The sequence below is a fragment of the Brevundimonas sp. Marseille-Q4549 genome, from assembly GCF_976940555.1.
The window spans coordinates 381,684-437,052 of sequence record NZ_CDRHXG010000001.1 but is presented as its reverse complement, the minus strand read 5'-3'; the positions used below and the strand labels follow the sequence as shown (position 1 = coordinate 437,052).

Sequence of the window (55,369 nt, the reverse complement as noted above, 5' to 3'; positions counted from 1 at the left end):
CCTGGACGCCCTGTGCCGCGAACTGGAGTGCCAGCCCGGCGACCTGCTGGTCCACGAACCCGGCCCCGGCGACCTGATCGAGGACGACGCGGACGCATGAAACGAAAGGGCGCCGGACGCGACGACAACGGCCTGACGCCCGAGGACCGCCGCATCTGGGGGCGCGTCGCCGGCTCGGTCACGCCGCCGCGCCTGCGCAAGGCCGCCCGGATCGCGACCGAGGGGCCCGCGCTGTCCCTCGATTCGTCCGCGGCCTCGGTCGTGGCGGGCGCCAAGCCGATGGCGCGGCCGGCGAGCAAGCGCCTGTCGCCCGCGCCGGCCGCCCCGGCCAAGACCCTGCCCGGCCTGCCGCGCGCCCGCAAGGCGCCCGAGGACCTGGAGCCGCGCCGCAAGCAGAGGATCGCGCGCGAACGCGACCCGATCGAGGCGCGCATCGACCTGCACGGCTTCGGTCGGTTCGAGGCCGAGGATCAGCTGCGCGGCTTCCTGACCAGCTGTCAGGCGCGCGGGATGCGGGCGGTTCTGGTCATCACGGGGCAAGGCCGGCTGGGCGGCGGGGTCATCCGCGCCGCCTTCGCCGACTGGATGCAGGCCCCGGCGCTGCGCACCGTGGTGTCCGGCTATACGGTCGCGCACCAGCGACACGGCGGGAACGGCGCCTTCTACGTCACCCTGCGGCGTCGAACCTGAGGACAGGCCAAAGAGGAAGACGGGCCAAAGAAAAAGCCGGACCCGCGTGGCGAACCCGGCTTTTCGATGTCAGTCGGATGCGACCTTATTCCGCCAGGGCGCCGGCCAGAATGACGTCGATCTGCTTGGCCAGGTGATCGGACAGGGCCTGGGCGTCCCAGTTGTCGTAGGCCGCGCGGCGATAGTTCGACAGATAGGCGTCCCAGATGAGCTCGACCAGCAGCCGGATGTCCGCGTCCTTGCGCAGCTCGCCCTTGGCGACGGCGTCCTGCAGCAGGCCGCCGACGACCAGAAGCAGGTTCTTGGTCGCGGCGCGCGCGCGCATCTCGGCGGCCAGGGGCTGGAACCACGAGCGAGCCACGATGGCCCGGAACAGCGGCAGCTGGTCCAGCGACGACTGGTAGCCGGCGCCGAGCGCGCCGACCAGGCGGTTGCGCACCGGTTGGCCGACGGGCGCGCCGGCTTCGACGACTTCGGCCAGCCGCGTCATGTCCTCGGTCAGCACCGCCTCGAACAGCTCGGCCTTGTCCTGGAAGTTGGCGAAGACGGCGCCCGTCGACATGCCCGCGCCCTTGGCGATGTCGCGGATGGTCGCGGGCTCGTAGCCCCGCTCGGCGAACAGGGAACGGGCGGCGTCCAGAACCTTCTGGCGCGTGCGAATCTTGGCGGCCTGGCGACGGTTCAGGCGGGGTTCGGGGGAGGAGATCGCAATGGAATCGGTCATGAAAACAATATTTTACTTTACTTCAACTCTCGGAAGTCAGCGTTCCAGCATCGACCTGCAGGTGGACGGGTCGGCCGAGGGGAAGGCGGTCGATCTGATACGGTTGCCCCAGACGGAAGCGCAATACAGAGACGGAGCTTGCATCACGGAACCATGACGAAAATGGGTCCGGCGCAGGTTGAAGTCTCGCCCCCGCCTGTATCGACCAAGCTTAGCTTTCTCGATTCGAGACCTGGCGCGATCGCAGGGCGCGGGTCGGCCGGTCGCGGCGATCCAGCGGCGTGGCGGCCTGAAAGGTCTGGCGGAATTGATCGCGGCGTTCGTGGATGGAGGCCAGGACCAGCCCCATCGGCACGCCCAGGTCGACCAGGGTGTTTTCGGCCAGCTGCAGGCTGGCCTCGGTGGTTTCCGGCACGGCGTCGGTGACGCCCAGCTTGTACAGGCGCACGGCGTGCTGGTCGTCGCGGGCGCGGGCGATCAGGATCAGATCGTCGCGCAGGGACCGCGCCGTCGCCACCACCTCGTCCACCTTGGCGGGGGTATCCATGGTGACGACCAGGGCGCGGGTGGAAGCCACGCCGCAATGCTGCAGCATCTCGCGCCGACCGGCATCGCCGTAGAAGACGTCGAATCCGTCGCGGCGGCCGGCGGCGACGATGGCGGGGTCGGAATCCAGGGCGATGAAGGTCTGGTCGTGGGCCTTCAGCATTTCGCCGATCAGCCGGCCCACCCGGCCGAAGCCGACGATGATGACCGCGCCGTCGGCCGTCTCGACGGGGGCGGGCGCATCGGCCCCCGCGCTCGCCGGGGGCGCGGCGCGCCGCCCGATCCGCTGGCCCAGCAATGCCATCAGGGGGATGGAGAAGATGCTGAGGGTGGCGGACAGGGCGACGGTGGTCGTCAGCTGGGGCGAGGCGATCCCCTCCACCATGCCCGTGGCGAAGACGACGAAGGCGAACTCTCCCGCCGGCGCCAGGACCAGGGCCGTCTCGATCGCCGTGCGGGCGCCGAGCCCCCACAGCCGCGCCAGGCCGAAGATGACCACCGCCTTGGCCGCCGTGATCGCCAGGGCCAGGCCGATGATCCCGGCCGGGTCGGCGGCGACGGCGTCCAGATCCAGCCCCAGGCCCACGCCGACGAAGAAGACCCCCAGCAGCAGACCCTTGAAGGGTTCGATCGACACCTCGACCTGGCGCCGGAACTCGGTCTCGGCCAGAAGGACGCCGGCGACCAGGGCGCCGATGCTCATGGACAGGCCGCTGGCCTGGGCGGCCAGGCCTGCGCCGACCACCACCAGAAGACTGGCGGCCACGAACAATTCTCCGCCCTGATCGACCTTGCGCGCCCGGGCTGCCGACCGGAACATCGGCCGCAGCACCACGCGCCCCAGAAGGACCAGAAGGCCCAGGCCGATGGCGGCGGGAACCAGGGTCAGCAGCGAGCGTCCCAGCACCTGCGGGTCCAGCGTCCCGCCCTGCTGGGCCACGGCGGCCAGGACGCTGACGGTGATCAGGATCGGCGCGACAGAAAGGTCCTGCGCCAGAAGGACGGCGAAGGTCGACCGGCCGACCGCGCCCTTCAGCCGCCCCCGTTCGGCCAGCACCGGCATGACCACGGCGGTGGACGACAGGGCCAGGCCCATGCCCAGCACCGCCGCCCCGGCCAACGACTGGCCCGCCAGCATGAAGGCGCCCGACAGCACGACCGTGCAGGCCGCGACCTGCATCATGCCCAGGCCGAACACCAGCCGCCGCATGGCGCGAAGCCGTTCCCACGACAGCTCAAGCCCGATCATGAACAACAGGAAGGCGACGCCCAGTTCAGACAACTGGGCCAGCTGGGCGGGGTCGCGGATGGTGATCCAGGACAGCCAGGGCGCGGGGTCGGCGAACCGGCCCAGGCCGTCCGGCCCCAGGACGACGCCGGCGGCCAGGAAGCCCAGCACGGGGCTGATCTTCAACCGGTTGACCAGGGGCACGATCACCCCGGCCGCGGCCAGGAAGACCACCAGATCCTTGTAATCGCCGCCGCCGTGTCCGTGCATCCGCCCTCCGTCCCGCCATCAAACCCTGACGGCGCGCCCGTGACGAGACGCTGCGTGCGTTTCATGAACTTTTTTTAAGGCGACACCACCCCTGCCAGGGATAGGGTCCGCCCCGACCCGCCCGTCAGGGGCGGCTGCTAGGATATTGTGATGAAAAGACTGCTCATCGGCGCCGCCGTCGGCGCGCTTCTTCTGCCTTCCGCCGCCCTGGCCCAGGACGTCGATCACGACCACGCCTGCCTGGACGAGACCTGCACCATCGTCTCTCTGTTCTCGGGCGAGGAGACCGCCGCCGGCTGGCAGGGAACCGAGGCGCCCAAGTACGGGACCTGGGGCTTCGACATGGCCGGGCGCGACACGGCGGTGAAGCCGGGCGACGACTTCTTCCGCTTCGCCAACGGCAAGGCCGTGGACGCCCTGATCATTCCGTCGGACCGCACCAGCTACGGTTCCTTCGCCCTGCTGCGCGAACTGTCGGACAACCGGATGAAGGGGCTGATCACCGGCCTGGCCGCGCGCACGGACCTGGCGCCCGGTTCGGACGAGGCCAAGATCGCCGACGCCTATCGCTCCTACATCGACCAGGCCCGCGTCGATCAGCTGGACGCCCAGCCGTTGCAGCCGTATCTGGCCGCCATCCGCGCCGCCGACAGCCATGAGAAGATGGCTGTCTATATGGGCCAGACGGTCGGCCGTTTCGGCGGCTCCTTCTTCGGCACCGGCATCACCATCGACGCCAAACAGCCGACCCGTTACGTCGTCTCGACGGGTCAGTCGGGCCTGGGCCTGCCCAACCGCGACTACTATCTGGACGCCCGCTATGCGGACAAGAAGGAGAAGTATCAGGCCTATGTGGCCCGGATGCTGGGCATGATCGGCTGGGCCGACCCGGCCGAGACCGCCGCCCAGATCGTCGCCCTGGAAGAGAAGATCGCCGACGCCCACTGGAGCCCGGCCGAGAACCGCAACCGCGACAAGACCTACAACGAGTTCACCATTCGCCAACTGGCCGAACAGGCGCCGGGCTTCGACTGGCAGGCTTACTACGACGCGGCCAAGCTGGGCGGCGTGCCCCGGCTGATCGTGCGTCAGAACACGGCCATGCCGAAGATCGCGGCGATCTACGCCGAGACGCCGGTCGCGCTGTTGCAGGCGTGGGAGGCCTTCCACACCGCCGACGACATGGCGCCCTATCTGTCGCAGCGTTTCTCGGACGCCCAGTGGGAGTTCCGCGCCCGCGACCTGTCCGGCCAGCCCGAGCAGCGCAGCCGCGAGAAGCGCGCCATCTCCTTCGCCGAGGGTTCGCTGGGCGAGGCGACGGGCCGTCTGTACGTCGGCCAGTATTTCCCGGCCCAATCCAAGGCCAAGATGGAAGAACTGGTCGCCAACCTGCGCACCGCCCTGTCGCACCGGATCGAGAACCTGACCTGGATGGGGGCCGAGACCAAGGCCGCCGCCCAGGAGAAGCTGCGCAAATTCACCGTCAAGATCGGCTATCCCGACAAGTGGCGCGACTATTCCGGCCTCGACATCCGCGCCGACGATCTGGTCGGCAACGCCGAACGCCAGGGCCTGTTCGAATGGAACTACGATCTCGCCCGTCTGAACGAGCCGGTGGACAAGAGCGAGTGGGGCATGACGCCCCAGACGGTCAACGCCTACTACAACTCGGCCAATAACGAGATCGTCTTCCCGGCGGCCATCCTGCAGCCGCCCTTCTTCGATCCGGACGCGGATCCGGCCGTGAACTATGGCGGCATCGGCGGCGTGATCGGCCACGAAATCGGCCACGGCTTCGACGACCAGGGCTCCAAGTCCGACGGCGACGGGGTGCTGCGCAACTGGTGGACGGCCGAGGACAAGACCAAGTTCGACGCCCTGACCACGCGCCTGGGCGAGCAGTACGCCACCTATGAGCCGCTGCCCGGCTATCACATCAATCCGGGTCTGACGATGGGCGAGAACATCGGCGACGCCTCGGGCGTGGCCGTGGGTCTGGAAGCCTATCACCTGTCGCTGAACGGACGGCCCGCGCCTGTGCTGGACGGCACGACCGGCGACCAGCGCTTCTTCTACGGCTGGGCCCAGGTCTGGCAGTCGAAGTATCGCGACGAGGCGCTGAAGCAGCAGGTCGCCACCGATCCGCACTCGGCGGCGCAGTTCCGCGTCATCGGCCCGCTGCGCAACGTCGACGCCTGGTACGACGCCTTCGACGTCCAGCCGGGGACCAAATACTATCTCAAGCCCGACGACCGCGTCCGCATCTGGTAGGCGCCGCCTGTCGAAGGGGAACGAGGCCGGGGTTCGCCCCGGCCTTTTTTCATGGCGAAAACCTGGAGAGTTTCCAGAGATTCCACAGGCCGAGTTTTCGGGCTTCAGGCATAGAAAAGCCCGCTGCGGGGGATACGTCGCAGCGGGCTATCTTGCTCTTTAAAGAGCGGACGTTTCCTCCCCGAAACGCCTTCGAGTGCTGCGCGCTTGAGCAACGCTTGCCCTCGAGTGGGTTCATTTGGCCCAGACGGCGGGGGCGGGTCAACGGCCGGTTTCGCGACAATCGAACTTTCTTCGACTTATCGGTGATAACCCAACATCCGAAGACGATTTTATCGAAGCTTATTCGATAATGCCCTTGATGGCGGCGACCAGGCCCTCGCGGGCGATCTTCATCTGGCCCGGCCGTTCGGCCTTCCAGGCCTCGTTGTCGGTGATGGCGGCGGCGGCGGCGCGTCCGGCGTCCAGATCCTTGATCGTCACCTCGCCCGCCGCGATCTCGTCGCCGCCCAGGATCACGACGGCGGGGGCGCCGCGACGGTCGGCGTATTTCATCTGGGCCTTCATGCCCGCCCGGCCCAGATAGAGCTCGGCCGCGATGCCTGCGGCGCGCAGTTCGGCGACGGCGTTCAGATAGTGGCCCATGTCGTCCTCGGAGAAGACGATGACGACCACCGGGCCGCGCACCGCGTCCTCTGCGCCCCGTCCCGCCGCGCGCAGGGCCGAGGCCAGACGCGAGACGCCGAACGAGAAGCCGGTCGCCGGAACACTCTGCCCCGTGAACCGGGCGACCAGGTCGTCATAGCGGCCGCCGCCGCCGATGGAGCCGAAGCGGACCGGGCGGCCCTTGTCGTCGGTGGTGTCCAGCAGCAGTTCGGCCTCGAACACGGCGCCGGTGTAATATTCAAGTCCGCGCACGATGGTCGGATCGAACTTTACTGCTTCCTGACCGACCCGCATGGCGTTCAACGCCCGATCGATGGCGGCCAGTTCGTTCAACGCCGCCTGTCCCGCCACCCCCAGGTCGCCGGAACGGGCCACGGCCTCCAGCGTCTCGGCGCGCGTCAGGCCGGGCGTATTGGCCGAGGCCAAGAAGGCCTCGATGGCCCCCGTCACCTTCATCGGCAGCTGGGCGCCCTTGGTGTAGTCGCCGGATTCGTCCAGACGGCCTTCGCCCAGAAGCTGGACCACGCCGTCCCAGCCCAGACGGTCGAACTTGTCGATGGCGCGCAACGCCGTCAGACGCTGGCCCGCCTCGGTCACGCCGCCCGCGTCGAACAGGCCGTCAAACAGTTTGCGGTTCGAGACGCGGATCTGGGCCTGACCCGCATCCAGTCCCGCGCCGCGCAGACCCTCGCAGGCCATGGCGATGATCTCGGCGTCCGCCTCGGGCCGGTCGGAGCCGACCGTGTCAGCGTCACACTGCCAGAACTCGCGGAAACGGCCGGGGCCGGGCTTTTCGTTGCGCCAGACCGGACCATAGGCGTAGCGGCGGAACGGCTTGGGCAGGGTCTCCCACGTCTGGGCCGCGAACCGGGCCAGGGGCGCGGTGTGGTCATAGCGCAGAGCCATCCAGTCGCCCGGCTCTTCCGATCCGGCGTCGTCCTGAAGCGCGAAGACGCCTTCGTTCGGGCGGTCGGCGTCGGGCAGGAACTTGCCCAGGGCGTCGGCGTATTCGAAGGCCGGGGTCTCCAGCGGCTCGAAGCCCCAGCGCTCATAGACCTCGGACACCCGCGCCACGATGCGGCGTTCGGCGGTCAGGTCGCGCCCGCGCTTGTCGGCGAAACCGCGCGGATTGCGGGCGAGGGGGCGGATGGGGGCTTCGTCGGTCATGGCGCGCGCTTAAGCCAAGGGGCGCGACGGCGCAAATCATCCAGCGCCACCAATAGCGGCCGCATGGACTAAAGGCTTGGCAATATCTTGTTGTAGAAGGGAAAATCTGTAATCGGGCGGAACTGCGGCGGGCGGGCGCCGTTGATCTGTCATGACGCCCCACGCCTTGATCTTTTCTCGGACCTGCAACACCGCCGACCGGCGCACGATCCGGTGGTTCGAGTGCGAATTGATCGACGATAACGGCGCGCGACGCGTCCGAAGCCAGGCGTTCTTCTCAGTGGGCGAGGCCAAGTCCTGGGCCCTGGCGCAGGGCTATCCGGTCGATGACGCCGGCGTGCAAGAGGCGCAATGAACGACGTCGTTTCAGCGGACCTGCTGGACGTTAGCGCCTTCGATACGCCGCGCATCCTTCTGGCCGGGGCGGTCGATTACGACATGTACGACCGGTTTCGCGATCGGGTCGCGCAGGCCCCCGGACCGCGGCCTGGCGGTCAGTCGCCCAAGGTCTCCACCGTCAGATTGCCGTTGGTGTAGACGCAGATGTCGGCGGCGATCTTCATGGCCTTGCGGGCGATCTGTTCGGCGTCCAGCTGGGTCTCCTCGATCAGGGCGCGGGCGGCCGACAGGGCGTAGTGGCCGCCCGAGCCGACGGCGGCGACGCCGTGTTCCGGCTCCAGCACGTCGCCCACGCCGGTCACGGTGAAGATGGACGTCTTGTCCGCCACCAGAAGCATGGCTTCCAGGCGGCGGAGATAGCGGTCGGTGCGCCAGTCCTTGGCCAGGTCGACGCAGGCGCGCGCCAGCTGGTCTGGATATTGCTCCAGCTTGGCCTCCAGCCGTTCGATCAGGGTGAAGGCGTCGGCGGTGGCGCCGGCGAAGCCCGCCACGACCTTGCCGCCGGCCAGGGTGCGGACCTTGCGCGCCGCGCCCTTGACGATGGTCGGTCCCATGGAGACCTGGCCGTCGCCGGCGATCACGGTGCGGCCGTTCTTGCGCACCGCCAGGATGGTGGTGCCGTGCCAGTCGGGGAACGCGGAGGCGGTCGGATAAGGCTGGGTCATGGACGGCAGATGGGCCGCCCTGCGACGCCGATCAAGGCCGGGCGGTTTCGAGATAACCGCGTCATATTTTAACCCTAGTTTTCGCTTTAATGCGATAAACTCTCCCAAGTAAAGTCAATTAAAGGATAGAGAATTGCTCTATCGTGTGCTCCTCGTGAGCGAAACGGTCGGCGCGACCGGGCGAACGGCTGCCAGCGTAGCCGCCATCCTCGGCGTCGCCGAATACAACAACCGGCGCGACCACGTCGGCGCGGTGCTGCTGTTCCATGAGGGGCAGGCGGCGCAGATGCTGGAAGGCGCGCGCGTCGATCTGGATCGGTTGATCGAACGGCAGTCGCGTGACGGCCGTCACTCCGGCCTGCGCGTGGTGGACGATCGGCCCATCAGCCATCGCCGCGTCACCGAACCCATGCGTCTCAACCGGCTGTCCGCGGACGCGGCGGCCGAACGGCTGGCCGGACGGCGTCTGGACGAACTCTCCGCGCCCGAGTTGGAGAGCCTGTTGTGCTGCGACGAATTGCGGGCCTCGCGGGCGGCCTGAGCCGCATCTGCGCACTTCCTTAACCCAATAGCCTTACGCCTGCGCCTCCGGCTAGCGCCGTAGTAAAAGCGTAAGAGTATTCAATGAGTTTGTTCCGCATCGTCTACGTCAGCGACGCCATCGGCGTCGCCGCCGACAGTCTGCTGGCCCTGATCGACATCATCGGGGTCTCCGATCGGAACAATCGTCGGGATCACTTGACCGGAGTGATGATGCGCTGCGACGGCCGGTTCTTCCAGGCGATCGAAGGGCGCAGAGTGGACCTGGACCGGCTGATGGGTCGACTGCGCGCCGACCGGCGCCACGCCGACATGCGCATTCTCTCGGATCGTCGGATCACGGAACGGCTGTTTCCGGCCTGGGCCATGGCCCAGATCGACGCGCCGCCGGCGCTGAAGCGGCTTTTGGCCTGCGCGCCGGACGATCCGCAGATCGAGGCGCGGGTCGAACGGCTGCTGACCGACGCCAGCCGCGCCATGACCGCCGCTTGACGCTCGTCCGGGGCTCGCGCCCGCCTCGCCGGATCGCTAGATGACGGGCATGGCCTTCACCGAAGACGAAGTCGAACGTTACGCCCGCCATCTGGTCCTGTCCGAGGTCGGCGGCCCGGGTCAGCAGGCGTTGAAGCGGGCACGGGTCCTGATCGTCGGTGCGGGCGGGGTCGGCGCCCCGGCCGCCCTCTATCTGGCGGCGGCGGGGGTTGGAACCCTGGGTTTGATCGACCACGACGCCGTGGCCCTGTCCAATCTTCAGCGCCAGATACTGTTCGATACGGACGATGTGGGGCGGCCCAAGGTCGAGGCGGCGGCGACGCGGCTGGAGGGGCTCAATCCCCATGTCGCGGTCCAGACCTTCGCCGAGCGTCTGACGGCCGAAAACGCCGTCGCCCGCATCGAGGATTTCGACCTGGTGCTGGACGGGACCGACGATTTCGAGACGCGGTTTCTGGTCAATGCGGCCTGCGTGGCCGCCGGCCGGCCCCTGGTGTCGGGCGCCCTGGGCCGCTGGAGCGGCCAGGTCGCCGTGTTCGCGGGCCGGCCCTGCTATCGCTGCCTGGTGCCCCACATGCCGCCGGACGCCGAGACCTGCGCCCGGGTGGGGGTCGTCGGCGCTCTGGCGGGCGTGGTCGGGTCCATGGCGGCGCTGGAGGCGATCAAGGTGCTGACCGGCGCCGGTCAGCCGCTGACGGGGCGGCTTCTGCTCTATGACGGTCTTGCGGGAACCGCGCGCACCGTCAGGATCGCGCCCGATCCAGCCTGCCCGGTGTGCGCGGGCTGAGCCTTCAGGCGGCGGTGGCGAACCGCACGTCCGCCAGCGGCATGTCCGCCAGCGGCTCGGCGAAGCCCAGGCCGGGATTGCTGAGAACCGTCACCATCCGCTCTCCGCAGTAGAGATACAGGGTCTCGAAGCCTGGCCAGCGCTGCGCCACCTCGTCCAGCGCCTGGTTGGCCGCCGCGTCGGATGCGGCGTCCAGGACGCAGATGTCGCGCACCGGCACGCCGGGCAGATTGACGATGCAATAGTAGGAATCCAACGCACGCTTCCTCGAACAGGACGCCGAAAACGATGGGCGTCCCTGGCGGTTCCGCCTGTGAACGTTGTTTTCGACAGCCGTGCGAGGACCGGCTGACAGCCGTGTGAAATTCGCAGCCTACAGCATGGCCGGGATGACGCGGTCCGGCGGCCGGTGGCCGTTCTGGAAGGTCATGATGTTGGCGATGACGCGATCACCCATGTCCTGGCGCGCCTCCAGCGTCGCCGAACCCAGGTGGGGCAGAAGCACGACATTGGGATGGCCCAGAAGGCCGGGGTGGATGGCCGGCTCGTTCTCGAACACGTCCAGGCCGACGCCGTAGAGGGCGCGCGTGGCCACCGCCTGGGCCAGGGCCGCCTCGTCGATCAGTTCGCCGCGCGCGGTGTTGATCAGGATGGCGTGCGGCTGCAGCCGGGCCAGGCGGTCCGCCGACAGCAGGTGATGGGTGTCCTTGGTGGCCGGGCAGTTCAGCGAGACGACGTCCATCCGCGCCAGCATCTGATCCAGGTCGTCCCAATAGGTCGCGCCCAGCTCCTCCTCGACTAGGGCGGGGATGGGCTTGCGGTTGTGATAGTGGACCTGAAGGCCGAAGGCCTTGGCGCGGCGGGCCAGGGCCTGGCCGATCCGGCCCATGCCGACGATGCCCAGCCGCTTGCCCCACAGCTTGCGACCGCACATCCAGGTCGGGGTCCAGCCCTCGAACCGGCCCGCCTGCACCACTTCGGCCCCTTCGACGATGCGGCGGCTGACGGCGAGAATCAGGCTCATGGCCAGGTCTGCGGTGTCCTCGGTCAGGACGCCGGGGGTGTTGGTGACGATGATGCCGCGCGCCACGGCCGCCTCGACGTCGATATGATCGACGCCTGCGCCGAAGTTGGCGATCATCTTCAACTGGTCGCCCGCGCCGTTGATCAGGTCGGCGTCGATGACGTCGGTGATGGTGGGAGCCAGAACCTCGGCGCGCTGGACGGCGGCCTGGAGCGCGGCGCGGTCCATCGGCTGGTCCCTCAGATTCAGCTCGGCGTCGAAAAGCTCGCGCATCCGCGTTTCGACGGCGTCGGGCAGGCGTCTGGTTAATACGACCTTAAGCTTGGAGGCGGACATTGCGGGCCTTGGTTTGCGGGCGGCGATTTCACAGGATCGAAGCCCGCGCGACGGGTCGTTCCATCCAGTGTCTAGCAAAGCCGCCGCCATCTTCCAAAGCCTGCGACGCCGCATCGTCCTCGCCTGCGCCCTGACGGGGCTGGGCGTGGCGTTGAGCGCCGGCGCGACCATGCCGGACGGACGGCCGACGCCGACGGGGCTGGAGGTGCCGCGCTGGATTTCGCTGAAGTCCTCGCACGTCCGCGCGCGCCAGGGGCCGGGCCTGGACTATCCGATCCTGTGGGAATACCGCGCCGCCGGCCTGCCGGTGCAGGTGATCGCCGAGACGACCGAATGGCGCAAGATCTGCGATCCCGACGGGGCCGTGGCCTGGATTCACCGCACCGTGTCCTCGGGTCGCCGCTCGGTCTTCAACACCACGGCCGAGGAAATCCCGATCCGGGCCAATCGCTCCGAGACGGCGCCGATCCGGGCCCGCCTTTCACCGCGCGCCCTGGTGTCGCTGGACGAATGCGAGGAGGGCTGGTGCTGGGTGCGGGCGCGACGCCTGCACGGCTGGGTGTCTCAGCGGGCCGTGTTCGGGACGCAGGAACGCGCCCTGTGCAACGCCAATCGCCCGGCGGGGACGGGTCGCAACTAGGCCGCCGCTGTTGAGCGAAGCGGCGCGGTCGTGTAACCCGCGCGCAACGCCTTTAAGAAACGGAAGCGCCTTGACCCAGTCCCAATATCCTTCGTCCTTCGATCATGAGGCCCTCTTGGCCTCGGGCCGCGGCGAACTGTTCGGTCCCGGCAACGCCCAGCTGCCGGCCCCGCCGATGCTGATGTTCGACCGGATCGTCACGATCAACTCGGACGGCGGCGATCACGGAAAGGGCTATGTCGAGGCCGAACTGGACATCAATCCCGAGCTCTGGTTCTTCCAGTGCCACTTCATCGGCGATCCGGTCATGCCCGGCTGCCTGGGTCTGGACGCCATGTGGCAGCTGGTCGGCTTCTATCTGGGCTGGATCGGCGGACCGGGGCGTGGACGCGCCCTGGGCGTCGGCGAGGTCAAGTTCACCGGCCAGGTCACGCCCGACATCAAGAAGGTGGTCTATAAGATCCACCTGAAGCGCGTCATCAACCGCAAGCTGGTCATGGGCATCGCCGACGGCGTGCTGGAGGCCGACGGCGAGGTCATCTACACCTGCAACGACATGCGGGTGGGCCTGTTCGGCGCCAAGGATGAGGCGGCGGGCGGTTAACGCCCCTATATAACCGCGAACAAGGCGGACGGTCCTCGGACCCGGAAGCATCAAGAAGGAAACACCATGCGTCGTGTCGTCGTCACCGGCCTGGGCATCGTCTCTTCCATCGGTCATGGCGCCGAGGAAGTGACCCAGGCCCTGCGCGAAGCCCGTTCGGGCGTCGTCCATGCCCCTGACCACGCCAAATACGGCTTCCGCAGCCAGGTCTGGGCGCCGCCCAGGATCGGCGCGTGGGAGGAACTGGTCGACCGTCGCGCCGCCCGCTTCCTGGCCAACGGCACCGCCTGGGCGCACATCGCCTTTGAAGAAGCCCTGAAGTCGTCGGGCATGACGGCCGAGGAAATCCGCGACGACCGCATCGGCCTGATCGTCGGCGAAGGCGGTCCTTCGACCCAGGTGATCCTGCAGGCGGCGGCGACCACCATCGAGAAGGGTGCACCCAAGCGCATCGGCCCGTTCGCGGTGCCCAAGGCGATGGCGTCGGGCCCCTCGGCGGTGCTGTCGACCTGGTTCCAGATGCGCGGGATCAACTATTCGATCAGCTCGGCCTGCGCGACGTCGGCCCACTGCATCGGCGCCGGGGTCGAACAGATTCAGTGGGGCAAGCAGGACGTGGTCTTCGCCGGCGGCTGCGAGGACATCGACTGGTCCATGTCCAACATGTTCGACGCCATGGGCGCCATGTCTTCGGACTTCAACGACACGCCTTCGGTCGCCAGCCGGGCCTATGACGTCAATCGCGACGGCTTCGTCATCGCCGGCGGCGCGGGCATCGTGGTGCTGGAGGAATATGAGCGGGCCAAGGCGCGCGGCGCGACCATCCATGCCGAAGTCACCGGCTATGGCGCCAACGCCGACGGCTATGACATGGTCGCCCCCTCGGGCGAAGGCGCCCAGCGCTGCATGAAGATCGCGCTGGAACAGGCGGGCAATCCCCGGATCGACTATCTGAACCCGCACGGCACCTCGACCCCCGTGGGCGACGCCAAGGAGATGGAGGCCGTGCGCGCCGTCTTCGGCGACCAGATGCCGATGATCTCCTCGACCAAGTCGCTGACGGGCCACTCGCTCGGCGCGGCGGGGGCGCAGGAAGCCATCTATTGCCTGTTGATGATGCAGAACGGCTTTGCGGCCGAAAGCGCCCATATCGAGACCCTCGATCCGGCGTTCGAGGGCATGCCCATCCTGCGCCAGCGCCACGACGGCGAACTGACCCACGTCATGTCCAACAGCTTCGGCTTCGGCGGCACCAACGGCACGCTGATCCTGTCGAAGGTCTGATTACGCCTCGCTCCCGCTCCGTCATCCTCGGGCTTGACTCGAGGACTGGCGCGGTCGGGCTGTGCGCCTGGATATCGCGCATTGCGGCGGACCATCCGATCCTCGGGTCAAGCCCGAGGATGACGGGAGGGGGACTGGCTGGGGCGGCGTTTTATTGCGCGCGATAGCCATGCCATGCCGCTATTTCGTGAATTCTTTCGCGACGACCGGTTTACACGACCGATTCTCGCCCTTAGAGAGCGTCGCCGTGTCCATTCTCATGACCAAAGCGATTACCACGAAAACCACCGGCTTCGGCGGGGCGGTTTCGGGTGTGCGCAAGGTCTAGCGACGAACCCCGATCCCAAACCCCGCCGATGCGCGGGGCGGTCGATCCGGCCGAACCCCGCGCCTCCCGCCTTCCCAGGAGACGCCTTCCATGACCTTTTCCCCGTCCAATCCGCCCCATGTGGGCATCGTCGGCGCCACCGGCCTCGTGGGCGAGATGATGCGCAATCTGTTGGCCGAGCGGAATTTCCCGCTGGCCTCGCTGCGCCTGTTCGCCTCGGCCCGGTCGGCGGGCAAGACCATCCGCTTCGGCGATGTCGATGTGGTGGTCGAGGATGCGGCGACGGCCGACTACGCCGGGCTGGACATCGTCTTCTTCTCGGCGGGCGGCGAGACCTCGCGCGCCCTGGCCCCCAAGGTGGCGGCGGCCGGCGCCGTGGTCATCGACAATTCCTCGGCCTTCCGCAGCGACCCAGAGGCGCCGCTGGTCGTCGCCGAGGTGAACCCCCACGCCCTGGCGAACCGGCCCAAGGGCATCATCGCCAACCCCAACTGCACCACCATGGCCGCCATGCCGGTGCTGAAGCCCCTGCATGAGGCGGCGGGTCTGAAGCGTCTGACCGTCTCGACCTATCAGGCCGTGTCGGGCGGCGGGGTCGAGGGCATCCGTGTGCTGGAGACCCAGTCGCGCGCCTCGGTCGATCAGGGCGCGGCCTTGGCCCGCGACGGCGGCGCGGTCGATTTCGGCGCGCCCGAAAAGTGGGTCGTGCCGATCGCCAACAATGTGGTGGCCCTGAACTACAACCTGTCGGAAGACGGCTACACCGACGAAGAGCTGAAGCTGCGCGACGAAAGCCGCAAGATTTTGGAAATCCCCGGCCTGCCGGTGTCCGGCACCTGCGTCCGCGTGCCCGTCTATTCGGGCCATTCCCTGTCGATCAACGCCGAGTTCGAACGTCCGATCTCGGTCGAGGCGGCGCTGGAGATTCTGGGTCAGGCGCCGGGCGTGGTCGTGACCGACGTGCCGAACCCGCTGGACGCCACGGGCAAGGACCCGGTCTTCGTCGGCCGCGTGCGGCCCGATCCGACCGTCGCACACGGCCTGGCCCTGTTCGTCTCCAACGACAATCTGCGCAAGGGCGCGGCCCTGAACGCGGTCCAGATCGCCGAGGTTCTGGTCCAGCAGAACGGCTGATCGCCGAAACATCGTCATTCTGGGCGTCCGAAGGGCGAACCCGGAATGACGATTGGGATCAGTCGTAGCGCACGCCGCTGAGATAGAGCCCTGCCGAGGGGGCGACGGGGCCGCACCGGGCGCGGTCCTTGGCCTCCAACGCCGCCTTGACGTCATGGGCGGTCCAGCGGCCCAGACCCACCTCGACCAGCGTTCCGGCCATCGACCGGACCTGACGGTGCAGGAAGCTGCGCGCCTGGAACACCAGATGCACCTCTTCGCCGAAGCGGCTGACGCGCGCCACGTCCAGCGACTTGACCGGCGATTTCGCCTGGCACCCCATGTCGCGGAAGGTGGTGAAGTCGTGATGGCCGACCAGCACCTGGGCCGCGTGATGCATCGCCTCGGCGTCCAGCGTCTTCTTGACGTGCCAGACCCGGTCACGCTCCAGCACCGGCTGGGGGCGGCGATTCAGGATGCGGTAGAGATAGCCCCGCCCGGTCGCCGAGAACCGCGCGTGCCAGTCGGGATCGGGGGCGTATTCGGCCGACAGGACGCAGACATCCTGTTTGACCAGGTGGGCGTTGATGGCGTTCAGGACCGTTGAAACCGGCCAGTCGCGCGCCAGATCGGCATGGATGACCTGGGCCGTTGCATGGACGCCGGTGTCGGTGCGGCCCGCCGCCGCGATGCGGATGCGTTCGCCCGTAAAGGCGGCGATGGCGTCCTCGACCACGCCCTGGACCGTCGGCTGGCCGTCCTGAGCCTGAAACCCGTTGTAGGCCGTGCCGTCGTATTCGAGCGTCAACTTGTAGCGCGGCATCAGCCGAGCAAGGTCCCGGCGGGCAGGGCAAAGCCGCGCAGCATCTCTTCGGCCGATTGCGCCGCCTTGCCCTCGCGCTGGACGCGGATCAGGCGGACGGCCCTGGTCCCGCAGGCCACGGTCAGGCCGTCGTCCAGCACCGCGCCGGGCTCACCCGAACCGTCGGCCAAGGCCGACAGCAGGGCCTTGATCCTCACGGGGCCCGCCTCTGACGGAGCTTCGAACCAGGCGCCGGGGAAGGGCGACAGGCCGCGGATATGGGCGTCGACTTCGGCCGCCGGGCGGGTCCAGTCGATCCGGGCCTCGGCCGGGGTGATCTTCCTGGCGTAGGTCGGCTCGCCCACCTGCTCCGAAGGGGTGACGCCGCCACGCTCGATGGCCGCCAGGGCGCGGGGCCACAGGGCGGCGCCGACATGGGCCATGCGTTCGGACAGGCTGGCCGCCGTGTCGTCGGGGCGGATGTCCATCAGTTCGCTGAGCAGGATGGGCCCTTCGTCCAGCCCCTCGCCCATCTGCATGATCTGGACGCCGGTCTGGGCGTCGCCAGCCATGATGGCGCGCTGGATCGGCGCCGCCCCCCGCCAGCGCGGCAGCAGCGACCCATGCAGGTTCAGACAGCCCAGACGCGGCGCCTCAAGCACCGCAGCTTTCAAAATCTGGCCATAGGCGACCACGCAGGCCGCATCCAGATCAAGGCTCTGGAAGGTGTCGATTGCGTCCGGCGCCTTCATCGACTCGGGCGTGAAGACGGGCAGGCCCATGGTTTCGGCGAAGGCGTGGACCGGCGACGGCGTCAGCTTCTGCCCCCGGCCCCTGGGGCGCGGCGGCTGCGAATAGACGGCGACGATCTCGTGGCCCGAGGCGATAAGCTCGGCCAGAGACGGCACGGCGAAGTCGGGAGTTCCCATGAAGGCAAGGCGCATGGGCAGGCCTTTAGAGCATGATCGTTTCGGACGGAACCGCAATGCGGTTCAGGCCGGAGCGTGAATCATGCTCTCGAAGAAAGGCGGTCTAGGCCGCCTACTGCCAGCGGGTGAAGACGCCGCCGCCCTCGTCCCATTCGCCGCCCGCGTCCAGGGCGTCGTCGAAGTCGAGCAGACGGTCCAGAAGCAGGCCCGCCACCACGCCGATCAGGGCGACGCCGGCCAAGGTGGCCACGCCCGCGACGCCGACCTTCTGGCTGCGCGTCAGGCGACGGCGGCCTTGGGTGTCGATGACGACGGACTGGTTTCGGCGCGGAGCGTTGCGGCGCATCAGGCGGCGATCCTTTCGCGGGCGACCTTCTTGACCTTGCTGACGGCGCGCTCGCGCTTGAGCCGCGACAGGTGGTCGATGAAGAGGACGCCGTTCAGATGGTCCATCTCGTGCTGGATGCAGACGGCGTAGAGACCCTCGGCCTCCTCTTCGATCTGCACGCCTTCGCGGTTCAGATAGCGGATGCGGACGCGGGCGGGGCGTTCCACCTTGTCGAAATATTCGGGGATCGACAGGCAGCCTTCCTCGTAGGTGTAGAGATCGTCCGAGGTCCACAGGATTTCGGGGTTGGCGAAGAAGCGCGGGTTCTTGCGCGCCTCGGCGTTCTCGGCCGCCTCTTCCTCGGTCTCGCAGATCACGCCGTCCTTGTCGCCCAGGTCCATGACGATGACCCGGTCCAGGGCGCCGATCTGCACGGCGGCCAGACCGATGCCGGGCGCGGCGTACATGGTCTCCAGCATGTCATCCATCAGGGCGCGAACGGCGTCGTCCACGGCCGCGACGGGCTTGGAGACCTGTTTCAGCACCGCCAGGTCGGCGGCGTTGTCGATGGTGAGGATGCGACGGATGGCCATGGCCCGCAGGTAAGCCCGCCTCGGCCCAAGGTCAAGATTTCCGACCTTACGGGTCGGGTTTGTCGCGCCGCTTCAGTCCCGGCCGGGCAGGGGACGGGGTTTGCGGTCCTGGTCGATGGCGACATAGGTGAAGACGCCTTGGGTCACGCGGACAGAGGTGCTGGCGGGATGCGTCCGGGCGCGCTTCCACGCCTCGACATGGACGCGGATGGAGGTGCGGCCCGAACTGACCACATGGGCGTACAGGCTGACCTCGTCGCCGACCGCGACCGGCTGGTGGAAGACCATGCCGTCCAGGGCCACGGTGGCGCAACGGCCGTGGGCCAGCTCGAACGCCGGGGTCGCGCCGGCCAGGTCCATCTGCGCCAGCAGCCAGCCGCCGAAGATGTCGCCTTCGGGGTTGGTGTCGGCGGGCATGGCGATGATGCGGCCGACGGGCTGGGTCTGGGGCGGGGTTTCGGCGGGGGCGGACATGATCGGCTCTGGCGGCGTTCGGAGAGACCGGCCTTCTAGTCCGAACCGCCCCGCTTGTCGCGCGTCCGCTTGGTCTTCGGGGTGTCAGCGGGCGTCAGGCTCAATCGGCTGTCGCGGATGGCCTGGGCGTCGCGCAACGCCCGCCAGGCCCCGCCCAGCTCCATGGCGATCAGCAGATGGTCGCGCGTCAACGGGCCGTGGCGGGCGGCGCGCAAAGTCGCAATCTCGTTCAGCAGTCGGGCGGCGTTGCGGACGTCCTCGCGCGTCTCGCGCAGGCCCAGATCCTGCAGCCGGGCGAAGCGCCAGCCCTCCTCGGGCGGATGATCGAGGGTCAGCTTGAAGCGTTCCTCGGGCGACAGGCGCGCGGCGATGAAGACCCACAGGCCGTCCTCGGGATCGCGGCGATAGTGGCCCAGTTCCGTCGGCAGGCCGGCGGCGGCGTAGATCGACAGCGCCCCCTGCTCGATCTCGTCCAGAGCCTGATCGACCGCGTCGGCCTCGATCGGTTGAGCCTCGAAATCCGCAAAGGGATCGGCGAGATCTGTCTGAGGCGCCGCCGCGCGCCCGCGTCCGAACAGGCCGGACAATCGGGACAGGCGGCGCGCCACAGAGGTCAGTTGACGTTCAGCGCGCTCGTCACCGACACGTCATAGACGACGCGCGTCACGCTCTGCACGAACTCGAAGAATTTGCGCGCTTCCGCCGCGCCGGCCAGGGGTACATAGATCACGTCCTCGGGCATCACCTCCATGTTTGTGGCGGCGAAGACGCTGGCGGCGTCGTTGAAGTTCAGCTCATAGACCACGGGCACGCCGCGCGGGGTGGCCGGCTGGGTAATGCCCAGGGCCTGGGCCACCTCCGGCCGTTCGAAGCGGAAGACCATGACGCGCCGGGCGTTGGCTGTATTGGTGTTCAGGCCGCCGACCTTGGACATGGCGCCGGTCAGGGTCATCGGCCCGGCGGGCATGTCGCCCTGGGTCACGGCGTTCAGGGCGCCGAAGGTGGAAAAGCGGCGCGGCTTGTACTGGACGTTGATCACGTCGCCGCGCTGCAGCCGCACGTTTTCGGCGAACTGGGTCGTCACGGCCGACAGCGGCGCGGTATAGGTCCGGCCGTCGCGCTGGATGCTGATGGTCAGGTCGTCGACCGAACGGGCCGAGCCGCCGGCGGCGGCGATCACGTCCAGGATGCGGTCGCGGTTGACGCCGACCGGCACGCGGCCGGGTTGACGCACGTCGCCCAGGACGTTGACGCTGTTGGAGACGTTGCCGGCGATGGCGACCATCACCTGCGGATTGGCGACCTTGCCGACCAGGGCGCGGCGAATGGCGGCGGCGGCCTGTGTCGAGGTCAGGCCCTGGACGCGAATCTGGCCCGCGAAGGGCACCGAGACCGACCCGCTGCGGTCCACCACGGCGCCGGGCAGGGCCTGGGAACCGCCCTCGATGCTGGTCGCGCGGCTGGAGGCGCTTCCGCCGCCGCCGAACAGGGAGCCGGAGGGATCGTAGATGGAGATGGCCAGGGTGTCGCCTTCGCCGATGATGTCGACGGGCTGTTCGCTGGAGGCCGAGGCGAGGGTGCCGAAGAACTGGGGCGGGACCTGTTTGATCCGCTCGGTCACTTCGAACGTCAACGGCACCAGGGCGTAGCTGCCCATCGCCTGGGGCGTCGTGGCGCCCGCGTTGATGGAAGCGCCGGAGGGCCCGTCGCGGGGCAGGGTGGAGCAGCCGCCGAGGATGGCGACGATCGCGAGAGGCAGGATGGTGCGCGTCATGAAGCCGGATAGCCCTTGTTCGCGTGTTGATTACAAGCCTTTGTCGCCGCTCGCCAGAGGCGAAACGGGCGCCAGCCCGATGGCGCGCGCGACCGTGTCGAAATGCGCCTCCCACGACGGAGCGGCATAGACGGCGGGTTCCGGCGCGGGCGAAAGCGCAGCACGCTCGACCGCAGCCAGCCAGCCCAGGCCGTCCAGAGGGTCGATCAGTTCGGCGTCCGGCGTCAGTTCGCGGTGGGGCGGAATGTCCGAGGCGATCAGGGACAGGCCCATGGCGCAGGCCTCCACGGCCGGCAGGTCGAACCCCTCCACCGACGACGGCGCCAGGACGGCGCGGGCGCCGCGCATCAGGGCGGCCAGGGTCGTGTCGGACAGGTTCGACGCCTGATGAACCACGCCCCGCAGATTGGGCGACCGCTGCAGGTGGTCCAGCACCGCCTCATTCTCCCAGCCATAGCGGCCGACCAGAACCAGGGACGGCGTGCGGTCGCCCATCCGCTCTTCCAGCCGACGCCACATCGTCAGCAGCAGGGCCAGGTTCTTGCGCGCCTCAATGGTGCCGACGTGAACGAAATAGGGCCGCGCCGCCTGGATCGCCTCGCCTGCCGCAAAGGCCGGCTCCAGCCCCAGGTGCGCCACATGGATAGGCGGCTGGGGCAGGTTTTCGCGCACAGCGAAGGCCCGGAGTTCGTCGCCGGTATAGGCCGAGTTGACGATCACGCGGCTGGCGTGGCGCAGGGTGTTGGAGACGCGGGCATGGTGTTTGGCGCCGTCGCCGGGTCGACAGAACTCGGGGTGGGTCACGGGAATCAGGTCGTGGATCAGCACGACCCGTTCGATCCCGGCCGCCTCCAGATCCTGCAGCGCCGACGGATCCTGAAGCGTGGTATGGCCGACGGTCAGATAGAGGTCCGCCGCCGGCAGGGGCGCTGAATGGCGCGAGCGGAAGAACTGCTTGAACACCCGCGTCCTGTCGGCGGGTTGATCGGCGACAGGCGTGGGCGGGGCGCCGATCACCGAGGCGGCGGGACGGCTCGGCGCCGTAAGGGCGGCCAGCAGTCGGGTCTCGTGTTGGGCGTCGCCGGTCGCGCCGTCGCCGTTCCAGCGGGCGCGAAGGTCGAGAACGAAGCGGCGGAACCAGGCCTTGTCGACCTGCACCAGCCGATTTTTCCTGCCCCGAACCGGCAGGACCAGCACGTCGGGCCGGGCCAGCAGCCATTCGGCATAGGCCAGACAGACCCGATCCACGCCGGTGGGCGAGGACCGGTCGGCCCGGCTCATAAGCCGGCTGGCGTCGTACAGAATTCTCATGGTCAGAAGCGTCTTCGGGGCGTCAGGCGACGTAGCCGGCCTGCATCAACTCGGCGATGTGGACGATGGCGGTGGGCCGGCCGTCCTCGACCACGAACAGGTTGGAAATCTTGTTGGCGGTCAAGAGATCGACGACGTCGCTCATACGCGCGTCGGGATCCACGGTGATCGGATTGGCCCCCATGATGTCGGCGGCCTTCAGGCTGGTGACATCGCGCTGAAAGGCGCGGCGCAGGTCGCCGTCGGTGACGATGCCCGCCAGGGTTCCGTCGGGATTCAGCACGGCGACCGCCCCCTTGCGGCCCTGGGTGATGGCCGAGACCACCTCGCTGAAGCTGGCGTCCAACGGCACATTGGCGGGGGCGGCGGCGTTGTCGCCCATCCATTCGCGCACGCTTTGCAGGCTCATGCCCAGGGCGCCGCCCGGATGATGCAGGCCGAAGTCCAGGGCGGTGAAGCCGCGCCGGTCCATCAGCACCATGGCCAGGGCGTCGCCCAGCGCCAGGGTCATCAGGGTCGAGGTCGTCGGCGCCAGGCCGTTAGGACAGGCCTCCGCCACCTTGGGCATGGTCAGGCAGACGGCGGCGTTGCGGCCCAGAAAGCTGGTCGGACGCTGGGTGATGGCGATGACCGGAATGCCGTTGCGCTGGCAGAACAGCAGCGGATCGCGCAGTTCGCGGCTCTCGCCCGAGTTGGACAGGGCCAGAACCGTCACGTCCGGCCGCAGCATGCCCAGATCGCCGTGGCTCATTTCCGCCGGATGGACGAAGAAGGCGTTGGTGCCGGTGGACGCCAGGGTCGCGGCGATCTTGCCGCCGATGTGGCCGGACTTGCCCATGCCGGTGACGACCACATAGCCGGGCCGGCTCATGATGACGTCCACCGCGCGCGCCAGGGCGCCGTCCACGGTCCGCTCCAGGGCCTCCAGCGCCTCGATGTTGAGCCGGATCACCGACCGGGCGCGGTCGGTCATGGCGGCGATCTCGTCCGGCGAGGAATGCAGGGTTTCAGTCATTCTTTACATGCCCGTTGCCGGGTTCTCCTTGGTTCGAGGCGCGCGATCCGCCTCAGCCTTCGACCGCGCGCGACGCTTCCTTTCAGACGCCTTTGTCGCTTTTGCGTCAACCTTTGCCGCTCTGGCGCGTTAGTCGGCCCGGGGAAGTCGAAGAAAGCCAAGAGTTCCATGACGTCTCACGCCGGAGCCGCCGATCTCATCTTGCCGCCGCCGCCCGTGCGCGCCGAAGGCGTCGCCCTGTTCCTGGACATGGACGGCGTGCTGGCGCCGTTGGCGGCGACGCCCGACGCCGTGGGTCCGGTGGCGCGCCGGACGGCCGCGCTGAAGGCCGTGGCCGGGAAGATGGGCGGGCGGGTCGCCATCGTCAGTGGACGGACCATTGCCGAGATCGACCGGATCGCCGACCACGCCCTGATGTCCGCCTCGGGCGTGCATGGGCTGGAGCGGCGGCTGAAGAACGGCTCGATCCGCCGCAAGACCGCCGACCTCGGCGTGGCGCGGGCCTTGAAAGCGTTCCAGCTGTTCGCCGCCGACCGGCCCGGCATGATCGTCGAGGACAAGGGCGTCTCGGCGGGCCTGCACTATCGCCAGGCGCCGGATCAGGCCAAGGCGGCCGAAGACCTGGCTCACCGCCTCCAGGCCGAGACGGGCCTGACGCTGCAGCCGGGCCATATGGTGCTGGAGCTCAAGACGCCCGGCGCCGACAAGGGCACGGCAGTGACCGCCTTCATGCAGGAACCGCCGTTCAGGGATGCGGTCCCGGTCATGCTGGGGGACGATCTGACCGACGAATACGGATTCGAGGCGGCGGCGGCCCTGGGCGGCTACGGCGTGCTGGTCGGACCTCAGCGGCCGACGGCGGCGCGGTATCGGCTGGACGACGTGGACGCCGTCCTGACCTGGCTGGAAGCGGTGGCGGAGGCCTGATCCATGACCCCCAATCTTGATCTCTTTCCCATCGGCAACTGCGCCGTCAGCGCCCTGATCGACCGCCAGGGGCGGTTCGTCTGGGCCTGCGCTCCGCGCGTGGACGGCGACCCGGTCTTTTCCGCCCTGATGGACGGTGAAGCGCCCGACCACGGATTCTGGGCCATAGAGCTGGAGGGACTGTCGCACGTCTCGCAGTCCTACATTCGCAACACCCCCGTGCTGCGCACCGTCCTGACCGACGAAGACGGGGCGTCGGTCGAGATCATCGACTTGGCGCCCCGCCATCCGAAACATTCGCGCACCTATCGGCCCCTGGCTTTCGGACGGATCGTGCGGCCGCTGGAAGGCACGCCGCGCATCCGCGTGCGGCTGCGACCCTCCACCGACTGGGGGGCGGGGCCCGCGCCGCACACCTCGGGCTCGAACCACATCCGCTACATCTGTCCGGACGTGGTGTTTCGACTGACGACCGACTGCCCGGTGTCTCACGTTCTGGAGGAGCGCGTGTTCCGGCTGGAGCAGCCGCACGCCTTCTTCTTCGGACCGGACGAGGGCTACGACCAGGATGTCGGGCCGGGCGTCGAGGCGGCGCTGAACCGCACCGTCGCCTATTGGCAGGACTGGGTGCGCAAACTCTATCTGCCGCTGGACTATCAGGAGGCGGTGATCCGCGCGGCCATCACCCTGAAACTGTGCGTCTACGAGGAAACCGGCGCCATCGTGGCGGCCATGACCACCTCGGTGCCCGAGTTCAAGGAGAGCGGTCGGAACTGGGACTATCGCTACTGCTGGATCCGCGACGCCTATTACACGGTGCGGGCGCTGAACCGTCTGGGCGCGGTCGATATTCTGGAGAACTATCTGGGCTATCTGCGCAACCTGGTCGATGATTCCGCCGGCGGCCATGTTCAGCCTGTCTATGGCGTCGGCCTGGAGCCGGGCATCGGCGAAAGCATCGTCGATACGGTCGCGGGCTATCGCGGGATGAAGCCGGTCAGGATCGGCAATCAGGCGCACGAGCATCTGCAACATGACGTGTATGGACAGATCGTGCTGCCGCTGGTTCAGGCCTTCTATGACCAGCGGCTGTTGCGCCCCGGAACCATCGCCGACTTCCACGCCCTGGAGAAGGTCGGCGAGCGCGCTTACGCCTTGCACGATCAGCCCGACGCCGGCCTGTGGGAGTTCCGCACCATCGCGCGGGTCCACACCTATTCTTCGGTCATGTGCTGGGCGGCGTGCGATCGGCTGGCCAAGGCGGCGGACCATCTGGGCCTGCATGCGCGCGCCGAGGTCTGGCGCGAACGAGCGACCGAAATCCGCGACCGGGTCGAAAAGGAAGCCTATCTGCCCGACGAGGGCCGCTTCGCCGCCAGCTTCGGCAACCGGGAACTGGACGCCTCTCTGCTGCAACTGACAGACCTGGGCTTTCTGGACGCCCACGATCCGCGCCAGGTCGCCACCTTCGACGCCATCGAGCGCGACCTGAAGAAGGGCGCCTATCTGTTCCGCTATGTCGAGCCGGACGATTTCGGAGAGCCGGAGACCGCGTTCAACTTCTGCACCTTCTGGTTCATCGAGGCCCTGCACCAGAACGGCCGGGTCGAGGAGGCGCGGGCCATCTTCGACGAGATGTTGAGCCGCCGCACCCGCGCAGGCCTGCTCAGCGAGGACATCTCCATCGAGGACGGAGAGCTGTGGGGCAACTATCCGCAGACCTATTCCCTGGTCGGCATCATCAATTGCGCCGTGCTGTTGAGCCGTTCCTGGACCGACGTGCGTTAAGTCCTCGACCGCCTGTTTCGTCCCCGGGGCTGGGGACGCCGCCTGAAGTGAATTCATGTCGCGCCTGATCGTCGTCTCCAACCGTGTCTCCGCCCCCGCCGACCCCGCCGCAGGATCGGCGGGCGGCCTGGCCATGGCCCTGTCGGCGGCGCTCAGAAAATACGACGGCCTGTGGTTCGGCTGGTCCGGGGAAACGGTCGATCACTTCACCGGCGAGATGAAGCTGGAGGACCGCGCGGGCGTCACGGTCGGCCTGGTCGACCTGGAGGCCCAGGACGTCGACGAATACTACAACGGCTACGCCAACAAGACGCTCTGGCCCCTGTTCCACCACCGGATCGACCTGGCCCAGTACGAGCGCAGTTATGGTGAAGGCTACGAGCGGGTGAACCGACGGTTCGCCGAGGTTCTGGCGCCCCGCATCCAGCCGGACGACGTGATCTGGATCCACGACTATCACATGATCCCCATGGCGCGGGACCTGCGCCGCCTGGGGGTCAGGAACCGGATCGGCTTCTTCCTGCACACGCCCTGGCCGACGCGCCAGCTGCTTGTGACGCTGCCCCACCATCGGCGGCTGGTCGAATCCATGTTCGACTTCGACCTGATCGGTTTCCATACTCAGGAATGGAGCGATCTGTTCACGGACTATGTGGTGACGGAGGCGCGGGGCGAACTGGACGGCGACGGTGGGCTGGAGTGTTTCGGACGTCGCGTCCAGACCGGCGTCTTCCCGATCGGCATCGATGTGGACGGCTTTCTGGCGGCGCGGAATTCGGCGCTGGGAGAGCGCACCTATGACCGGATGGCGGCCTCTGCGGCGTTCCGCAAGATGATCGTCGGCGTGGACCGGCTGGACTATTCCAAGGGGCTGGAAGAGCGACTCCTGGGTTATGAGCAGTTCCTGCACGACAATCCGTCCATGCGCGGCGAGGTCTTTCTGCTGCAGGTCACGCCCATCTCGCGAGACGACGTCGACAGCTATCAGGACATTCGGGCGCGGCTCGACGCCCTGGCCGGGCGGGTCAACGGCGCCTTCGCCGACATGGACTGGCAGCCGATCCGCTATCTGAACCGCACCTATCGCCGGGACCAGCTGGCGGGCATCTATCGGGCGGCCAAGGTGGGGCTGGTGACGCCGTTGCGCGACGGCATGAATCTGGTCGCCAAGGAATATGTGGCGGCTCAAGATCCCGAAGATCCCGGCGTCCTGATCCTGTCGCGCTTCGCCGGGGCGGCCGAACAGATGGGCGAGGCGCTGTTGGTCAATCCCTACAGCCGCGAGGAACTGTCCGAGGCCATCCACAAGGCCCTGACCATGCCCCTGTCCGAGCGGATCCGGAAATGGGAGGCCCTGATGCAGGTGGTGCGCGACACCGACGTCTCGATCTGGCGCGACGCCTTCGTCACCTCCTTGGTCGGCGCCCCGACCCCCGCCGCCGACGATCAGCGGGCCGGCGCGGCCTGAGACACGTCGAAGGCCAACAGCAGGGTGCGTTGGACGGGGTTGAAGTTGTCGTCCGACAGGATGTAGAGGCGCACGCCCCCCGCCCGGGCCTGGGCGGCGATCCCTTCGAAATTGTCGGTGGTTCCGGGCAGTTTCAACTCGATCAACACCGGTCCCAGAGTTCCATCGGGCGCCATGCGACGGATGCGTCCGCGCGCATCGAACGGCGGGCGGAAGCGGCGCTCGACCACGAACCAGCCGTCGCCCGACGGGTCGCGGTCCATGCCGGTGATGCGGTATTCGCTGTCGGGAACAGGCGTGCTCGGGGGCGCCGTGACGACGACGCAGCGCGCCGGCGAACAGTCCCAGACGCCGCCGGCCTCGCCCGCCACGCGCCAGCCGTCGGGGGCGACGGCGATCCCCTCCATGCCGTCGTTCTCGGCGAAGGGAAAGTCCGGGATGCGCAGCGGTCGCGGCGCGGTCAGGGCGGACAGAGGGCCATAGTTCCAAAGCCGGTGACGGCGCTCGAAGCTGATCAGCAGATCGCCCTGCGGCGTCAAAATCAGACCCTCGGCGTCGCCGTCCGCCTTATCGACGATGGGCGCACCGTCGGGCAGGGTGAGGCGCCGTGCGCGGATGTGATCCAGCCCGACCAGGCGGCCGCGCCGATCCAGCCGCAGATCCGCCTGGACCAGGTCGCCGACATCGGACACGGCGACCAGTCCGTCGCCCCGGGTCAGTTTCAGGTCCGACAGACTGTGCAGCGGGGATGTCGGCGCCGCCACGATCTCCACGCCGCCCGCGAAGGCGACGCCGGGCGCCAGGACTGCGCCGCCGGGCAAGCCCAGGCCCACCGCCTTCAACTGCGCCTCGACCGGCGTCCAGTTTTCGGCCGGGCGTGGATAGGGCTGGGGCGGACCAAGCGTGGTCGCGCAAGCCGTCAACGACAGGGCCGCCCAGACGGCGGCGAGACGCGACAGACGGGTCATGCGGCGCGGGCTTGTCTGGCGTTCCGACGCCCGCCGCGCGCCGCTCCGGCGGGTTCGGTCTCAAACAGTTCGGCCAGCTTCTCGGTCATGGCCCCGGCCAGCTGCTCCACATCCACGATGGTCAGGGCGCGTCGATACCAGCGGGTCACGTCATGGCCGATGCCGATGGCCAGAAGCTCGACCGGCGACCGGTCTTCGATCTCGGCGATGACCTGACGCAGGTGCTTGTCCAGATACAGGGCGGCGTTGGCCGACTGGGTCGAATCGTCGACCGGCGATCCGTCGGAAATGACCATCAGGATACGGCGCTGCTCGGTGCGGGCCAGCAGACGGCCGTGCGCCCATTGCAGGGCCTCGCCGTCGATATTCTCCTTCAGCAGACCCTCGCGCATCATCAGACCCAGGTTCTTCTTGGCTCGGCGCCAGGGCGCGTCGGCGGCCTTGTAGATGATGTGGCGCAGATCGTTCAGGCGGCCCGGATTGGCGGGCTTGCCGGCGCTGATCCAGGCTTCACGGCTCTGGCCGCCCTTCCAGGCGCGGGTGGTGAAGCCCAGGATTTCGACCTTGACGCCGCACCGCTCCAGCGTCCGCGCCAGAATGTCGGCGCAGACCGCCGCCACCATGATCGGCCGCCCGCGCATGGAGCCTGAGTTGTCCAGCAACAGGGTCACGACCGTGTCGCGGAACGGGCTCTCGCTCTCGGCCTTGAACGACAAGGGGGCGGTGACGTCGGTGACGATCCGCGTCAGCCGGGCGGTGTCCAGCGTTCCCTCTTCCAGATCGAACATCCAGGATCGGCTTTGCTGGGCCAGCAGGCGGCGTTGCAGCTTGTTGGCCAGGCGCGAGACGACGCTGGACAGCACCGCCAACTGCCCGTCCAGAAGCCCGCGCAACCGATCCAGCTCCATCGGGTCGCACAGATCGGCGGCGTCCACCACCTCGTCATAGGCGGTGGTGAAGATCCGGTAGGCGTCCACGGCGCGGCCGTCGTCGGGCGTCTGCTGGCGATTGGGCTGGTCGCCCTCCTGCAGTTCCGGCCCTTCGTCGGAGGCTTCGCCGTTCGGGTCGGCGGGGGCGCCTTCGGGGCGGCTTTCGCGTTCGTCCTCGGCGGACTGGTCGTCGGCGTCGCCCTCCATGGACTGACCGCCTTCGCCGCCGTCCTGTTCCTCCTCGTCGTCCTGATCGTCGTCGGCGTTCGGGTCCTGGGGATCGGGTTCGTCCTGGCCCGGATCGTCGGAACCGTCGTCGCCCTCGGCGTCGCCGGGATCCAGGTCCAGGGCCCGCAGCACCTCGCGCAGCTTCAGGGCGAAGTCGGCCTGATCGCCCGCGGCCTGGGCCAGGGCGTCCAGCTTGGCGCCGGCGCGGGCCTCGATGCCGGCCCGCACCAGGTCCAGCATGGCGCGGGCGCCGTCCGGCGTCGGCCGGTCGGTCAGGCGCTCACGCACCAGAAGGGCCACGGCCTCGGCGACGGGCACCCGCTCGGGCTCGTTGATCCTCAGGGCGCCGGTGCGTTCCAGCCGCGTCAGAAGCGCGGCGTCCAGATTGCCGCGTACCCCGGCCAGGAACTGGGAGCCGACGGCCTCGACCCGCGCCTGTTCGGCGGCCTCGAACACCTCGGCGGCCTTGGCGTCGGCGGGGCGCAGGCGGCCGTCCAGCGCCGGGTCGTGATTGGCCAGGCGCAGGGCCAGCCGGTCGGCCTGGCCGCGCAGGGATGCGCTCTCGGGACCGGACGGATCGCGCGGCGGATGGGGCAGGGTCAGGACGCCGTTCGCCAGCCGCGGCCCGTCCGAACCGAACTGGACGTCCAGCTCCGGCTGTTCGGCCAGGGCGCGGGCGGCGTGGCCCAGCGCGCGCTTGAAGGATTCGGCAGGGGTGTCCGGGGCGGCCATGCCCCTCAGTTAGTCCCTTCGCGCCTGCGGGAAAAGCGTCCTCAGGCCGCTTTTCGGATGGGCATGGCGCGGCCGTAGGTCAGCGAGCGCCAGACCCATTCCGCCGGCCCCATCCGGAAGCGCGACAGCCACAACGGCGACCAGACCAGCTGCAGCGCCCAGATCAGCAGGACGATGATCCAAAGCGCCGGCCGATCCACCTGACCCATCAGCCCCAGGCCGCGCCCGCCGTAGAACAGGCTGGTCATGATCAGCGACTGGGCCAGATAGTTGGTCAGGGCCATCCGACCCGCCGCCGCCAGCGGCGACAGCCAACGGGCCGCCCCCGCCTTCCACGCCAGGATCAGCACCGAGGCGTAGCCCAGGGCGATCAGGGGATTCAGCAGCCCCTCGACCCCCGCCGACCACAGGGCGCCGGCGTGGGCCACGTCGTCCCGCCAGGCCAGGGCCGCGACCACCGCCAGGGCCGCCGCCCCGATTCCGATCACTAGGGCGTAGAGGCGCACGGACCGCGCGCCTTGCAGGAAACCGGTCTTCAACAGGCCCAGGCCGATCATCATCAGCCCGACGGTCGGCACGACGAAGACGAACAGGCTGGGAACCTGAAGATCGAACCAGCCCCTCAGGTTCTGGCGATAGGCCCCGGCCAGGGATCCGGCGGCGTCGGCCATGTCGGCCCGCACCTGGGCGATCTGGCTGGCCGAGGGGGTGAACTGGGCCGCCGCCTCGGCCTGGACCCGCAGCGGCGCGAACTGAAGCGCCAGGGCTCCGCCGATCTGACTGAGCGAAAACAGGACGAACAGGATCAGGCCGACGGTGAAAAGGGTCTTTGGCCGCCAGGACCGGGCGAACATCACGAACAGCCCCGACCAGGCGTAGAGCAGCAGAACGTCGCCCCACCAGATCGCCAGACCATGGATCAGGGCGAACGGAACCAGCCAGCCCAGCCGCCGCCTCAACCGTCGGCCGCGTTCCGGATCGCCACGCTCTCCGCCGACCAGGAACAGCGACGCCCCGAACAGCATGGAGAACAGGCTGATGAATTTCTGATGGAAGAAGGCGTCGACGATCCATAGCGACAGGGCCGAGGCGCCGCTGTCGGCGAAGGGCCACAGGGCTGGGGAGCCATAGGCCGAAAGGGTCGCGGCGAACCCGCCCGCATTGACCGCCAGAATGCCCAGCACCGCCAATCCGCGGATCAGGTCCAGCGTCTGGATGCGGTCGGCGGCCGCGATGGGCGAGGCCTGGGCGGAAAGGGCGGTCGACGACGTCCGATGCAGTTCCATCCCGACGGCCCCCCGACCGTGCGCCCCGTCAGCGTTTGGGCATCAGGCCCAGCCGGTCCTTGACAACCGGCCGCGCCTCGAAGGCGATATAGGCGGCGCACAACCCGGCCCACAGGGCGTAGCTGACCCCCACCACTATGGCGATGGGCAAGCCGCCGACGCCGAAGATCAGCAGGGTCGTTTCCGTCGCGCCAAGGGCGGCCATGACGCCGCCGGCCTCGAACCAGCCCAGGATCGACATCCCCAGCGCCAGGATCACCTGCAGCACCGCCGCGCCCAGGCCGCCGAACAGCATGAACCGCCACACCACGCCCAGTCGCGTGCTGGGCCGTCCGTCGCGGGCGCGCTCGCCCCGGATGCGCCACAGGATCAGCGGCGCCGCGATCAGGCCCAGGGCCAGGACCGTCAGGCGCCAGTCCAGGTCGCGTCCCGGCTCCAGCGCCTGGGGCGGCCACAAGGGCAGGGTCAGGATCAGCGGCGGCCAGGCCGCGCCGGCCAGGGACGCCAGAACCAGCGGCAGGGTTCCGGCCCGCGCGTGGATGGTCGTCTGGCCCGGCAGGTCGCCGTAGCTTTCGATCGGTTTCATCGCGTGGGCGCCTTCATCGCGTGGGCGCCGGGGTTTCGCCGGAATAGTCGTAGAAGCCGCGCCCGCTCTTGCGGCCCAGCCATCCGGCCTCGACATATTTCACCAGCAGCGGGCAGGGACGGTATTTGCTGTCGGCCAGGCCGTCGTACAGCACGTTCATGATGGCCAGGACGACGTCCAGCCCCATGAAGTCCGCCAGTTCCAGTGGCCCCATCGGATGGTTGGCCCCCAGGCGCAGGGCCTTGTCGATGGAGGCGACGTTGCCGACGCCCTCGTACAGGGCGAAGATCGCCTCGTTCATCATCGGCACCAGGATGCGGTTGACGATGAAGGCGGGGAAGTCCTCGGCGTCCGTGGTGGTCTTGCCCAGGCTCTCGGCGAAGACCACGGCGGCGGAATGGGTCTCGGCCGAGGTGGCGATGCCGCGAATGATCTCCACCAGCTTCATCACCGGCGCCGGCTTCATGAAATGCAGACCGATGAACCGGTCGGGCCGGTCCGTCGCGGAGGCCAGGCGCGTGATCGAGATGGACGAGGTGTTGGACGCCAGCAGGGCGTGGGGCTTCAGGAAAGGCGTGATCTCGGCGAAGACGGCCTTCTTGACCCCTTCGTCCTCCAGCGTGGCCTCGATCACCAGATCGGCGTCGCGCACCGCCTCGGCCAGGCTGTCGGCGATCTGGATGCGGGCCAGGGCGGCGTCGGCCTCTTGTCGATCGACCAGATTGCGCTCGACATGACGCGCCAGACTGGTCGCGACCTCGCCCAGGGCCAGGGTGGCCCGGCCGGTCGCCACATCGTACAATCGGACCGTATAGCCGCCCAGCGCCACGATGTGGGCGATGCCAGCGCCCATCTGTCCGGCGCCCAGGACGGCGACTGTGGTGATCGTGTTCATGAACCGTGGTCGAATGTGGTCGGGGCGGGCACCTTAGGAAGGTCCGGGCGCGGCGCAAGAGCGGATTGGCCTCGCGCCGTCAGATTCCGCCCGCCGTGTGGCGGCCGGGCGCCGCGCATCCCGCCTCAGCCCAGCGTGCTCATCAGGATCGGGGCGGCCGAGCGCATGAACAGGATGTTCACGAACTGCAGCAGCAGGATCACCACGATGGGCGACACGTCGATGCCGCCCAGGCTGGGGATGATGCGGCGGAACGGCTCCAGCAGCGGCCGGGTGATCTGATCCAGGAAACTGCCGACCGAATAGACGAACCGGTTACGGTAGTTGACGACGTCGAACGCCACCAGCCAGCTCAGGATCGCCTGGGCGATGATGAACCAGACCATCAGGTTGATGATGTTGCTGACCAGCCAGACGATGGCGTAGCCCATGAGGCGTCTCCTTGAACCGAACACGGCTTCTAGACCGACCGGGCCGGTCCGGACAATCTTTGCGACGCGCCTGCGCCGATTGCGCGCACAAAGCCCGTTGACACCGCGCCCGCCCGCCTTCTATGTCCCGCCCTCGCCTGGGGCCCGATCCAGACTGGAAACGGGGCCGTAGCTCAGTTGGTAGAGCGCGTCGTTCGCAATGACGAGGTCAGGGGTTCGACTCCCCTCGGCTCCACCAAATCCTTGCTCCACAAGGGTTTGGACGGAAACAGGCGATAAATCTGACACCACGCTGTGTCACACGGCTCGGAAGAGACCGTCGAAAAAGCGTTCCCCTACAGTCGGTTCAGGCTCCCGAACCTGTAGCACCACATCGGCGCACACACCGTCCAAACGGCCCCTTCGACCGTCTCCACGGTCACCTGATGCTCGTCGTCGGCAATCGTCTGGTCTGATCGTCCGGGGATCGACCTACTACCTTCGACTTCGTGTCCCTCGCTCATTGGCCGGGATCATCGGCAAGACCCACGTCGTGAAGTCCCTTGGCACCGGCTATCGAGCGGACGCCATTCGTGAGGCCCGGATCGTTGCAGCGGCGTTTGAGCAGGAGTGGCGAGACATTGAGGTTCACGGCGTTCAGCCTATCATTGCCATTCCGTCCGAGCGACCGAAGCTCGCGCCGCCGCCTTCGGCGTCGCCAGCGGACAAGACGCTTCGCCAAGCGTTCGAACTGTTCCGATCCGACCCCGGAAAGCAGCGAACTCGAAAGACAGACCTGCACTATCTCAACCTCATCGAGTTGACGGTCGGCCTCTGGGGTGAAAACCGCACGATCCGATCAATCGACCGCGAAGCGTCACGCGAGCTTCTCGATGTGCTCCTCTGGCTGCCGTCAAACGCTGAGAAGAAATTCCCGAAGCTCTCGCCACTCGCCGCTTCGAGAATGGCGAAGGAGAAGGGGCTGACGGGACGGCTCTCGGCCGCCTCGGTCAACGGCTACATGTGCAAGTTCAGGGCGGTGATGAACTTCTGCCAGAACGAGGGCTGGATTGAACGGAACCCAGCCAAGGGCCTTCAGGTCATCGACCGGGTGAGACGGCGGGATAAACGCCTACCGTTCAGCGACGAGCAACTACGTCTCATATTCGACGCCCCGATCTATCGGGGCTGCGTTGACGACTGGGCGGGATACTCCACACCAGGCTATGCGCGTCCGCGTCGCGGGCGTTTCTGGGTTCCTCTCATCGCCTTGTTCTCGGGCATGCGAATGAACGAGATTTGCCAGCTACACGTCTCCGACATCCATCGACTGGACGGCGTGGACTGCTTCTTCGTAACGGAAGGCCCATCCGACAGCGACAACGGCAAACGCCTCAAGACGGCGGCCAGCGAGCGGTTCATCCCTGTCCATCCGACACTGATCGACATCGGGTTCATGACCTTCGTCGCGGAGCGGAGGTCGATTGGAGCCGTGCGCTTGTTCTCCGAACTCCAGGCATCAAGCACGGGCTACTACAGCGATCCCTTCTCGAAGTGGTTTCGACGTTTTCTTCAACGGGCCGGAGCCGACCGGCCTAAGACTTGCTTCCACTCCTTTCGGCACTGCTATCGAGATGCGCTGCGGGAAGCCCGCATCGAACACGAAGTCGCGCTCGCCTTGGGCGGCTGGTCATCGGGCAACGGAAACGAGGGCGGCGAAACGGCCGCCGCCTACGGCCGAGGCTATCGAGCCCAAACTCTTTATGAGGCCATGGGGCAAATCGCCTATCCCGACCTGAATCTCTCGCACCTCATTCAGCCGAAGTGACACTGCCCTTGGGGTCCACTCACGCTTGACTCCCGAGGCGACTCTATAATTGACACCTGTCAGTCGCGTGCAATTCATGCTTGTCTCGTTCGCTGTAGCGCAATATGTTCGCTGTTTGTTCTCATGAGGCCATCTTGGGCGATCTTCTTGAAAGAGCTAATTCGAAGCTCGGCGTGTCGCCGATGGAAGAACTTGGAGCCTATGAAGCCCTCTGGGAGGAAGACGGGACGAGCTTCAAGTCGGTGGCGGACATCGTTCGGAAAGACCCGAACGTTCGTCCATCAGACATTGTGCCGATTTCGAAATCTAAGGATGCGCTGCATCGGGTCATGGACAGGTTCAGAACGGCGGGCGTGGGCCGCTTTGGCATCCGCTTGAACGGCACCGCCGACTATCCCGTCAGATTGAGGGATGCCGCTCACCCGCTTGAGTTCCTGTATTACCAAGGCTGGTGGGATTTGGTTGAAACCCCGTCAGTCGCAGTGGTGGGAACGCGGTCGCCGAGCGAGGAAGGGGTTCGTCGTGCGAGGAAGCTGGTCAAAGAGTTGGTGAAGCACGGCTACACAGTTGCTTCGGGGCTGGCGGAAGGAATTGACTCGGTCGCCCACGAAACGGCGTTGGCGGAGGGAGGTGAAACCTTCGCTGTTATCGGAACACCTATCTCCGAGGCTTATCGAAAAAGAACGCAGCCCTTCAAAAGCTGATGTCCGAAGAGCATCTCGTGATCTCGCAGGTGCCTGTCCTTCGATATGCCCGCCAGAATCCCCGTTTCAATCGGTTCTTCTTCCCAGAGAGGAACGTCACGATGTCTGCCTTGACGATGGCGACGGTCATCGTTGAAGCCGGTGAAACCTCCGGCACCTTGATCCAGGCTCGTGCCGCTCTTCATCAGGGACGGGATGTCTTCATCCTGGAGAGCAATTTCCATCGGCCCGAGTTGACTTGGCCCCATAAATTCTTGGAGCGTGGCGCGAAGCGGGTCAGGGATTTTGATGAAATTCGGATGAGGCTCGATGCCCTTGCTACTGAAAGTGGACGACCTGATCCGGCCGGATCACAGCTACTTACTGCCCACTGACGACTGCTACTTCTTCGGCGAGTATAAGCCTCGCCAAGGGTTCGAGGCCGGGTGGGGTAACGACATCGTTTCGAACCTCAAAAAGTCCCCGCTGAAAAAGGGACGGGCAGAGTATCGATACAAAGAGCGGGCTATCGCACAGGCGGCAACCACCTACCGCGATGCGATACCTGCTGCGTGGCTTTCCACCGTTACAGTCGTGCCGGTGCCTCCTTCGAAAAGCCGCGACCACCCGGAATACGATGACCGTGTGGAGCAGATTGCGCGAGCTTTCGCACCCGATGTTCGTCTTTTGATCTACCAAGACGGCGATAGGGAATGCGCTCACTTATCGGATGTGCGCCCACGCCCTGAAGATCACATCGCCCGATACCGCATCGACGAGTCACTTATCGAGCCAGGGCCAACCCAACTGATCGTAGTCGATGATGTTCTTACTACAGGAGCGTCTTATGTGGCCATGCGGACAGTGTTAGGCCGTCGCTTCCCTCAGGCCACCATCGGGGGCATCTTCCTTACGCGGCGCGTTCCCGACACTCCAGATTTCACCGCTTTCTTCGAGAACCTCAACTTGTGAGAGGTGTCCGCTTCTCGAAAAGATTTGGAGGTCGTGGCCTTGAGACGGCATCAAATCGTTATCAGCCAAACATTGGTAGATAGGCTCGACCGAGAGCACCGTTAGGTAACCAAGCTCTTCCGGAAGATTGTTTTTGACCAAGCTCTGGGTGATTAGTCCAAGAGCAAAGTTCCATTCCGACATTACGACACCGCCGCTAAAACCGCCTCGGGCAGTCACGGATAGAATGAAGTGAACATGCGTCCCTCCAATGAGGTCAACTACCGCGTTCACCTCGCCGCGAACGGCAAGCAATAAGGGACGGCTGGCCAGCGGAACCGGTGGGTAGCCCATCACCAGAACGTCGTTCAAGGCGAACTGTTCGTCGCTGATCCAGTCATCCAAATGGCCCCCGAGAGGGATCACGGGCAAGTCTGCCAGTTCATCTATTTTAAAGACGGCCACATCGATGCGCGGGTCGTGATGGTATCCAGCGGATACGGGCCAAGAGAACGGTTCGGACAATCGCAGCCAAGTTGCCGGGGGCATGCTCGTCGTGTCCAACTCCACTCGGGACGACTGCATTTGTTCCACGACGTGTCGCGCAGTCACAAAGATACCTTCACCAACGTGGAAGGCCGTCCCCACACCTTCATCGCCATTCTTATCGATCGAAAACACGGGCACGACAGCCTGGGCATACTCGCGAAACAAGCCTTTCAAGCTTGAGGGCTTTTCGTGAGACGTCATGGGGCAGTCCTCGATCTGGATGGCTTTGATAACGAGCGAGGGACACGAAGTCGAAGGTAGTAGGTCGATCCCCGGACGATCAGACCAGACGATTGCCGACGACGAGCATCAGGTGACCGTGGAGACGGTCGAAGGGGCCGTTTGGACGGTGTGTGCGCCGATGTGGTGCTACAGGTTCGGGAGCCTGAACCGACTGTAGGGGAACGCTTTTTCGACGGTCTCTTCCGAGCCGTGTGACACAGCGTGGTGTCAGATTTATCGCCTGTTTCCGTCCAAACCCTTGTGGAGCAAGGATTTGGAGCCGAGGGGAAATTGGGTGGTGCTACAGGCTCATTTTCACGGCTGCCGTGATTTTGGGCCTCAAGGTCTCCTGACGGTTCGTCCTGACCGTGCTGGACCGTTGGGTCGATGTCGTCAGTCATTCTGGTCTCCAGGTCCCTCAGGACGTCTCAGTCTTAGGCCGCCACAGTGGCAGGGACGGCTTCCTCGACCGTGTGCATGGACCGTTTGACCCGCTGGACCGTGGCCGTGCTGAACCCGGTAGCCTTCGCGATCACCCGGATGGACTGACCCTGGAGGATACGCTTCCGAACAGGATCGAGGTCGATGGGGGCGATGGAGGGACGTCCAAGGCGGACGCCTTTGGACCGAGCCCGATCCAGACCTGCATTGACTCTGGCCCTGACGAGTTCGCGTTCGATTCTGAAAAGACTGACAGTAGGCCGAAGAGCATTCTGCCTGAGGGCGTCGAGGTATCGACGGCTTGTTGGTGCAGATAGAGATCGCAACCCCGCGCCTGAATCCGAGAGGAAGGCCACCAGATCGGGCAAGGAGCGTCCCAGACGATCTACAGCGAAAGCTGCGACCATATTGATTTCTCGACGATGGACGGCCTTTAGAAGGGCATCGTAGCCAGGACGCTGGTCCCGCCCTTTCGCGCCACTGATCCCGGCATCTTCAAAGACCTGGACGATGGTCCAGCCGGATCGTTCGGCGACCTCCTGGAGGATGCGGAACTGGTTCTCGGTCGTCTGCTGGTCCGTTGAGACCCTGAGATATATTCCGCACCGCTTCACGGCCTCAGACTCTCACAGTTCGGGGAGGCGTCAAGGAAAACGAGCTTTAGTGATCTGGTGAAGTCCCGTTAAGTTGGCGTCGGAGGGACAACATGACCGACGCCAAGAAAGAACAGGAAGAGCATCTCCGCCGTTTGGGGTTACGGCCAGGACCTGACGCGCGGCCACGCTGCGTGCACTGCGGCCTTCACTTCAACATCGCCTCAGCTTCGGCGGGCGAGTTTGGTCTCTGTGACGATTGCCTTCACAAGGACTGAGAAAGATGGAGCAGCAGCCCCCTCAAGGTGACAACCGCTACCGAACCCATCGCTCGGTGCACTGCTACGTCGCCGAGGTCTACATGGGTAGCCAGTCAGGCACTTGGTATCTGAACGAGTCCGCTCAGCGGGTCATCCATCGCTTCCCTGATGGGTCAGAACGGGTTGTCTACAAGAACCGCTTCTATCGGCTTCAATCCCGTGAACGACTTCTGGAGATCGCGTCTCGGCAACTTCGGAACGACGGCACCATCATGATCGGAGGAAGCCCATCATGTGCATCGACGAAGATCAGTCGTTCCAGCCATATCCGTTCATCGACATCACCAGCGAAGAGGACCGCCGTCTCTACGAAGCGAGCCTGACCGTGCCGTGACGAAACCACATGGTTCTCATCACGGATTTCGGGCTGTCGGCGTCTTGGAATGACGGGCTCGAACTGCGCGCCGTGCAGACCGGATTTTGTCACGCTGCCAATAGCGTCGATAGCGTCGGAATCTGTCCTCGCGTGCTTGCCGGACGCGGGCCTACGGCCCGGTCAGAAACCCTTTCATGTCGTGCACCCGTCGAGGAAGCCCACAAAAGCCGAAGGACGTCTTCGCGTCGGCGGCACATGCGCGCCTGCGCGCGGGGGCGACGACAAGCGAACAGGTCGGCGAGGTGACGAGCCGGACTGCCATCATGATCCCGATCAGGCTCCAGCCTCGCCGACATCAACGAGGCGTCCGCCCTTCGGCCGTCCACCTGCCGCCAGGACCCGCACGACCTCGATCCTCGCCTTCGGCTCCGGGTCTCGGCCTACCGGCCCCTTGCGGCGATCTCTCGATCTCTGGTCACCGATCTCGTGGTCGTCGGCGTCGTCGCCGGTCCGGCCCAAGGCTCCGGCCAAATCCAGAAAACCTGTCCCTACCTCTTCCTAAGAGAACGCAGGGACAGGTTTCCCATCCTGTGGCACAGGGTGGGGACGGCGGTCCGGGGGGCTGTTGACGCTATTGGCAGAGGGGGGGGGGTTAGGATGGGGATGACACCAATAGCGGAATGTGACGTCTCCGATTCCGAGGCACTTTCCCAGTTCCGGAACTTGAAGGCGACAGCTTTCAACCTTCTTCGAGGTGACGCAGATCACTCCATCTGGGAGCAAATGGTCACGCTATTCTGGCGAGATGCAGTTTATCGGACATTCAATGAGGCACGGCGAAACGCTTCGGACGAACGTCCAAACGCAGCGGTTTCCGGACTGCTCGGAGAGTATCTCGACGCCGCCTACATCCTGTTTGAGGTGACTGCGATTTCGAGGCTGACGGACGGACCACAAGACGACCCCGGTAAGGGTGTCAATCGGCGTCTAAAAGGGACCCCCTATCGGCGTGCAATAGGGACCCCCTTTTGGGGTTCGTGATGGACGTCACGAGCGCACCGCTTGCGAGGGTTGGGGCGTAGGGAGGGCGTAGCCCGACCGGAGGCTCAACCCTCGCTTGGCGTTCTTTGGTGGGGTCAGCTGCGGTGCTTGAAGCGCCAGCTGTCGTTGCCGGTCTCGACGATGTCGCAGTGGTGGGTGATGCGGTCGAGCAGGGCCGTCGTCATCTTGGGATCGCCGAACACGGTCGGCCATTCGCCGAAGGCGAGGTTGGTCGTGACGATCACCGAGGTCCGTTCGTAGAGCTTGCTGATCAGGTGGAACAGCAACTGGCCGCCGGAGCGTGCGAACGGCAGGTAGCCGAGCTCGTCGAGGACCACGACGTCGAGGCGGCAGAGGTGAGCAGCCAGCGCACCGGCCTTGCCCAGGCGGGTCTCCTCCTCGAGGCGGTTCACCAGGTCGACGGTGTTGAAGTAGCGGCCACGCGCCCCGGCGCGCACGACGTTGGTGATGATGGCGGTGGCCAGGTGGGTCTTGCCCGTGCCTGTCCCGCCGACCAGCACGATGTTGCGCCGGTTCGCCAGGAAGGCGCCGCTGTGCAGCGAGCGCACCAGCCCCTCGTTGATCGGCGTGTCGTCGAACACGAAGGCGTCCAGGTCCTTCACGGTAAGCAGCTTGGCTGCCGCCATCCGGTACCGGATGGAAGCCGCATGCCGGTGGGTCGTCTCGGCGCGGAGCAGGTCGGCGAGGATCTCCATGGTCGTGCGCTTGCGCTGCAGGCCGGTGGTGACCGCCTCGTCGAAGGCGTAAGCCATGCCCTTGAGGCCCAGGCCGGTCAGGGCCGCCATCATCTCATGCCGCTGCATGCAGGCCTCGCAGACTGTCGTAGCGGTCGCAGTCCGCCTGAGGCGGATGCCGCAGGGCAAGGTCATCCGACGTGACGATGCTCAGCGGCCGGGGCGGTTCGCGTCGGCGCGCCAGGATGTTGAGGATGACGTCGTCGCTCACGGTCCCGGCAGCGAGCGCCTCGCGCGCGGCGGCCTCGACCGGCTCCAGGCCGTCTTCCAGCACAGCCGCCAGAACCCGCACGAACCGGCGATCGGCTTCGTCACCCGCACCCAGCTTGCGCCTCAGGCGCGCCAGGGCGGGCGGTAGCTCCCAGTCCTGGAACGGCGCGCCATTGCGCAGGGCGCCGGGCTTGGTCGCCAGCACCGGCAGGTAATGCCATGGGTCATACAGGGTGCGGTCTCGACCGAAGAACCGGCGATGGTCGGCGACGACCTCACCCTCGCAACGCACGACGATCCGGTCGGCATAGGCGCGGACCTGCACCGTACGGCGTCCCGCTCTAGCCATCACCGAGTAGCGGTTGCGGTCGAAGCTGATCAGGCAGGTCCCGGTCACCGCGTGCTCGCTCTCGTGGAAGCCGTCGAACGGGCCCAGCATGGGCTGCAGCGCCGGGCGCTCGGCGGCCAGGGCCTGGGCGACCGTCAGCTCCTTCTGCTCGGGATGCTGGCGCAGCTCGCCCCAGCGACGGCATTCGGCCTCCAGCCAGCCGTTCAACTCCTCCAGGCTGGTGAAGCGCAGGCGCGGCTGGAAGAACCGTCCCCGCGCCGTCTGGACCTGGTGCTCGACCTGGCCCTTCTCCCAGCCCGCCGCCGTAAACGAGCAAGCCGTCGGCTCCACCATGTAGTGGCTCGCCATGACCAGGAAGCGCCGGTTGAACAGCCGGTCCTTGCCCGTGAACACAGTCGTCACCGCCGTCTTCATGTTGTCGTAGATCCCGCGCGTCGGCACCCCGCCGAAGAAGGCGAACGCCCGCGCATGCGCGTCGAACAGCATCTCCTGGGTCTCGCGCGGGTAGGCCCGAACATAGATCGCGCGTGACGCGCACAGTCGCATGTGCGCCACCTTCACCCGCATCGGCTTGCCCGCGATCTCCACGTCCTCGTGGCTCCAGTCGAACTGGTAGGCTTCGCCCGGCCTGAACATCAGCGGGATGAACGACGGTGCATCCGCCACGCCCCGGCGTCGCTTCAGCCGCCACCCCGCCGCGTAGCGCCGGACCGCGTCATACGACCCGTCGAACCCCTCGCGCACCAGTAGGTCATGGACCCGCGTCATCCGCAGCTTCTCGCGCCGCGGCCGCGCCTCGTCCTCTTCCAGCAGTTCATCGAGCCTGGCCTGGAACGGCCCCAGCCTTGGCAACGGCTGCACCGCCCGCCGATAGGCGAACTCCGCATCCGGCTCCCGGATCGCCTTGCGAACCACCTTGCGCGACAATCGAAGGTCACGCGCGATCGCTTTGATCGCCTTGCCGGACGCAAACTCGCGCCGGATCCTCAACACCGTCTCCAACACCAACATCCCGAACTCGCCGCCTGACATCCGCCAAGCCGCCACCGTTAGACCTCAGGAATGAGGGGTCCTTATTCGACGCCGATCACACCGCTAACGGGGTCCCTTTTCCACGCCGATCCACACGCTGATGAGGTCATCGTCTTCACAGGGGCTCTCACGCTCCCGCGTCGGGAGGCCGCCAAGATGGTCGCAGACGCAGGTATCGACGTCGCGGATGGCGTGACGAAGCACACCACCCTCCTGGTCGTGGGCGATCAGGACTTGGAACGGCTTGCCGAGGGCGAGACGAAAAGCTCAAAGCATCGGAAGGCGGAAAGCCTTATCCAGAGCGGGCAGCCGCTTCGCATCCTGTCCGAGGCTGACTTTCAGGCCCTGATAGACGTCAAGCTCAGTGCCTGACGCTACCCCGCCTGCCCGATAATCCATCCTTCCCAAGGGTCAACGGCGGCACTGGGATCAGACGCAGGGCGACGCCGCTCGGCAACTTCGATCATGCCGAGGAGCCCCATCAAAGCATCGAACTGATCCTCCCCCGACTTGCCGTGACCGAAACCGTCGTTAATCAGCGCATGGACCGGCTCGGCCAGTTCGACGGCATGCTGGTCGGCCCACTGGTGAATCGCGTCCGCCTTACTCCTCCGGTGAGATTGGTTAGTCTTGCTTTCGGCTTGCGCGAAGCGGACGCCCACATGTCCATACGCCTCAGCCGGATAGGTCTCGGCTATTACCAGACCGGGGCCAGCGGCGAGGTCCTCCAGGCTGCCGTCGAAGGGCCAAAGCGAGGCACCACCAGCTTGGGCGGGCTTCACCACCTCGACCCACCCTGAGAGTGCTCCCCGCCCCACTTGATTGCCGCCGAGGGTCCAGAAGATCGGGCAGGCTGCCCGCCGTGTCTTAGTGGCCCTCTCGCAGGTCCGACGAAGATCATCGAACGCGGCCTCCCCATGCGCTCGGATCAGAGCGGCCTGGGTGACGCCGCCGGTCGATCCGGCCGGGTAGAAGGGCCGTTCGATGGAAATTTCGTCCGGCGTCCGGGCAATGTCAGCGAAGCGGGACCAACGCCCTGTTCCGACGCTTCGAAGGAAAACGGAGAAGTCTGTCTCGCCTGTCTTCGCGCCGTAGCTGCGCGGCAAGCCGATTGGGAAGTCGAACCCGGCCAAGACACGACGGGTCGCGGCGGCTCTCAGAAGGGCTGCCACAAACGTCGGCGTTGGCCCAACCGGCTCGACCGCAGTCACTGTCCAGCCTCCAGACCACTCGGCGAGAGCGACCCATCGCTTCTTTGGCGACACGCTCCAGTCGGCGTGGACCAGGACGTCAACCAGCGGAGTTTCGGTCACGTCGAGCGTCCTCTCAGTGAGTGGTTGAGGCCGCCGTTTCGGGTTCAGGCATGATGTCGAGCGCGGGGAGGCTGCGGACGATCTTCATCGTCTCCAAGCTGACCGTGATGACCCGCTGGAAGAGTTTCAGAGGGTAGGCCGGGTCCCCGACTGTCTCGATGGCGTAGAGGTTCGCGTCGTTGACGATGCCGCTGTCCTTGTCGGTCTTCACAATCTGTCGCTCCATCACCCATTCCAGTGCAGGCCGACCATTGACTACGTAGTCGTAGGCTTCGAGCGGAATGCCGGTCATGGTGATGCGCGGGTTGTAGATGACGGTGCTCTTGTCTACGCCTCCGCGTTTTCCGGCGAATTTCATCTTATCCACCCTGAAGAACGCGGTCGGGTCGTCAACGACGGTGAGCGACAAGTCGCCTTCCTTGATTGTGACTTGAAAGGGGTCTGCTGACTCGTAGTTCACGTGGAGATCGCCCAGTTTCCTCCCAGCGTCCACGAAGGCGCGGAAATCCTCACCACGTCTTAACAGGGGCAGGCGAGGAAGCTGTTTCGACAGATTATCGGCAAACTCTAACCGGTAGTCTTCGGAGTGCAGGAGGCCGTAGACATAGTAAAAGAGATCGTCCTTCGAGACGACTTGATCGGGGTAGGCGGCTTGGAAAGCGGCCAATCCCGAGTCGGATATGGCGTCCGTTTTGACTCGTCCCGCAGGTCCATCGTCTTGAGGGAAGAGCCCGCCGACTGGCACCGGCTCTTCATAGAGATAGCGTGGAAAGCACTGACCTTTTTCGATCGTATCCAGAGCGGTTAGGCAATCCGTCATCAAAACCGAGAAGCCAGCCCTCGCTCCGGTTCCCGAGACCGATATCAGCCGGTTTCCATCGTGGCCCGGCGGAAAGATGCGAGGCATCTGATAGACCATCTCATTGAGCTGGCGATCAAAATAGTGCCACTGCTTGAAAAATGGCCGATAGGCTGTTTGAACGAGTTTTCCCTCGTCGAAGCTGAGAGTTTTCTCGCGGCCGAGGCTCGCTTTCAGTGATCTCGTCCAGCTGATTTTTCCCGCATCTTGGACGACAAACGAGTCAATAAAGGCTTCCCGATCCTTCGCGGAAGAAAAGGTTCTTCCTTCCTTCACGAGTCGTCCTGCTTCGCTGCGGTAAGTCTCAATAGTCCTCTTGATGTTATCGGAAATCGTCGATTGCGCGCTATTGATGCACCAAGCGTCACGGTTTGTGACTACGCCCAACGAGTAGCTTTCAAAGATTGTCGTTGTCTCGGCACCAGATTTGTCAGCGATCGGCAGAAACCGTTCGAAGTTCCCTTTACGTTGGTTGAGCCAGTCGCCGTGTTCATCCGCAACTACGGCTTTCCAGCCATCGGCGGCACGCACCCCAGCCATACTGCCGAAGTGCCTAAGTCGGGACAGTTTTTCAGTCCGCCGAAGGTCATCACCAATATCATGGTAGAAGACACCCCCCTGTTTCTCTGAGCCGGGGTTCTTGACGAAGAGCGTGATAGATATGCCGGTCATGCTTCCCTGCTCAAAGACATTCTCGCCCTCCTTCGCTCGCCCCTTCGAAAGCATGTTTTTCCGAATGTCGCCGCGAAGGTGAAGGACGTGGATGCTGGAAAACTCCCTTCCGAGACACCTCCGCATACCGTCCGCAAACGACCGCTCCACCCAAGCGGCCCCAGACACATAGGCCATCACGCCACCACCGAGCCCTAAGCGATCGCTGCCCCAGCGGATCGCGCGGATGTAGCTGTCGTAGAGACCCTTCTGAAGCTTGGCATTTGAGGCGGCGGCGTAGGTTTCACGTATGCGACGATCCAGGCTGACATATTCAATGTTGGCAGCGTTGTCGTTTTCGCTTTTTTGGCCCGCCGAGTAAGGGGGGTTTCCCATGATAACTCGAATGGGAAGTGCCTTCTGGCGGGTTCTTCGATTGCTGTTGTCGGCCATCATTCGGGCCTCTAGGTCATCCTTCTCCCAGAGTTGGAAGGTGTCAGTCAGACATATGCCACGGAACGGTTCGTAGGCTCCGTCCGACGCCGCGCTGTAGACGGCCTCGATGTTAATTGCCGCGATGTAGTAGGCGAGCAGGACGATCTCATTTGCATGGATTTCCTCCCGGTATTTCCGCTGGAGGTCCTCAGGCGGGATCAATCCTGACTGAAGTAGCCGCGTGACGAATGTGCCGGTCCCGGTGAAGGGGTCAATGATGTGAACGCCCTCGCTACCCAGGTTCTGATCGAACTCCGAACGCAACACCTCGTCCACCGATTGGATGATGAAATCGACGATCTCGACCGGCGTGTAGACGATGCCCAGCTTCTCTGTCATGCGCGGGAACGCCTTGCGGAAAAACTTATCGTAAAGCTCGACGATGATCCGCTGCTTGGCCTCTGCGGAGTCGATCCCGGCCGCGCGCCGTCGCACGCTGTCGTAGAAGTTCTGGAGTGCCTCGGCTTCCTTCTCCAGGTTCTGCTCTTGCAGGACATCGAGGACCGACTGCATCGCGACCGAGACAGGATTGTTGCGGGCGAAGCTGTGGTCCTCGAACAGGGCCTCAAACACTGGCTTGGTAATGATGTGCTGGGCCAGCATCTCGATGGCCTCAGCCTCCGAGATGGAATCGTTCAGGTCGTCCCTGATCTCGGCCAAAAAGCTCTCGAACGCCTCGCGCTCTTTCGAACCTTCCTTGGCAACCGTGGTGGTGATGCGGGTGATGTGGGTCTGGGCGATCTTGGCTATGTCCGTCGCCCAGTCCTCCCAGTAGTCCCGCTTGCCGCACTTCTTGACGATCTTGGCCATGATCGCCTTGGCGAACTCATCGAAGACGAACTCAGTCTGAATGTCCGAGACGCCGCTCAACGGTGCATCGCCAGCCTCATCATCGTCGGCCGCACTGCCTTGGCCGATGTTCGCATTGCCTTTAGCCGCGCCAGCCTTGGTCGGCAGTTTGTTCGTGACGGCGATGACCTCGATGTGGTCACTGACATCGACGCCCAGGCCCATCTTGTTGATGGTCGAGTCGAACCGCTCATCGTGTGATCGAAGGGCGTTCAGAATGTCCCAGACAACCCGGTAGCGGTCGTTGTCCTTGAGGGCCTCCTCGGGCGTCATTCCGGCTGGAACGCCGATGGGCAGGATGATGTAGCCCATCCGCTTGCCCTCGGCCCGCCGCATCACCCGGCCGACCGACTGAACGACGTCGATCTGGGACTTGCGCGGATGCATGAACAGGATGGCGTCAAGGGCAGGGACGTCCACACCTTCGGAGAGGCATCGGGCGTTCGTCAGGATGCGGCAGACTTCGCCGCCCGTGTCCTGCTTGAGCCAATCGAGGGCGCGGGTCCGTTCCTTGGCGTTGTAGGTGCCATCCACATGCTGGAGTTCACAGCCGAGCGGTGAGCGTCCGGCTTCTGTCTGTTGGCCTTCTTCCGAGGCGAGGTAGTCTCGGATGACGGCCGCGAACTCGTCTTTGATGAGCTTGGAACTGGCGATGTCCTTGCAGAAGGCCAGACCCCGCTGCATCGGCTCGGGATCGGCGGCCACGTCCTCGCTGAGCCCATTCTTCGTCAGAGCCTTGTAACAGCCGATAATCTTGGTTGCGTCGTCGAGCTTCAACTCGCTCGATCCATCAGCCAGCCGACGCTGCATACTGGAACTGACCATGGCCTCATCGACGGCCAGGACGATCACTTTGTAATCGGTCAGAAGCTGGTTCTCGACCGCCCAGCCGAAGCCGCGCGCAAACAGGGTCGGGCCGAACATCGACTCGTCGTCCATCGAGCAAAGCTCGACGCTGGCGTCGGCCGCCTTGCCCTTCACGGTGTCGCCGAACACCCGAGGCGTTGCGGTCATGTAGACCCGCTTCTTCCCCTGGATAAAGGACTGGTCGTGCACCTTGATGAAGTTGCTGTCCTCCTGGCCAGGGAAGCTCGCGCCCGTCGTCCGGTGGGCTTCGTCGCAGATGATGAGGTCGAACTCGGCCATCCCGTGCTGCGACTGCGCGGCGGCGACGACAGGCAGCGACTGGTAGGTGGCGAACACCGCAGTCATTCGATCGGGCGCGGCCTTAGCGACCTTCGCGGCCAGCTTCGCCGCATTGGTCGTCGCGGGGTAGTCGAGGTCATGTGCCTCGACCTCGGCGACGTCATCCGTGCTCTTGCGACGCTTGCCGACCTGGACGTCCGAGCAGACAGCGAATGACGCCAGCGGGGTTTCGGAGTCGATGGTCCATTCCCGGATCGTCTGAGACATCAGCGATAGAGACGGGACGAGGAAGAGAACGGATTTCCCCCTGCCGACCATCGCTTCTGCGATCTTGAGGCCGGTGAAGGTCTTGCCAGTGCCGCAAGCCATGATGAGCTTGCCCCGGTCGGCCTCAGCCAAGCCGTCTCGAACGCAGTCGAGGGCGTCCTGCTGGTGAGCCCGAAGCTGCTTCTTGGGCGCGACCTCGATCTTCTCCTCGTGGAGATAGGCCGCCCAATTGATCGGACTGTCGGACAGGCGGTCGAGACCGATCCGGGTTGTCGCAATCTGCTGGCCGTCGAGGGCCTCCTCGGCGTGGCCGCTCCAAGGCACATCTGTTGTGTCGATAATCAAGCGACGGACGAACGGCTGCTTGCCTGAGGCGGTGAAGAAGCTGTCGATGTCGGCCTTCGCGATCTTATGGCCTTCTTTGTAGAATTTGCACTGGATCGCGCAGTAGCCGCCTTCGTCGCGCAGCTTGGCCACGGCGTCGATGCCGGTGTCTCGCCCATCGACTCCAGTGGCTTTCGCCCAGTCGGAGAACAGCCATGCGTCCTCGTATTCCTGGGCCATGCCCGGATCGTTCTTGATGAAATCGACCGCGATCCGTTCGAAATAGTTGCCCTTCTCACGCTCGCTCTTGGCGGCGTCGCGGAAGGATTTCAGAAGCGCGCGGAAGTCGGACATACGGTGTCACCAGATCGTGGGCGGTAGGCGCGGCTATCGCCGCACGGGGTCGCTCTCACGATGGATGTGGACCCCCGGCTACCGTGGCGTGCGTTGCCGAAAATGGGAAGACGGCGACGAAAGGACGAGCGCGCTCGAAGCGGCTTGCTCGCCTCAACCGTGCAGGTAAGTTCTACGTAAGAGCGATCGTCACTGGCAAGGATTTGCAGGATGCCATTCTACTTCAAGCCGGTCGTCTGGAACGACAAGGGCTACCGTGGTCCGGCCGGGGGTCGCTTCTCATCCGGGTTTCCGGCGGTAAACGGATATGGGCATGAGGAGTGGAACAACGCACCAGCGTTAAGCTACCAAGATGGAACAGATCGCTTCAAAGTCTTTCATACCGAGCCGTTGGGCAATCAGGATGTAGACGCTCAGGCTGGTCTGATTGCGATAATGTTGATCGCGTCAAACGCGGGAAAGCAGTGGCTGGTTGGTGTCGCGGCGGGCTGCGTATCTCTGCTCTCGGCTGATGATCGCAAAGCTCGGCTTGAGCTTGCCGATAGGCTCGGTCTTGATAGTTCGGCGATGGCCGATGAAGCGTGGGCTTTGGAGTCCGTGCGCTCAGCCCACAAAAATGATGAGCGAGAGTTCCGGAAGAAATGGAACGAGGACTTTCACTGGATACCGAACTGGACTTGCCCGGCGGACCTCTACCTACCTCTGCTTGAGCCGATTGCATTGGACGCAATGGCACTCACCGGCAAGGAGCGATTGGTGGGAATGTATGGTGCCTACCAAGCTGTCGGTCGCTCCGTCTTCCAAGCGGTTTTATCCGCGATTCCGGACAGAACCGACCCGGCGGCGGTCGGACGTCTAAAAGCTTGGGGTGGAGGGGAAACCGAGACCGCCAAAGATATCGAAGAGATCAACAACATCTCAGCCACGGTCAGAGCGGCACTCGTTCAGGCGCGCATCGGCCAAGGGGCTTATCGAGCCGATTTGATGGCAGCCTGGAATGGTCGTTGTGCGGTCACGGGATGCGGCATTCCCGAAATGCTGCGAGCGTCCCACGTTCAGCCTTGGCGTGCATCGGACAACGGACAACGGCTCGACCCTGAAAATGGACTGATTTTGTCGGCCCACCTCGACGCACTCTTCGACCGGGGACTCATAACCTTCGCTGATGACGGGTCGATGCTCGTGTCGGAATCAATCAGTGTCGCTAGCAAGGACGTCTGGGGCGTGGGCAATCCGCTACGCGTGAAACCCAAGGATCGGCTAAGCGAGTATCTTCGCTATCACCGAGAAAAAGTCTTCACAGGCTGAGAAGGGTGCGGCTGCATCTTTTAGGAGGCATGCGTGTCAGCAGGCATCGTCTACATTCTCACGAACGCGGCCATGCCCGGCTTAATCAAGATCGGGCTGACCCAACAGGACGACGTTAGCCTGAGGGTGAAGGGGCTCGACAACACGTCACTGCCGCTCCCGTTCGAGTGCTATTTCTCCGCCCGCGCCCCTGACTGCCGTAAGCTGGAGCGGACCCTCCACTTCGTCTTCGGCGAGAAGCGTGCCCGCCTGAACCGCGAGTTCTTCACCGCGTCACCCGATCTCGCGAAGGCCATAATCGAACTAGTCGCGATTCAGAACGTCACCCCCTCTGACGCCGACCAAGACATCACCCCTGAGGAGCGTCGCGAGATCGAGGCCGAGAAGGTGAAGCGGACCTTGGGTGGTCTCGGGATCGAGCCTGGGACCGAACTGGTCTTCGTCAAAGACCCAGCCGTCACCTGCTCGGTTCATGACGCCAAGAAGGTCTTATTCCGGGGCGAGGTCATGAGCCTGTCGAAGGCCGCCTTGGTGGCCATCCATGAGATGGGGTTCACGTGGCCGACTGCGAACGGGTTCGAATATTGGACTCTGAATGGGAAGCGGCTGGTCGATTTGCCGCTCGGGCTTGAGACCCAAGGCGACGACGATGCCACCTGAACTTCATGTGACAATAGGGCCGCCGGGCGGCTTTTCAGACCAGTTGTTGATTGCGGGCATTGGGCTGGGGGCGTCCGTGATCGGTGCCGTTGTCGGCGCGTGGATGACCGGGTGGGTCACTCGACGGATGATGGACCAGCAGCATAAACGTTCGGAAAATATCCAAGACGAGGCTGTGAGCTTTGCCCTCCTCCACAAGCTCAACCGCATCTATTCTGCTCAAGTCGGGATCGTAGCTCACATCGCCGAAGGGCGGAAAAACGTTGAAAACTGCCATCCACCCCGACTCACATTGGCGGTTATGCCCTTTGCAAACGGACCATCGAGGGTGACCTTTACGCCCGAGGAAATGTTTCGACTGACACGCGTGGGCGGCATAGATTTGATGAACGCGACGGCGGACTTGGACGAGTGTCACAACGCTGCCGTTGAAGCCATGGAGACTTACAGGGATCAACGGCTGGCGATGGTGGAAAGCTGGACCGGTGAAACTGGAGGGGCCGGTGACGGCGTGGGCACTCTGCTCTCTACGGGTATGACAGACGCCATGATGGCGAGGGCGACGCCTCGGCTGGCAATGCTCGACAGTCTTTTGGAACAGATTGAAAGTATGTCGAAGGCCAACACACGGGACACGTTCGCTGCCCTCAAAGACCTCACCTTGGCCAGGGGCCGTTACTTCAAAAAGAAGGTAGGCATCGACTTGCCGGACCCCGATGGGAAGCCTGTCGAAATCCGCTACGACCCCAATGCGCGCGGTGGCTGAGTCCAGTGTCGCCTGCGAGAAGCGTCAGCATTTTGTCGGTCGTCCCACTCTCCCTGGCACACGGCCCGCCGCCAGAGCTTTCGCGTGCCGTCGCTCCGACTTTTTGGCCGACGCCGCTTTGACCTTCTGACCGGAACGAGAGACCGCCATCTCAGGGGCGGGTCTCGGTCGATCCCGTCGTGGAACCACGACCTGCATGAAGCCCGCGTCGGCAGGATGCAGTTCGACCTTGCCAACATGGCCGCCCAGAAGCTGGCCCCGCACTCGCTCGGCCTGAAAAAGGCTGTAGAGATAGATATCGTAGCTACCGTCGAAGTCGGGGTTTCTGATCGCGCCGCGCATGACGAATTGTAGGACATCGTTGTCCTCTCGTGAGATGCGGATTTGCTCGTCGCTGAGTCCAAACAGAACTTTCAACGGCTCGTCATCGGGCGTTGGCTTCGCGCTGTAGACGTAAGCGCAACTTTGCTCCTCCCGATATTCGTTCTGACCCTCCGCCTTGGGCGGTATCATTTTTCCTGGCACGCGGTGCTCCAGGAGGTTTGCCACCACCCCGTTCGCCCCCCAGAAGCCCAAGGTGGGAGCATTCGCTACCAAGTGATCGCAGAGCTTGACGATATGAGCACGTCCTTCTGACCGGCCCCAAAGGCTCGTGCTCCCCTCGTGCCCTTCGGTGAAATAGTGGATTCGGATCGTCGGATTGCCCGTGCGGGTCATGGAAATGGGGCGCGGTTGGAGCGTCACAAAAGGCGCGGCGACCAATGCTCCGATGCTCGTCATGTAAGATGCACCAGCGATGGTCACCGATGCGGCGAGCCCCTCAAGAGTGTGTGGTGCCCAGACAGAAACCCATCGGAACCCGCCGGAGAACTCGCTGACATCCACAAAGACAGTGTTGGGACGCTGGGCGTGGTTGAGGAGTTCGGCTTGGGCATCGGAGAGACCCGAGCCAGCACGCCACGACGTAGGCGAGGCGTTTGGCTTAATCCTGACTACATGCCACCCGCCCTGCCCAATCGGATCGAGTTCAAAGTGCTGCTCCAAATAGGAGTGCACCATCATCGACTTTTCGGTGCCGCTCTGAATCGCAGTCGGAGCCTCGTCGATCCGAAAATGCCACCCTCGAAATGCTGTGAGATCGCACGACATGAGAGACGCGTGGGTGGTCAGCAGGATGGCGTGGTCCGCTCGCGCGGCTGCCACTTGGGCCTCCGCCGCATCCAACTTTTTTTGCACCTTACCGCGCCCAGGCGGATCACCATGGGCCTCAAGCACCACTCCGGTTTTCGGCATCTCGGTCTGAAACGCAGTCAACTGCTCTCGTAGCAACTTCAACGTCGGATAGGCGAAGATGTAACGAGCGGGCTGGGTCACCGCCTCGTGTCGCAGGATCGTGCTCTTGCCGCAGCCAGGGGGACCCGTCAGCACTTCGACGGTCATCATCTTCCGTCCCGCAGCCCTTCTGCCAATAGCGACGGTAGGGTCAATGCTTCACCCTCCAGATGAGAGCCTCAACCCAGCCGTCCACCCCCTCCTGGAGGCTTATCCAGCCGTCGTAGGCGGCCAAGTGGTGTTCGAGATGGTCCCCTTCGATCATCACGTTCACCAGCCCGAATTCGAGCGCAGCGACCATCAACTCAATCCCGTCTTCGTTCATCGCCCTGTTATGCAAGTGGATGTGCGCTCGGACCGGCACATTGATGCGCGTCCTCATCACTTGGCCTCCGGTGCATAGACGGCGGGATTGACCTCGTAGTCGCCCGGCCCTCGACCCTTTCCGCCCCCGGCGCGAACACCAGCGGCGCGGATCAGGTTCGACGACTGGAGGAGATTACAGGCAGCCGACATTGCGGCCGAACTGGCCAATCGGCCCGGTGTTCCGAGCGATCCCCGCCCGACCAGCCGCGCATTGAACTGTCCGCACGGCCTGCCTTGCAGCAGTCTGAGAAGCTGTCGTGCGTCCTGCTCTTCCACCGGTCGAACGGCGTGGTTCATGGCGATCTCGGCCATCGGGGCGGCGTAGCCGTCAATGAATCTCATCGCCGCTGACAACGCTGCTTGGGTGACTTGCTTCGGTGCCTCATCTCCGTCTACTGCGGTTGCTGCCCACCAGAGGTGCTCAAGCACCAAGGCGATCCGGAGGGCGGTGCCTCCTTGCTTTCCAAGCCATTGGCCCCACACACCCTCGGGGTCCCTGCTGGCTTCGACATGCTTCGCTTCCACCCACTTCTCGAAGCGAGTTTTTGCCTGTCGAGCGACATCGACCGTAATCGGCTTACCTTCGCACCCCACCAGGGTTCGAAGCCGCCGAAGGCGGTTCCTCGCAGGTCCGACGTCACAGGTCGGGCCGATCTTGAAGCCATTGACCGGCTCCGGACAAACGAAGAGCCAGCGGGCTGCCAACCCCCTATTGGTCTTCGATGTGATGAAGGACCGGAGGGTCTGGGGCTGAGACCCACCCAAGACGCTGATGGCGAGACGGGGAATGTAGATCGAAGGCTTGTTTTTCCGCCGCACCGTTTCAGAGCGCGCCCCGAACGCTTTGAGCCAAAATGCTTCGCCGCCGTGCTGACCGAACTTGTCCCACCACCCCGACAGTTCGTCGCGGAACAGGATAAGACCCTTCGGACTCATCTCCGCAACTTGAGCAGCGGCCTGGGCCGTCACGTCGTCGATATGGATCGCGGCCCTCTCGGCGGCCTCACCGCCATCATCATCCCATCCAGCTTCGTCCCGCTCCTCAGATTCCAGCGTCGAGATGATCTCGCTGAAGGGGTCCATCGCCGGTGACTTGCGCGAACTCGGGTTTCCGACGAGGACCGTCCAGATGATCGGAGGTTCTTTCCACCCGCTGATCCGGATTTCCCTCGCGTTTCCCATCAACGCCCCCGCCAAGGTGAGAAGGCTGGCCGCCACGTAGTCATCGGGAGCGCACTTGCTCGCAGCGACGTGATCCACCCAATCGGCCCAATAGTCCCCCAGCATCTGACGAGGAAACGGGGGGACCGCCGAGGATGATGATGACAAGAGGGAGAGATCAGGCCGCGCCCAGTTTGAGGGCGGCGTGTGTTGAAAGGGGATGACGTTTGAGGGATTGGTAGGCATTGGTGTTCCTGTTTGTTGATGACAACAGGAAACCACAGACCGTGCGGTCGGTATTGGTCACTAACCTTGCTGTCCAACCTTTATTCTTGTGGGCAGTTGAAGGCGGCCTTTGTCGTGCATTCGATCCAATGTTTTTCGCAGCGACGCTCGATCGGGAGCTTTGAACTCTGGGTGGGATCGTCCGTAGATGGCGAGCCAGCTTGCGAGCTTGGCCACGAGCTTTTCCGTAGAAATCTGGGGCTCCGCAGCGATCCAGGATTGAATGACGGGCAAAGCATCAATGCTCCATTTCGCCACCGTGCCTTGCGGCCGCCCCCCTCGTTGCGCTTTCCAGCGAGCAACCTCGTCCCAAAACCCTGTCTCGGCGAAGGACAAACCTACTTCGGCTCGACCGATCTCCGCTGCTTGATGGATGAGGGCGTATACGTAGTGGCCCTGCTCACCTGTCGGGCGGACCATTATCTCAAGGGTGTCGATGATACTTGTCAGGATGTCAGCTACTGCTTCGGCCTTATGGTAGCGATCCGCCTTATCGGACGATGCAGTTTCGCTCTGCATCACGGCATGACATGCCCTTCGCACTTGGCAGAGTTCCTCCACCCTGTCGTCCGAACCGGTAAAAGGGATGGTCAAGATGTCGAGTTCGAAGGCCAAGCGTTCTGCACGCCATCTCAGCGACTGGACCAAACCGTCGAAGGCATAGAGCCAGTTCTCTTCCTCCAAAGCGTGGACACGCTGTCGTTCGCACAGCGCGACCTGACGTCG

52 protein-coding genes, 1 tRNA gene and 1 pseudogene (2 of these 54 only partly in view) are annotated in these 55,369 nt (G+C 65.3%); 23 read left to right on the top strand and 31 right to left on the bottom strand.

The window, feature by feature from the left end:
* Both ACWPV3_RS02295 and ACWPV3_RS02290 read left to right on the top strand, forming a co-directional pair.
* On the top strand, window positions 1–100 hold the 3' end of the coding sequence (locus tag ACWPV3_RS02295) for a helix-turn-helix domain-containing protein (protein ID WP_292088829.1). The gene continues 140 nt to the left of window position 1, outside the view; only the last 100 of its 240 coding nucleotides appear in the window; its start codon lies off the left edge, out of view; it ends in the stop codon at window positions 98–100.
* The gene (locus ACWPV3_RS02290) at window positions 97–690 is read left to right on the top strand and encodes a Smr/MutS family protein (protein WP_453976681.1); all 594 of its coding nucleotides are present in this window, start codon (window positions 97–99) and stop codon (window positions 688–690) included. Before ACWPV3_RS02295 ends, ACWPV3_RS02290 begins: the two co-directional genes overlap by 4 nt.
* An 85-nt stretch (window positions 691–775) precedes the next feature.
* Here ACWPV3_RS02290 and ACWPV3_RS02285 read toward each other — a convergent pair whose 3' ends face one another.
* Together ACWPV3_RS02285 and ACWPV3_RS02280 are read right to left on the bottom strand one after the other, a co-directional pair.
* Window positions 776–1,414: a TetR/AcrR family transcriptional regulator gene (locus ACWPV3_RS02285; protein WP_453976680.1), complete on the bottom strand. Its 639-nt coding sequence runs from the start codon at window positions 1,412–1,414 to the stop codon at window positions 776–778.
* A 211-nt stretch (window positions 1,415–1,625) separates the two neighbouring features.
* On the bottom strand, window positions 1,626–3,458 hold the full coding sequence (locus ACWPV3_RS02280) for a cation:proton antiporter domain-containing protein (RefSeq protein ID WP_453976679.1): 1,833 nt from the start codon (window positions 3,456–3,458) through the stop codon (window positions 1,626–1,628).
* Window positions 3,459–3,608: 150 nt separating this feature from the next.
* On the opposite strand from ACWPV3_RS02280, the gene ACWPV3_RS02275 reads away from it, so the two are divergent.
* A complete protein-coding gene (locus tag ACWPV3_RS02275; RefSeq protein WP_453976678.1) occupies window positions 3,609–5,729 on the top strand; it encodes a M13 family metallopeptidase in 2,121 nt (706 codons plus the stop codon).
* 342 nt (window positions 5,730–6,071) lie between these two features.
* Here ACWPV3_RS02275 and hisS read toward each other — a convergent pair whose 3' ends face one another.
* A complete protein-coding gene (gene hisS, locus ACWPV3_RS02270; RefSeq protein WP_453976677.1) occupies window positions 6,072–7,562 on the bottom strand; it encodes a histidine--tRNA ligase in 1,491 nt (496 codons plus the stop codon).
* Between the two features lie 151 nt (window positions 7,563–7,713).
* Between hisS and ACWPV3_RS02265 the strand changes: the two genes are divergently transcribed.
* Window positions 7,714–7,917, top strand: a complete 204-nt coding sequence (locus ACWPV3_RS02265; protein ID WP_292088820.1) for a hypothetical protein — start codon at window positions 7,714–7,716, stop codon at window positions 7,915–7,917.
* On the top strand, window positions 7,914–8,099 hold the full coding sequence (locus ACWPV3_RS02260; protein WP_453976676.1) for a hypothetical protein: 186 nt from the start codon (window positions 7,914–7,916) through the stop codon (window positions 8,097–8,099). The genes ACWPV3_RS02265 and ACWPV3_RS02260 overlap by 4 nt, the downstream gene beginning before the upstream one ends.
* Here the strand turns inward: ACWPV3_RS02260 and hslV are convergent.
* On the bottom strand, window positions 8,057–8,626 hold the full coding sequence (gene hslV / locus ACWPV3_RS02255; protein ID WP_453976675.1) for an ATP-dependent protease subunit HslV: 570 nt from the start codon (window positions 8,624–8,626) through the stop codon (window positions 8,057–8,059). The two genes, ACWPV3_RS02260 and hslV, sit on opposite strands and share 43 nt — an antisense overlap.
* Window positions 8,627–8,759: 133 nt before the next feature.
* Between hslV and ACWPV3_RS02250 the strand changes: the two genes are divergently transcribed.
* The 3 genes from ACWPV3_RS02250 to ACWPV3_RS02240 all read left to right on the top strand — a co-directional run bounded on the left by ACWPV3_RS02250 (window position 8,760) and on the right by ACWPV3_RS02240 (window position 10,445).
* Complete coding sequence (locus ACWPV3_RS02250) at window positions 8,760–9,167, top strand: BLUF domain-containing protein (protein WP_292088817.1); 408 nt, start codon at window positions 8,760–8,762, stop codon at window positions 9,165–9,167.
* Between the two features lie 83 nt (window positions 9,168–9,250).
* Window positions 9,251–9,658 (top strand): BLUF domain-containing protein, encoded by a 408-nt coding sequence (locus tag ACWPV3_RS02245; protein ID WP_453976674.1) that lies wholly within the window; start codon window positions 9,251–9,253, stop codon window positions 9,656–9,658.
* A 49-nt stretch (window positions 9,659–9,707) separates the two neighbouring features.
* Entirely contained in the window at window positions 9,708–10,445 is a 738-nt protein-coding gene (locus tag ACWPV3_RS02240) for a HesA/MoeB/ThiF family protein (RefSeq protein WP_453978489.1), read from the top strand.
* A 4-nt stretch (window positions 10,446–10,449) separates the two neighbouring features.
* Here the strand turns inward: ACWPV3_RS02240 and ACWPV3_RS02235 are convergent, their stop codons facing one another.
* Together ACWPV3_RS02235 and ACWPV3_RS02230 are read right to left on the bottom strand one after the other, a co-directional pair.
* Window positions 10,450–10,701 carry a hypothetical protein gene (locus ACWPV3_RS02235; RefSeq protein WP_313454377.1) on the bottom strand — a complete coding sequence of 84 codons (252 nt, stop codon included), beginning with the start codon at window positions 10,699–10,701 and terminating at the stop codon, window positions 10,450–10,452.
* 117 nt (window positions 10,702–10,818) lie between these two features.
* Window positions 10,819–11,805, bottom strand: coding sequence for a 2-hydroxyacid dehydrogenase (locus ACWPV3_RS02230; RefSeq protein ID WP_453976673.1), 987 nt, complete (start codon window positions 11,803–11,805; stop codon window positions 10,819–10,821).
* Window positions 11,806–11,872: 67 nt separating this feature from the next.
* On the opposite strand from ACWPV3_RS02230, the gene ACWPV3_RS02225 reads away from it, so the two are divergent.
* The 4 genes from ACWPV3_RS02225 (at window position 11,873) to ACWPV3_RS02210 (ending at window position 15,795) form a co-directional block, all read left to right on the top strand.
* Entirely contained in the window at window positions 11,873–12,445 is a 573-nt protein-coding gene (locus ACWPV3_RS02225; RefSeq protein ID WP_453976672.1) for an SH3 domain-containing protein, read from the top strand.
* 70 nt (window positions 12,446–12,515) lie between these two features.
* Window positions 12,516–13,049 carry a 3-hydroxyacyl-[acyl-carrier-protein] dehydratase FabA gene (gene fabA / locus ACWPV3_RS02220; RefSeq protein WP_453976671.1) on the top strand — a complete coding sequence of 178 codons (534 nt, stop codon included), beginning with the start codon at window positions 12,516–12,518 and terminating at the stop codon, window positions 13,047–13,049.
* Between the two features lie 66 nt (window positions 13,050–13,115).
* Window positions 13,116–14,333 carry a beta-ketoacyl-ACP synthase I gene (gene fabB, locus ACWPV3_RS02215; RefSeq protein ID WP_453976670.1) on the top strand — a complete coding sequence of 406 codons (1,218 nt, stop codon included), beginning with the start codon at window positions 13,116–13,118 and terminating at the stop codon, window positions 14,331–14,333.
* Between the two features lie 418 nt (window positions 14,334–14,751).
* Window positions 14,752–15,795: an aspartate-semialdehyde dehydrogenase gene (locus ACWPV3_RS02210; protein ID WP_453976669.1), complete on the top strand. Its 1,044-nt coding sequence runs from the start codon at window positions 14,752–14,754 to the stop codon at window positions 15,793–15,795.
* Window positions 15,796–15,853: 58 nt separating this feature from the next.
* Here ACWPV3_RS02210 and truA read toward each other — a convergent pair whose 3' ends face one another.
* The 9 genes from truA to ACWPV3_RS02165 all read right to left on the bottom strand — a co-directional run bounded on the left by truA (window position 15,854) and on the right by ACWPV3_RS02165 (window position 23,000).
* Entirely contained in the window at window positions 15,854–16,597 is a 744-nt protein-coding gene (gene truA / locus ACWPV3_RS02205) for a tRNA pseudouridine(38-40) synthase TruA (RefSeq protein WP_453976668.1), read from the bottom strand.
* Window positions 16,597–17,520 carry a methionyl-tRNA formyltransferase gene (gene fmt, locus ACWPV3_RS02200; protein ID WP_453976667.1) on the bottom strand — a complete coding sequence of 308 codons (924 nt, stop codon included), beginning with the start codon at window positions 17,518–17,520 and terminating at the stop codon, window positions 16,597–16,599. Before fmt ends, truA begins: the two co-directional genes overlap by 1 nt.
* Before the next feature lie 97 nt (window positions 17,521–17,617).
* Window positions 17,618–17,851 (bottom strand): hypothetical protein, encoded by a 234-nt coding sequence (locus tag ACWPV3_RS02195; protein WP_292088804.1) that lies wholly within the window; start codon window positions 17,849–17,851, stop codon window positions 17,618–17,620.
* Entirely contained in the window at window positions 17,851–18,426 is a 576-nt protein-coding gene (def, locus tag ACWPV3_RS02190; RefSeq protein WP_453976666.1) for a peptide deformylase, read from the bottom strand. Before def ends, ACWPV3_RS02195 begins: the two co-directional genes overlap by 1 nt.
* A 72-nt stretch (window positions 18,427–18,498) precedes the next feature.
* Window positions 18,499–18,900, bottom strand: a complete 402-nt coding sequence (locus ACWPV3_RS02185; protein ID WP_453976665.1) for an acyl-CoA thioesterase — start codon at window positions 18,898–18,900, stop codon at window positions 18,499–18,501.
* Window positions 18,901–18,935: 35 nt separating this feature from the next.
* Window positions 18,936–19,508 carry a hypothetical protein gene (locus ACWPV3_RS02180; RefSeq protein ID WP_453976664.1) on the bottom strand — a complete coding sequence of 191 codons (573 nt, stop codon included), beginning with the start codon at window positions 19,506–19,508 and terminating at the stop codon, window positions 18,936–18,938.
* 5 nt (window positions 19,509–19,513) lie between these two features.
* The gene (locus ACWPV3_RS02175; RefSeq protein WP_453976663.1) at window positions 19,514–20,674 is read right to left on the bottom strand and encodes a polysaccharide biosynthesis/export family protein; all 1,161 of its coding nucleotides are present in this window, start codon (window positions 20,672–20,674) and stop codon (window positions 19,514–19,516) included.
* Between the two features lie 30 nt (window positions 20,675–20,704).
* Complete coding sequence (locus ACWPV3_RS02170; protein WP_453976662.1) at window positions 20,705–21,985, bottom strand: glycosyltransferase family 4 protein; 1,281 nt, start codon at window positions 21,983–21,985, stop codon at window positions 20,705–20,707.
* Between the two features lie 22 nt (window positions 21,986–22,007).
* The gene (locus tag ACWPV3_RS02165) at window positions 22,008–23,000 is read right to left on the bottom strand and encodes a KpsF/GutQ family sugar-phosphate isomerase (RefSeq protein ID WP_292177759.1); all 993 of its coding nucleotides are present in this window, start codon (window positions 22,998–23,000) and stop codon (window positions 22,008–22,010) included.
* Between the two features lie 168 nt (window positions 23,001–23,168).
* Between ACWPV3_RS02165 and otsB the strand changes: the two genes are divergently transcribed.
* Genes otsB through ACWPV3_RS02150 form a run of 3 tightly spaced genes read left to right on the top strand, consistent with a single transcriptional unit; the run spans window position 23,169 to window position 27,183 of the window.
* A complete protein-coding gene (gene otsB, locus ACWPV3_RS02160) occupies window positions 23,169–23,927 on the top strand; it encodes a trehalose-phosphatase (RefSeq protein ID WP_453976661.1) in 759 nt (252 codons plus the stop codon).
* 3 nt (window positions 23,928–23,930) lie between these two features.
* Complete coding sequence (locus ACWPV3_RS02155; protein WP_453976660.1) at window positions 23,931–25,715, top strand: glycoside hydrolase family 15 protein; 1,785 nt, start codon at window positions 23,931–23,933, stop codon at window positions 25,713–25,715.
* A 55-nt stretch (window positions 25,716–25,770) separates the two neighbouring features.
* Window positions 25,771–27,183, top strand: coding sequence for an alpha,alpha-trehalose-phosphate synthase (UDP-forming) (locus ACWPV3_RS02150; protein ID WP_453976659.1), 1,413 nt, complete (start codon window positions 25,771–25,773; stop codon window positions 27,181–27,183).
* On the opposite strand, the gene ACWPV3_RS02145 is transcribed toward ACWPV3_RS02150, so the two are convergent.
* The 6 genes from ACWPV3_RS02145 to ACWPV3_RS02120 all read right to left on the bottom strand — a co-directional run bounded on the left by ACWPV3_RS02145 (window position 27,162) and on the right by ACWPV3_RS02120 (window position 33,238).
* A complete protein-coding gene (locus ACWPV3_RS02145) occupies window positions 27,162–28,151 on the bottom strand; it encodes an esterase-like activity of phytase family protein (RefSeq protein WP_453976658.1) in 990 nt (329 codons plus the stop codon). The two genes, ACWPV3_RS02150 and ACWPV3_RS02145, sit on opposite strands and share 22 nt — an antisense overlap.
* The gene (gene cobT / locus ACWPV3_RS02140) at window positions 28,148–30,040 is read right to left on the bottom strand and encodes a cobaltochelatase subunit CobT (protein ID WP_453976657.1); all 1,893 of its coding nucleotides are present in this window, start codon (window positions 30,038–30,040) and stop codon (window positions 28,148–28,150) included. Before cobT ends, ACWPV3_RS02145 begins: the two co-directional genes overlap by 4 nt.
* Window positions 30,041–30,081: 41 nt before the next feature.
* On the bottom strand, window positions 30,082–31,326 hold the full coding sequence (locus ACWPV3_RS02135) for a DUF418 domain-containing protein (protein ID WP_453976656.1): 1,245 nt from the start codon (window positions 31,324–31,326) through the stop codon (window positions 30,082–30,084).
* A 28-nt stretch (window positions 31,327–31,354) separates the two neighbouring features.
* A complete protein-coding gene (locus ACWPV3_RS02130; protein WP_312733681.1) occupies window positions 31,355–31,912 on the bottom strand; it encodes a phthalate transporter in 558 nt (185 codons plus the stop codon).
* Window positions 31,913–31,925: 13 nt separating this feature from the next.
* On the bottom strand, window positions 31,926–32,807 hold the full coding sequence (locus tag ACWPV3_RS02125) for a 3-hydroxybutyryl-CoA dehydrogenase (RefSeq protein WP_453976655.1): 882 nt from the start codon (window positions 32,805–32,807) through the stop codon (window positions 31,926–31,928).
* 125 nt (window positions 32,808–32,932) lie between these two features.
* The gene (locus ACWPV3_RS02120) at window positions 32,933–33,238 is read right to left on the bottom strand and encodes a YggT family protein (RefSeq protein WP_292088781.1); all 306 of its coding nucleotides are present in this window, start codon (window positions 33,236–33,238) and stop codon (window positions 32,933–32,935) included.
* 162 nt (window positions 33,239–33,400) lie between these two features.
* On the opposite strand from ACWPV3_RS02120, the gene ACWPV3_RS02115 reads away from it, so the two are divergent.
* The 3 genes and pseudogenes from ACWPV3_RS02115 to ACWPV3_RS02105 all read left to right on the top strand — a co-directional run bounded on the left by ACWPV3_RS02115 (window position 33,401) and on the right by ACWPV3_RS02105 (window position 36,123).
* A tRNA-Ala gene (locus tag ACWPV3_RS02115) sits at window positions 33,401–33,476 on the top strand.
* Window positions 33,438–35,045 (top strand): DUF6538 domain-containing protein, encoded by a 1,608-nt coding sequence (locus ACWPV3_RS02110; protein ID WP_453978488.1) that lies wholly within the window; start codon window positions 33,438–33,440, stop codon window positions 35,043–35,045. The genes ACWPV3_RS02115 and ACWPV3_RS02110 overlap by 39 nt, the downstream gene beginning before the upstream one ends.
* A gap of 104 nt (window positions 35,046–35,149) precedes the next feature.
* Window positions 35,150–36,123, top strand: a pseudogene (locus ACWPV3_RS02105) (DNA-processing protein DprA).
* Window positions 36,124–36,595: 472 nt separating this feature from the next.
* On the opposite strand, the gene ACWPV3_RS02100 reads toward ACWPV3_RS02105, so the two are convergent.
* Together ACWPV3_RS02100 and ACWPV3_RS02095 are read right to left on the bottom strand one after the other, a co-directional pair.
* Window positions 36,596–37,429, bottom strand: coding sequence for a S1 family peptidase (locus tag ACWPV3_RS02100; protein WP_453976654.1), 834 nt, complete (start codon window positions 37,427–37,429; stop codon window positions 36,596–36,598).
* Between the two features lie 455 nt (window positions 37,430–37,884).
* Window positions 37,885–38,505, bottom strand: a complete 621-nt coding sequence (locus ACWPV3_RS02095; protein ID WP_453976653.1) for a recombinase family protein — start codon at window positions 38,503–38,505, stop codon at window positions 37,885–37,887.
* Window positions 38,506–38,597: 92 nt separating this feature from the next.
* On the opposite strand from ACWPV3_RS02095, the gene ACWPV3_RS02090 reads away from it, so the two are divergent.
* Window positions 38,598–38,762 (top strand): hypothetical protein, encoded by a 165-nt coding sequence (locus tag ACWPV3_RS02090; RefSeq protein ID WP_453976638.1) that lies wholly within the window; start codon window positions 38,598–38,600, stop codon window positions 38,760–38,762.
* A 1,494-nt stretch (window positions 38,763–40,256) separates the two neighbouring features.
* On the opposite strand, the gene istB is transcribed toward ACWPV3_RS02090, so the two are convergent.
* Complete coding sequence (istB, locus tag ACWPV3_RS02085; RefSeq protein WP_453976652.1) at window positions 40,257–40,985, bottom strand: IS21-like element helper ATPase IstB; 729 nt, start codon at window positions 40,983–40,985, stop codon at window positions 40,257–40,259.
* Window positions 40,972–42,486, bottom strand: coding sequence for an IS21 family transposase (istA, locus tag ACWPV3_RS02080; protein ID WP_453976651.1), 1,515 nt, complete (start codon window positions 42,484–42,486; stop codon window positions 40,972–40,974). Before istA ends, istB begins: the two co-directional genes overlap by 14 nt.
* Before the next feature lie 177 nt (window positions 42,487–42,663).
* Between istA and ACWPV3_RS02075 the strand changes: the two genes are divergently transcribed.
* Window positions 42,664–42,879, top strand: a complete 216-nt coding sequence (locus ACWPV3_RS02075) for a hypothetical protein (protein ID WP_453976650.1) — start codon at window positions 42,664–42,666, stop codon at window positions 42,877–42,879.
* A gap of 2 nt (window positions 42,880–42,881) precedes the next feature.
* Here the strand turns inward: ACWPV3_RS02075 and ACWPV3_RS02070 are convergent, their stop codons facing one another.
* Together ACWPV3_RS02070 and ACWPV3_RS02065 are read right to left on the bottom strand one after the other, a co-directional pair.
* Window positions 42,882–43,820, bottom strand: a complete 939-nt coding sequence (locus tag ACWPV3_RS02070; protein ID WP_453976649.1) for a hypothetical protein — start codon at window positions 43,818–43,820, stop codon at window positions 42,882–42,884.
* Window positions 43,821–43,833: 13 nt separating this feature from the next.
* Window positions 43,834–48,765 (bottom strand): DEAD/DEAH box helicase, encoded by a 4,932-nt coding sequence (locus ACWPV3_RS02065; RefSeq protein ID WP_453976648.1) that lies wholly within the window; start codon window positions 48,763–48,765, stop codon window positions 43,834–43,836.
* A 210-nt stretch (window positions 48,766–48,975) separates the two neighbouring features.
* On the opposite strand from ACWPV3_RS02065, the gene ACWPV3_RS02060 reads away from it, so the two are divergent.
* From ACWPV3_RS02060 to ACWPV3_RS02050, 3 genes are read left to right on the top strand one after another with little or no spacing between them, the layout of a single operon-like run.
* On the top strand, window positions 48,976–50,073 hold the full coding sequence (locus ACWPV3_RS02060; RefSeq protein ID WP_453976647.1) for an HNH endonuclease: 1,098 nt from the start codon (window positions 48,976–48,978) through the stop codon (window positions 50,071–50,073).
* Between the two features lie 33 nt (window positions 50,074–50,106).
* Window positions 50,107–50,733 carry a GIY-YIG nuclease family protein gene (locus ACWPV3_RS02055; RefSeq protein ID WP_453976646.1) on the top strand — a complete coding sequence of 209 codons (627 nt, stop codon included), beginning with the start codon at window positions 50,107–50,109 and terminating at the stop codon, window positions 50,731–50,733.
* The gene (locus ACWPV3_RS02050; protein WP_453976645.1) at window positions 50,723–51,499 is read left to right on the top strand and encodes a hypothetical protein; all 777 of its coding nucleotides are present in this window, start codon (window positions 50,723–50,725) and stop codon (window positions 51,497–51,499) included. Before ACWPV3_RS02055 ends, ACWPV3_RS02050 begins: the two co-directional genes overlap by 11 nt.
* Window positions 51,500–51,523: 24 nt before the next feature.
* On the opposite strand, the gene ACWPV3_RS02045 is transcribed toward ACWPV3_RS02050, so the two are convergent.
* The 4 genes in view from ACWPV3_RS02045 to ACWPV3_RS02030 are tightly spaced (at most 60 nt apart) and all read right to left on the bottom strand, a layout consistent with a single transcriptional unit that may run on beyond the window.
* Complete coding sequence (locus tag ACWPV3_RS02045; RefSeq protein WP_453976644.1) at window positions 51,524–52,942, bottom strand: hypothetical protein; 1,419 nt, start codon at window positions 52,940–52,942, stop codon at window positions 51,524–51,526.
* Between the two features lie 40 nt (window positions 52,943–52,982).
* The gene (locus tag ACWPV3_RS02040) at window positions 52,983–53,213 is read right to left on the bottom strand and encodes a hypothetical protein (RefSeq protein WP_453976643.1); all 231 of its coding nucleotides are present in this window, start codon (window positions 53,211–53,213) and stop codon (window positions 52,983–52,985) included.
* Complete coding sequence (locus ACWPV3_RS02035; protein ID WP_453976642.1) at window positions 53,213–54,604, bottom strand: DUF3987 domain-containing protein; 1,392 nt, start codon at window positions 54,602–54,604, stop codon at window positions 53,213–53,215. Before ACWPV3_RS02035 ends, ACWPV3_RS02040 begins: the two co-directional genes overlap by 1 nt.
* A gap of 60 nt (window positions 54,605–54,664) precedes the next feature.
* On the bottom strand, window positions 54,665–55,369 hold the 3' portion of the coding sequence (locus ACWPV3_RS02030) for a hypothetical protein (protein ID WP_453976640.1). 78 nt of this gene lie beyond the right edge of the window; 705 of the gene's 783 nt are visible here — the last part of the coding sequence; its start codon lies beyond the right edge, outside the window; the stop codon is at window positions 54,665–54,667.

What these genes read in the sequence shown, in the direction of transcription:
- ACWPV3_RS02145 (WP_453976658.1), bottom strand. Translation starts at nt 28,151, where the DNA reads ATGACCCGTCTGTCGCGTCTCGCCGCCGTCTGGGCGGCCCTGTCGTTG.
- ACWPV3_RS02155 (WP_453976660.1), top strand. Translation starts at nt 23,931, where the DNA reads ATGACCCCCAATCTTGATCTCTTTCCCATCGGCAACTGCGCCGTCAGC.
- ACWPV3_RS02135 (WP_453976656.1), bottom strand. Translation starts at nt 31,326, where the DNA reads ATGGAACTGCATCGGACGTCGTCGACCGCCCTTTCCGCCCAGGCCTCG.
- ACWPV3_RS02290 (WP_453976681.1), top strand. Translation starts at nt 97, where the DNA reads ATGAAACGAAAGGGCGCCGGACGCGACGACAACGGCCTGACGCCCGAG.
- ACWPV3_RS02195 (WP_292088804.1), bottom strand. Translation starts at nt 17,851, where the DNA reads ATGCGCCGCAACGCTCCGCGCCGAAACCAGTCCGTCGTCATCGACACC.
- ACWPV3_RS02175 (WP_453976663.1), bottom strand. Translation starts at nt 20,674, where the DNA reads ATGACGCGCACCATCCTGCCTCTCGCGATCGTCGCCATCCTCGGCGGC.
- ACWPV3_RS02110 (WP_453978488.1), top strand. Translation starts at nt 33,438, where the DNA reads ATGACGAGGTCAGGGGTTCGACTCCCCTCGGCTCCACCAAATCCTTGC.
- ACWPV3_RS02045 (WP_453976644.1), bottom strand. Translation starts at nt 52,942, where the DNA reads ATGATGACCGTCGAAGTGCTGACGGGTCCCCCTGGCTGCGGCAAGAGC.
- fmt (WP_453976667.1), bottom strand. Translation starts at nt 17,520, where the DNA reads ATGCGCCTTGCCTTCATGGGAACTCCCGACTTCGCCGTGCCGTCTCTG.
- cobT (WP_453976657.1), bottom strand. Translation starts at nt 30,040, where the DNA reads ATGGCCGCCCCGGACACCCCTGCCGAATCCTTCAAGCGCGCGCTGGGC.
- ACWPV3_RS02065 (WP_453976648.1), bottom strand. Translation starts at nt 48,765, where the DNA reads ATGTCCGACTTCCGCGCGCTTCTGAAATCCTTCCGCGACGCCGCCAAG.
- hisS (WP_453976677.1), bottom strand. Translation starts at nt 7,562, where the DNA reads ATGACCGACGAAGCCCCCATCCGCCCCCTCGCCCGCAATCCGCGCGGT.
- otsB (WP_453976661.1), top strand. Translation starts at nt 23,169, where the DNA reads ATGACGTCTCACGCCGGAGCCGCCGATCTCATCTTGCCGCCGCCGCCC.
- ACWPV3_RS02075 (WP_453976650.1), top strand. Translation starts at nt 42,664, where the DNA reads ATGGTCGCAGACGCAGGTATCGACGTCGCGGATGGCGTGACGAAGCAC.
- ACWPV3_RS02280 (WP_453976679.1), bottom strand. Translation starts at nt 3,458, where the DNA reads ATGCACGGACACGGCGGCGGCGATTACAAGGATCTGGTGGTCTTCCTG.
- ACWPV3_RS02165 (WP_292177759.1), bottom strand. Translation starts at nt 23,000, where the DNA reads ATGACTGAAACCCTGCATTCCTCGCCGGACGAGATCGCCGCCATGACC.
- ACWPV3_RS02245 (WP_453976674.1), top strand. Translation starts at nt 9,251, where the DNA reads ATGAGTTTGTTCCGCATCGTCTACGTCAGCGACGCCATCGGCGTCGCC.
- ACWPV3_RS02120 (WP_292088781.1), bottom strand. Translation starts at nt 33,238, where the DNA reads ATGGGCTACGCCATCGTCTGGCTGGTCAGCAACATCATCAACCTGATG.
- fabB (WP_453976670.1), top strand. Translation starts at nt 13,116, where the DNA reads ATGCGTCGTGTCGTCGTCACCGGCCTGGGCATCGTCTCTTCCATCGGT.
- hslV (WP_453976675.1), bottom strand. Translation starts at nt 8,626, where the DNA reads ATGACCCAGCCTTATCCGACCGCCTCCGCGTTCCCCGACTGGCACGGC.
- ACWPV3_RS02035 (WP_453976642.1), bottom strand. Translation starts at nt 54,604, where the DNA reads ATGCCTACCAATCCCTCAAACGTCATCCCCTTTCAACACACGCCGCCC.
- ACWPV3_RS02275 (WP_453976678.1), top strand. Translation starts at nt 3,609, where the DNA reads ATGAAAAGACTGCTCATCGGCGCCGCCGTCGGCGCGCTTCTTCTGCCT.
- ACWPV3_RS02285 (WP_453976680.1), bottom strand. Translation starts at nt 1,414, where the DNA reads ATGACCGATTCCATTGCGATCTCCTCCCCCGAACCCCGCCTGAACCGT.
- ACWPV3_RS02090 (WP_453976638.1), top strand. Translation starts at nt 38,598, where the DNA reads ATGACCGACGCCAAGAAAGAACAGGAAGAGCATCTCCGCCGTTTGGGG.
- ACWPV3_RS02170 (WP_453976662.1), bottom strand. Translation starts at nt 21,985, where the DNA reads ATGAGAATTCTGTACGACGCCAGCCGGCTTATGAGCCGGGCCGACCGG.
- ACWPV3_RS02230 (WP_453976673.1), bottom strand. Translation starts at nt 11,805, where the DNA reads ATGTCCGCCTCCAAGCTTAAGGTCGTATTAACCAGACGCCTGCCCGAC.
- ACWPV3_RS02265 (WP_292088820.1), top strand. Translation starts at nt 7,714, where the DNA reads ATGACGCCCCACGCCTTGATCTTTTCTCGGACCTGCAACACCGCCGAC.
- ACWPV3_RS02185 (WP_453976665.1), bottom strand. Translation starts at nt 18,900, where the DNA reads ATGTCCGCCCCCGCCGAAACCCCGCCCCAGACCCAGCCCGTCGGCCGC.
- ACWPV3_RS02210 (WP_453976669.1), top strand. Translation starts at nt 14,752, where the DNA reads ATGACCTTTTCCCCGTCCAATCCGCCCCATGTGGGCATCGTCGGCGCC.
- istB (WP_453976652.1), bottom strand. Translation starts at nt 40,985, where the DNA reads ATGCAGCGGCATGAGATGATGGCGGCCCTGACCGGCCTGGGCCTCAAG.
- ACWPV3_RS02260 (WP_453976676.1), top strand. Translation starts at nt 7,914, where the DNA reads ATGAACGACGTCGTTTCAGCGGACCTGCTGGACGTTAGCGCCTTCGAT.
- ACWPV3_RS02240 (WP_453978489.1), top strand. Translation starts at nt 9,708, where the DNA reads ATGGCCTTCACCGAAGACGAAGTCGAACGTTACGCCCGCCATCTGGTC.
- istA (WP_453976651.1), bottom strand. Translation starts at nt 42,486, where the DNA reads ATGTTGGTGTTGGAGACGGTGTTGAGGATCCGGCGCGAGTTTGCGTCC.
- truA (WP_453976668.1), bottom strand. Translation starts at nt 16,597, where the DNA reads ATGCCGCGCTACAAGTTGACGCTCGAATACGACGGCACGGCCTACAAC.
- ACWPV3_RS02050 (WP_453976645.1), top strand. Translation starts at nt 50,723, where the DNA reads ATGCCACCTGAACTTCATGTGACAATAGGGCCGCCGGGCGGCTTTTCA.
- ACWPV3_RS02125 (WP_453976655.1), bottom strand. Translation starts at nt 32,807, where the DNA reads ATGAACACGATCACCACAGTCGCCGTCCTGGGCGCCGGACAGATGGGC.
- ACWPV3_RS02150 (WP_453976659.1), top strand. Translation starts at nt 25,771, where the DNA reads ATGTCGCGCCTGATCGTCGTCTCCAACCGTGTCTCCGCCCCCGCCGAC.
- ACWPV3_RS02040 (WP_453976643.1), bottom strand. Translation starts at nt 53,213, where the DNA reads ATGAGGACGCGCATCAATGTGCCGGTCCGAGCGCACATCCACTTGCAT.
- ACWPV3_RS02060 (WP_453976647.1), top strand. Translation starts at nt 48,976, where the DNA reads ATGCCATTCTACTTCAAGCCGGTCGTCTGGAACGACAAGGGCTACCGT.
- def (WP_453976666.1), bottom strand. Translation starts at nt 18,426, where the DNA reads ATGGCCATCCGTCGCATCCTCACCATCGACAACGCCGCCGACCTGGCG.
- ACWPV3_RS02100 (WP_453976654.1), bottom strand. Translation starts at nt 37,429, where the DNA reads ATGACGTCTCACGAAAAGCCCTCAAGCTTGAAAGGCTTGTTTCGCGAG.
- ACWPV3_RS02130 (WP_312733681.1), bottom strand. Translation starts at nt 31,912, where the DNA reads ATGAAACCGATCGAAAGCTACGGCGACCTGCCGGGCCAGACGACCATC.